The sequence below is a fragment of the Streptomyces hydrogenans genome, assembly GCF_014656075.1.
GTDB lineage: Bacteria > Actinomycetota > Actinomycetes > Streptomycetales > Streptomycetaceae > Streptomyces > Streptomyces hydrogenans.
Window position 1 is genome coordinate 1 of the sequence record NZ_BNBS01000018.1, and the last position, 56,066, is coordinate 56,066.

Genomic DNA, 56,066 nt, shown 5'->3' on the forward strand with positions numbered 1-56,066 from the left:
AGACCGGCAGCGCGGCCGTCAGCAGCCCCGCCGCGACCAGCGGCACGGCCGCCGGCAGCAGCCACACCGCGACGGCCAGCGCCCCGGTCTCGCCCGCCGCCGCGCCCACCGCCGGGAGCAGACACCGCACCAGCAGGTCCTGCACGGCGTCGCTGTCGCTGACCATCCGGCTCAGCAGGTCGCCGCCGCGGCGGACCGGCCCGGCGGGGGCCAGCGCCGCGAAGAGCCGCCCGCGCTCGGCGGCCTGGGCCCGCAGCGCCACGTCGTGTCCGGCCAGCCGCTCGCTGTACCGGAACACGCCCTTGAGCGTGGCGCAGGCGCGGACGGCGACGATCGCCACGCTGAGCGCGGACAGCGGCGGCTGCCCGGCCGCCCGTGTGATCAGCCAGGCCGCCGCAGCGGTCAGCCCGAGCCCGGTCCAGGTGGCGAGCGCCCCGCAGACCACCGCCCAGACGGTACGCCCCCGGTATCCGGCGTCCGACGCGCCGGGCTTCCTCGTCCGTGCCATGCCGCGGGCCTCCGTCGTCGGGATCGTGAGGGGAGTGGGGGTGGGAGCGGGGGTGGAAGTGGGGTCCTGGGGGTCGTTCACCGTGCGGCCCCCGCCGGGCGCGGACGCTCGTGCGGTGCGGCCGTCGTGCGGGTGTCGGAGACCACGCGGCCCTCGTGGAGCCGGATCACGCGGTCGGCGAGGGCGATCATCGCCGGACGGTGCGCCACGATCACCGCGGTGCGGCCGGCGGTGAGCGCGCGGGCGGCGGCGACCACGGCCCGTTCCGTCCCGGCGCCGAGCCGTGCCGTGGGCTCGTCCAGGAGCACGAGACCGGCGGGCGCGGCGCAGAACGCCCGCGCGAGGGCGACGCGTTGGCGCTGCCCGGCGGACAGTTCGGTGCCGCCCTCGCCGAGCCGCGTCCGGTGGCCCTCCGGCAGCCGGTCCAGGAACTCCTCCGCCTGCGCGGCGCGGACCGCCGCCCGCACTTCCGCCTCGCTCGCGTCCGGCGCCCCCAGCCGTACGTTGTCCGCCACCGTGCCCGCGAAGAGATGGGGCCGCTGCGGCACGTACAGCGGGCGTTCCCCGCCGGCCAGGCGCACGGTCCCCCGCTCGGGCGTCACGAAGCCCATGAGCAGGCGCAGCAGGGTGCTCTTCCCGGCACCGCTCTCGCCGACGAGCGCGACCCGCTCGCCGGGGGCGATCTCCAGGTCCAGGCCGTCCAACACGGCTGGCCCGGCCATGTGATGACGGACCGTCACCCCCAGGAGGGAGACGGCTGGCGCGGCGCCGTCCGTGGTGCGCTCCGGCGCCCTCTTCGCGGTCCCGGCACCGTCCTCGTCCTCGCGGTCCAGGACCTCGAACACCGCGTCCGCCGCCGTCACGCCCTCCATCGCCGCGTGGAACTGGGCGCCGAGCCGGCGCAGCGGCAGATACGCCTCGGGGGCCAGCAGCAGCACGAGGAGCGCCGTCGACAGGTCGAGCGTGCCCGACATCAGCCGCAGGCCGACCGGCACGGCGACCAGAGCCAGCGACAGGGACGCCGCCAGCTCCAGGACCAGGGAGGAGAGGAAGGCGACGCGCAGCGCCCGCATGGTCGCCGTCCGGTGCCCGTCCGCCATCCGGCCGATCACCTCGGCCTGGTGCCGGACCCGGCCGAAGGCCCGCAGCGTCGGCAGCCCGCGCACCACGTCGAGGAAGTGCCCGCCCAGCCGGGTCATCTCGCGCAGCTGCCGCTCCGTGGTCGCCTTGGTGTGCATGCCGACCAGCGCCCCGAAGAGCGGGATCAGCGGCAGTGTCATCAGGACCACGAGCGCGCTCGTCCAGTCGGCGCCCGCCAGCCGGATCAGCACGGCCAGCGGCACGACCGCGGCCACGGCCGCCGCCGGGAGGTAGCCCGTGAGGTACGCGTCGAGCGCGTCCAGGCCCCGCCCGGACAGCGCCACCAGCTCGCCCGAGCGCTCCTCGCTCCGGGCCGCCGCGCCCGGGCGGGCCAGCCGCGCCGCCAGCCGGTCCCGCAGCCCGTTCTTCACCGCGGACGCGGTGCGCGCGGCGGCGGCCGACTGCCCCCAGCCGAGCACGGCCCGGACGGCGACGACACCGGCGAGCACGGCCCACACGGCCTCCGCGTGCCGCCCGGAGAGCAGGCCCGCGAGGAGCTCCGCCTGGACGAGCACGAGCAGCCCGGCGAGGGCCGCGGCGGCCAGGCAGAGGGAGAGGTGGCGCAGCACGATGGGGGCGGAACGCACCGCCCCGAGCAGTCCTTTATGCATAGTGCGGCCACTCTCGCGCCCCCGGGTCGAGCGCGGCCCCAGCGTCGCTTGAGCGCCCCGTGCCGGACCGGAACCCCACGCGCCGCCCCGCCGGCCGCACCCGCCCCGCACCGGTCCCGCCGCCCGTCCCGTACGCGTACCGCCGTCCCGCCCCCGTACGCGTACCGCCGTCCTCGTCCCCGGTCCCGCACCCGCCCCGTACCGCCGCCCCCGCCCCCAGCACGCCTCCACGCCGCGTCCAGCGCCCCCGGGCAGGCTGCCGCCCCACGCGCGGGGCCCGCCCGTACCACCGGGGAGAGACACATGACGACCAGCCAAGCCACCACCACCACCGCCTCCACTCCCACCGCCGGGCTCACCGAGGCGGCGGCCCGTGCCACGCTGCGCGCCGCCTGCGCGGCGGCCGGGCTGGAACCGGCCGGCGCCCGCCTGCTGCGGCTCGGCGAGAACGCCGTCTTCGCGCTGGCCGGACGGCCGGTCGTGGTCCGGGTCTCCCGGGCCGCCGCGCTGCCCCGCGCCCGCCGCGAACTGGCCGTGGCCCGCTGGCTGGAGCGGGTCGGCTTCCCCGCCGTACGGGCGCTCCCCGACGTACCGGGACCGTCCCTCCTCGACGGCCGGGTCGTCACCTTCTGGCGCGAGCTGCCGGACCACGGCGGCACGGCGCCCTTCCCCGCGCTCGCCGAGGCCCTGCGAGGCCTGCACGAGCTGCCCGCCGAGGACGCGCCGCCGCTGCCCGCGCTCGACCCGGTCGCCGAGGTGGCCGGCCATCTGGCGCAGGCGGGTGGCGCCCCCGTGCCGGAGGCCGATCTGGAGTTCCTGCGGCAGCGGGTGACGGAGCTGCGCGAGGAGACCGCCGCGCTGCGCCCCGAGCTGCCCGCCGGGCCCGTGCACGGGGACGCGCACAAGGGCAACTACCTCCGGGCCGCGGACGGTTCGGCGATCCTGATCGATCTGGAGCACGTCGCCCACGGGCCGCGCGAGTGGGACCTCGCCACCGCCTTCGGCATCCCCTGCCGCGGCTTCGGCTGGCTCGGCGAGGACGACTACCGGCGGGCGGTCCGCGCGGTGGGCTTCGACGTGGTGGCGTGGCCCGGCTTCGACGTCCTGCTGCGCCTGCGCCTGACGGCCATGACGACCGCGCTGCTGCGCGACACGCCCCACGACCCGGCCGCGCGCGCGGAGTTCGCCCGCCGGGTCGCGACCCTCCGCGGCGGCACGGACGCCTCCGGCTGGCGCCGCGGCTGAGCGGCCCCGGCCGACGCGCGGGCCGCCCGTCCGGTTCCGGGACGGGACCGCGCCCGACCCGGGTTCCAGCGATCTTCCAGGGGCTGCCGAGGCGCCGCTGCGACGGTCGGGGGTGACAGCACGACGGCACCACGGATCCACCGCTCGACGGCACGGGTCCACCGCACGACACGACGGATCCACCGCTCGACGGCACGGATCCACCACACGACACCGCACGACAGACACCACCGCACCACCAGACACCGACCAGGCCAGAACCGGATACGGAAAACGGAAAGGGGAGCCGACGTGACCGCGGTCATCACCGACGAGGGCGTGCAGAGCGGCAAGGGAGGGGGTGGCGCGGCAGGCGGCGGCCGGTTCGCCGGACGCGCCGGGCTGGTGCTCGGCGTCATGCTGGGCGTCGCCCTCCTCAAGCTGGCCTGGCACGCCACCACCAGTTACGTGCTCCAGCCCCAGCTCGCCGAGTACTTCCTCGTCGACCTGGACATCTACCTCGACGCCACCGACCAGATGCTGGGCGGCGGCGAGCTGTACGACGCCGACCCGCCCTTCAACTACCCGCCGTTCGCGGCCTATCTGTTCATCCCCTTCGCCGTGGTGCCGCAGTGGCTCGCGGCCGGCGTCTGGTACGTCGCCAAGATGCTCTGCCTCCAGCTCCTGATCTTCTGGTACCTGGGCCGCCGGGGCACCCCGCTGCGCCGCCGACTGACGCTCGCCGCGGTCTGGGCCTTCCTGCTGTCGCTCGTCTTCGACGCGCTCCAGCACGACTTCTCGGCCGGCCAGGTCAACCTGCTGCTGATGGGCCTGGTCCTGTGGGACCTCTTCCGCGACCCGGGCGACACGGGCAGGGCCGCCCGCTGGCGCGGTGTCGGCACCGGTCTGGCCGCCGCGGTGAAGGTGGTGCCGGCGCTGTTCATCGTCCACCTCTTCCTGACCCGCCAGTACCGCACCGCCGCCGTCGCCACCGGCACCTTCCTCGCCACCGTGGCCGTCGGCTTCGCCACCCTGCCGCACTCCGCCTGGCGGTACTGGACGGAGGTCCTGTGGGCCTCGGAGCGGGTGCACGAGTTCCCCAGCAACGTCCTCAACCAGTCGCTGCGCGGCGTCGTCACCCGGGCCGTCGGGCTCGACTCCGACCCGCTGTGGCTGGCCTCCGCCGCCCTGGTGGCCATCGGCGGCCTCGCGCTCGCCGTCGGCCTGCACCGGCGCGGCCTGACGCTGGAGGCGCTGTGCGCCATCGGCGTCGTCATCCCGCTGGTCACCCCGCTGGCCTGGACGCACCACTGGGTCTGGGCGTTCCCTGCCACCCTGCTCGTCTACACCTGGGCGCGCGGCTCCTGGAAGCGCGTCACGGTCGCCGTCGTCGTCACCCTGCTGCTGCACGGCAAGGTCTACTTCCTCGCCAACATCGGGGTGAGGGACGACGACGACCTGTGGACGCACGTCGGCTCGCTCGAACTCGGCCCGGGGCAGCAGCTGCTGGCCTCCAGCGTCGTCAGCGGCGGCCTGGTCCTGCTCCTGCTGGGCGCCCTGGCCCTGCGCGCGGCGGCCCGGCGTCCCTCGGTGGACCCGGTGGCCGGCGCGCCGCGCCCCGCGCTCGTGGAGCAGAAGCCCCGGGGGGAGCGGACCCGGAAGAAGGCCCGGGAGGAGCGGGTGTGAGCACCGACCTGATGATCGAGGCCGACGGCCTCGGCGTGACCTTCGACGGCCGTCCCGCGCTGGACGGCGTCACCCTGGAGGTGCCCCGCGGCGGGGTGCTGGGCCTGCTCGGCCACAACGGCGCGGGCAAGACCACCCTCGTCCGCACCCTCACCACCGTCCTGCCCCCCACCTCGGGCAGCGCCCGGGTGGCCGGACTCGACGTGGTGCGGGAGGCGGCGGCCGTACGGCACCGGATCGGCGTCACCGGCCAGTTCGCCGGCGTCGACGACCGGCTCACCGGCACCGAGAACCTGGTCCTGGTGGCCCGGCTGCTCGGCGCCGGCCGGGCCGAGGCCCGCTCCCGGGCCGAGGAGCTGCTGCACGCCTTCGGGCTCACCGAGGCCGCCGGCCGCCGGGCCCGTACCTACTCCGGCGGCATGCGCCGCCGGCTCGACCTGGCGTGCAGCCTCCTCGGCCACCCCGAGGTCGTCTTCCTCGACGAGCCCACCACCGGCCTCGACCCGGCCGCCCGGCAGGCCCTGTGGGACCTGGTGGACGACCTCACCAGGGACGGCACGACCGTCCTGCTCACCACGCAGTACCTGGAGGAGGCCGACCGCCTCGCCGACCTCGTGACGGTGCTCTCCAAGGGCTCGGTCGTGGCGGCCGGCACGGCCGCCGCGCTCAAGGCCGAACTCGGCCACCGCACCGCCACCCTGACCCTCTCCCGCCCCCACGAGCTGCCCGAGGCCGTGGAGGCGGTGCGCCGGGCCGGGCTGCGGCCGGTCGCCGAGGACGGCCGGATCACCGCCCCGATCGGCGACACCACCGAGTTCTTCGCCCTGGTACGGGCCCTGGACGCGGCCGGGATCGCCCCGGACGGCCTCACCCTCCACGAGCCCTCGCTCGACGACGTGTACCTGGCTCTGGTCGGCCCGGACGCACGCCCCCCGGCCGCGCCCGACGCGTCCGGGAAGCCCGCGCCACTGAAGGAGGCCGCACCGGCATGACCACCCCCACCGCCGTCGTCGGCCACGCCCCCGCGGGGCGCCGGACCGCCCCGCTCTGGACGGGCTCCTCGCTCCTGACCCAGGTGGCCGTGCTCACCGGGCGGCTGCTGCGCTCGCTGCGGGACCCGCGGATGCTGGTGGTCAGCGTCATCCAGCCGTTGATCATGTTGGCGCTGTTCAGCCAGATGTTCCGCACCCTCGCCGACTCCCCGTACTTCCCGCAGGGCGTCCGCTACATCGACTACCTGCTCCCCGCGATCCTCGTCACGAGCACCGCCCAGGCCACCGTCTGGGCCGGGGTGGCGCTCGCCGACGACCTCCGCGAGGGGCTGGTGGGCCGGCTGCGCACGATGCCGGTCGACCTGCTCGCCCTGCTCGCCGCCCGCAGCCTGTACGCCGCCGTCCGCAACGGGCTCCAGCTGGTGGTCCTGGTGCTGGTGGGCGTGGCGCTCTTCGGCTACCGGCCGGCCGGCGGCCCGCTGGGGGCCTTCGCCGCGCTGCTGGTCGCCCTGATCGTCAGCTGGGGGCTCTCCTGGGTCTTCCTCGGCCTCGGCGCGCGGGTGCGCAATCCCGAACTGCTCCAGACCATCGGCATGGTGGTGATCTTCCCGCTGGCCTTCGTGTCCAGCGCGTTCGTGCCGCTGGCCGGGCTCCCGGCCGCCGCCCGCGCGGTGGCCACGGCCAATCCGCTGACCCAGGCCGTGGAGGCGGCCCGCGGACTGTCGCTCGGTGAGCCCAGCGCCGGCTGGATCATCGCCGTCCTGCTGGCCAGCGCCCTGCTCGCGGTCGGCGGCGGGATCTGGGCCTCGTACGAGGTGCGCCGGGTGAGCTGACCCCCGTACCGGCACCCGAAAAGGTCCCGGCCCCCTCTCCTGGAGAGGGGGCCGGGACCTTTCGTCGTGCGCCCGGGGGCTCAGCCCACGACCAGCTTCTCCAGCTCGGCGGCGGCCGCGGCGGCGACGCCGACGGCACCGGGCGACCGGCCCAGCTCCGCGAGCGCCCGGCGCACCGCCGGGTCGGCGGCCGCGGTCTCCACCGCCGTCCGCAGGCCCTCCGCGTCGAGGGTGTCCGGGTCGACCCGGGTGCCGAGGCCCAGGAGCTCCACCTGGTCGGCCGTGATGGCGTGCTCCGGCGCGCGGGCCGCGACCACCATCGGCACCTCGTGCACCAGGGCCTCCATCACGCTGTTGGTGCCGCCGTGGGTGACGAACACGTCCGCCCGGCGCAGCACCTCCAGCTGCGGCACCGACTTGCGCACGACGAAGTGGTCGGGGAGCGCGGCGGCCGGCACCTCACGCTCGCCGGTGGCCAGCAGCACCTGCCAGCCGGCTCCGGAGAACGCCTCCCGGAGCGCCGCCAGCACCGCGTCCGTCAGCTCCACCACGGTGCCGAAGGAGACGTAGGCGAGCCGGCGGCCGTGCGGGACGGGCGGGCAGACCGTGCCCGCGGCCTCCTCGCGGAGCGAGGCGCCGATGAACCGGAACGGCTCGCCGAAGGTCTCGCCGGCCGGGTGGAAGGCGCGGGGCATGACGACGAGCACGACCTGCTCGTCCCGGGCGAACAGGTCCTGCGGGCGGACGTCGAGGCCGTGACGGGCGTTGATCCGCGCGATGACCTCGCCGGTCTCCCGGAAGCCGGACGCCAGGTGGTCCTTCATCGCCGCGTAGTGCCGGGTGCGCACCGGCGAGAAGTGCTCGTTGCCGACGTAGCTGCCGACCACCATCGCCGCCGGGCCGGGCCGCAGCCTGGCCAGCAGCCGGCCCCACACGCACGTCATGTCGTAGAGCACCGCGTCCGGCCGGTCCTCGTCGACCGCCGCCAGGACCTGCGGCAGGACGTCCTCCGCCTCGGCCGCCAGCCACATCGGGACCTTGGCGAAGCGCGCCACCGGGTCGGGCTCCCGGCGGTAGCCGTGCGCCTCGCGCAGCCGTATCGGCGACAGCCGGGCGCCCACGGACTCGACCTGGGCCCGGAACTCCTCCGGCAGGTGGTACGTCACGTGGTGGCCGCGGCCGATCAGCTCGGCGGCCATCGGAAGGGTCGGGTTGACGTGTCCCGCCATCGGGGACGGGAACATCGCGTACCTGGCCATGGATCAACTCTCCTCGGAGTGGGACGAACACGGGGAACGGTCGGGCGTGAGAGCAAGGGAGCAAAGGAGTGGGGGAGCAGGGGGAACGCGCGCCACGAAGGCGCGTGAGCGCGTGAGCGCGGTGGGGCGGGAACGCGTGAGCGCGGCGGCGCCTGCACCGGCCCGCGGCGGCCGCGCGGGAACGACGAGGGCCGCCCCTCGCACTGGGCGCGGGGCGGCCCGAGAGGGGTCCGGGACGGCGTACGGTCGGGGCGTGGCCCGAGCGGGACTCGGGCGTGGCCCGGTCAGAAGAAGGCGACGCTCCGCTGGTCGACCTTGCGGCGGAACAGCCACAGCACCCAGCCCTGCGCCAGCAGCACCACGGCCAGCGCGGGCAGCAGCAGCGAGGACAGCGGGTCGAGGACGTCGGCCGGGGCGGCCAGCTCGGTCAGCGCCGACGCCGCACCCGCGCCGACCGCCAGCAGGGGAGCGGGGGCGGCGAGCGCGCCGAGCGCGAAGCCGGGACCGTGCGCGACCCGGCCGGACAGCGAACCCGCGAAGAACGCGGCGACCGCCCCGGCGACGACGAGGAGCAGCCCGACCACCGGCGAGGTCACCCCGTCGGCGAAGGGCACGCCCGCCACCGCGGCGGCCAGCAGCAGCCCGGCCGCCGGCAGCGCCAGCCGCCTGGCCTCGGCGGCGGCCCGCCGGGACGGCTCGCCGGTGGTGCGGGCCGCGGTGAACGCGGCACCGTGCAGCGCGAGCAGCGCCACCATGGCGACCGCGCCGAGCAGCGGCAGGACGCCGAAGAGGGTGCCGAAGGAGACCTGGCCGGACACGGCCGGCAGCCCCTGCGCCAGATTGCCCAGGACCAGGCCCCAGCAGGCGGCGAAGCCCGCCGAGGCGCCGGCCAGGAGCCGCTCCCAGCGGCGCTGGGTCGCCTCCTCGGGACGCCGGGCGCGGAACCAGATCGAGGCGCTGCGCAGCACCCAGCAGCAGACCAGCACCACCAGGACCGGCCGGAAGGCGGTGAAGGCGCTCTTCTCCAGGTCCGGGTAGGCGGCGATGAGCACGCCCGCCGAGACCACCAGCCAGACCTCGCCGGCCAGGAAGTAGGGGCCGACGGCGGCCATCACGGTCCGGCGCTCGTCCGGGGTGTGGGCGACGCGGCGCAGGAGCATGCCGGTGCCGATCACGAAGCCGTCGAGCACGAACCATCCGCCGAGCATGAGCCCGAGCACGCAGAGCCAGAGGACGTCCATCGTCATTCCTTCTTGTTTCCGGGGCGGTGCGGCCGGGCCGCGCGCGGGTCGGGGCCGGGGGTCACAGCGGGGGCAGGGGGGAGAGCGCGTCGTCGCGCGCGGCGGTCCGCCGCGCGGATCCGTCCGGGTCTCCGTCCGCCGCGCCGCCCTCGGTGTCCCGGCCGGTGCCCGCCGGGTCGTCGGCGAGGGTCAGGCCCAGGAACATCCGGCCGGTGCCGCGCCGGACGGTGCGGGCGATCAGCACCCAGTCCACGACGGCCAGTGCCGCGAAGACGGTGACGAAGGCGATCAGCGAGAACAGCATCCCGCCGGCCGAGACGTCCGACAGGGCGTCCTTCACGGCGACCTCGCCGTAGACGGCCCACGGCTGACGGCCCATCTCCCGGATCAGCCAGCCGCAGAGCACGGCCACGAACGGCAGCGGGATCGTCCACACCAGGACGCGCAGCATCGTCCTCGTCCGCTCGATGCGGCGGCGGATGAAGAAGAAGGCGGCGACGACGCCGATCGTCCAGGCCAGGTAGCCGGCCATCTGCATGGTCGAGAAGGCGGTGCTCAGCCACTCCGGCGGAGCCCAGTCCCCCGGCCCGAGGAGCTTGGTCATCTCGGCCTGGTACGCGGCCAGCGCCTCGGCGTCGCCGTTGATCGCGGCCGACTTGCCCTCCTGGTCGCCGACGAAGGACAGCTGCGGGAAACCGTTCAGGACGGCCATCCAGACGCCGCCGATGCCGAGCGCGACGCCGCCGTGCAGCGAGCGCCGGAAGACCTCGGGGTCGGTGGTGCCGCGCAGGAAGTGCCAGGCGCTCGCGCCGGCGATCAGGAAGCCGCCGACGCCGATCGAGGCGGCGGTCAGGTGGTAGAGGGCGGGCAGCGCGCCGTCGTTGGTCAGCAGCGCGCCCAGGTCGGTCAGGTACATGGTGCCGTCCTCGCGCTTGGCGAAGCCGACCGGGTTCTGGAGGAACCCGTTGGTGACCATGATCCAGTACGCGGAGGCGTAGGCGGTGGCCGTCACGACGTAGAACGACAGCATGTGGGCCCAGCGCGGCAGCAGGTGCCAGCCGAAGATCCACAGGCCGAGGAAGGTGGACTCGACGAAGAAGGCGACGATCGTCTCCATCGCCAGGGTCGTGCCGAACACGTCGCCGGTCAGCCGGGACAGGCCGGTCCAGCTCAGCCCGAACTGGAACTCCATCACCAGGCCGGTGACGATGCCCAGCGCGTAGTTGATGACGTACACCTGACCCCAGAAGCGGGTCATCCGGTCGAAGACCGGGCGCAGGGCCGGTTTCCGGGTGAACACCGCCCGGCTGTTGATGTAGGCGAGGAAGGGCGCCAGGCCCAACGTCACCACGACGAAAGAGAAATGAAGGAACGCGGTCAGCGCGAACTGAAGCCGGCCCAGGTCTACGGCGGTCAAGGTCGCTCTCCTACAGGGCTTCGGAGGACGCCTCGGCGGTCGGCGCCCGGGCCATGATCGCCCCCGCCGGTCGAGTCCGGCTGGAGAACGGATGGATCCGCTTCCGTCCGCCGCCTGACGCCCCTTCCACCGCGCTCCCCCCTACTGGACGGGCACCGGCGGCAGCGCCGGTCGGCACGCCTGGACGAGGGGAGCCGCACCACATGGAAGAGCACCGCCCGGACCGCCCCGGCGGCCCGCAGGTCCCGCCCCGCGAAGCGCCCGCCGGGCCGTACGCCCCCCGGTGGGCGCAGCTCGCCGCCTCCCGGGGCCAGGGGGCCGACGCCGGCCGGCTGCGCGCCGCGCTCGCCGCGGCGAGCCGCGCGGCGGCCGCCGCCGTCACCCGCTGGACGGCGCTCGAACCCCGCGACTGGACCCTGCCCCCGCTCGACGGCCGGCGCTGCGGCGCCCCCGTGCCCGTCTCCGTACGCGGCTGGCTCGTCGGGCCCGACGGCACCGCCCAGCGCCTCGGCCCCACCTTCAACAACCTCTCCCGCACGACCGTGGAGGCCGCGGTCGCCGAGCTGGCCGGCCGGGTCGACCGGCACGCGCCCGCCGGGAGCCGCTGCGTCGTCGCAGCCCAGCGCTTCGTGCCCGCCGAGGCCACCGTCCTCGCCCACACCCTCCCCGACGCGCGCACCGTACGGCTGCGCATGTGCTGGGGACTGGCCGAACCCCTGGGCGACGGGCTGCACTTCGACACCTGCACCGTGCGCGACGGACAGCCGCCCGAGGACTACCGGGTCACCCTCAAGCCCACCGCCACCGCCGCCATGCCCGGCGGCACCGGGACCGTCGGCGTGCCGCCCCGGCTGCGCGGCCGCCCGGTCCTCTCCCCGGCCGCCGCCCTCGACTGCGCCCGCGCCGCGCTCGACGTGGCCGGCGCCGTCGGAGGCCCCTGCGACCTGGTCTTCTCGCTGACGGGCCCGGACCGCACCCTGCTGGACTGCCGTCCGCTGTGACGCTCGGCCGGGACTCAGCCGCGGCTCCAGCGCGGCGTCCAGGGACCTTCGAGCCGTCCTCCAGACCCCCTTGCGACGGTTGCCACCACCGACGACCACCCACCCAGGAGGCTCGCGTTGCACCGCACTCTCATCGTCGCCCGACTCGCCGGTGACACCACCGGCGAGATCGGCGACGTGTTCGCCGAGTCCGACTCCACGGACCTGCCCCACATGATCGGGGTCTCCCGGCGGACCCTCTTCTCCTTCCACGACCTCTACTTCCACCTCGTCGAGGCCGACCAGGACATCACGCCGAACCTGTACAAGGCCCGCAGCCACCCGCTGTACGACGACATCAACACCCGCCTCGCCAAGCTGGTCTCGCCGTACGACCCGAACTGGCAGGAGCCCAAGGACGCCATGGCGTCCGCCTTCTACACGTGGACCCCGCAGGAGGGTGTACAGCGATGACGACCGCACTGCCCGCGAAGATCAACGTCACGGACGCCGCCCCGAACACCAAGCGCGGCGGCGACATCCGGGTCACGCTCAGCCCCAAGACCACCGGCTGCGGTTCCGGCTTCGGCGGTGTGCTGTGGCTGGAGCCCGGTGAGTGGATCACCGAGCACTACCACCCGTACTCCGAGGAGTTCCTGCACGTCGTCACCGGCGAGCTGGAGATCGCGCTGGACGACCGCAAGGTCGCGCTCGGCCCCGGCGACTCCCTCATGGTGCCGATCGACGTCCGGCACCGCCTCGTCAACACCGGGACCGAGAAGGCGCACCTCGTCTTCCACCTCTCCCCGCTCGCTCCCCGGCCCGAGCTCGGCCACGTCGACACCGAGGAGCCGCTGAACCCGGGCGCCGCCAACCCGGACGTGGGCGGGACGCGATGACCCGGCGCGCCGTCATCACCGGCATCGGCGTCGTCGCCCCCGCGGCGGTGGGCCGTGAGGCGTTCTGGGACCTGCTGTCCTCGGGCCGCACCGCCACCCGGCCGATCAGCCTCTTCGACGCCAGCGCGTTCCGCTCCAGGATCGCCGCCGAGGTCGACTTCGACGCGGTGGCGGCCGGCCTGTCCCCGCAGGAGATCCGGCGGATGGACCGGGCCGGCCAGTTCGCGGTGGTCTCGGCGCGCGAGGCACTCGCCGACAGCGGTCTGGACATCGGCGGCGTCGACCCCGGCCGCCTCTCGGTGAGCCTGGGCAGCGCCGTCGGGTGCACCACCGGTCTGGAGGAGGAGTACCGCGTGCTCTCCGACGACGGCCGGCTGCACCACGTCGACCACCGCTACGGCGTTCCCCACCTCTACGGCCACATGGTGCCCAGCACCCTGGCCGTGGAGGTGGCCAGGACGGCCGGCGCCGAAGGCCCGGTCGCCCTCGTCTCCACCGGCTGCACCTCCGGGATCGACGCCGTCGCGCACGGTGCCCAGCTCATCGAGGAGGGCTCCGCGGACATCGTCCTGGCCGGCGCCACGGACGCCCCCATCTCGCCCATCACCAGCGCCTGCTTCGACGCGATCAAGGCCACCTCGCCGAACAACGACGAGGCCGGCCACGCCTCGCGCCCCTTCGACGCCCGTCGGGACGGCTTCGTCCTGGGCGAGGGCGCGGCGGTCATGGTGCTGGAGTCCGAGGAGTCGGCGCTGGCCCGCGGCGCCCGGATCTACGCCGAGGTGTCGGGCTTCGCCAACCGCAGCAACGCGTACCACATGACCGGACTCAAGCCGGACGGCCGCGAGATGGCCGAGGCGATCTCGCTCGCCCTCGACCGGGCCCGGCTCGACCCGTCGGCGGTCGACTACATCAACGCCCACGGCTCCGGCACCAAGCAGAACGACCGGCACGAGACCGCCGCCTTCAAGCGGAGCCTCGGGGCCCGCGCCCACGAGGTGCCGGTCTCCTCCATCAAGTCGATGATCGGGCACTCGCTCGGCGCCATCGGCTCCCTGGAGATCGCCGCCTGCGCCCTGGCGCTCCAGCGGCAGGTCGTCCCGCCGACGGCCAACCTCCACCACCGCGACCCCGAGTGCGACCTGGACTACGTGCCGCTCGTCGCCCGCGACCACGTCATGGACACCGTCCTGACCGTCGGCAGCGGATTCGGCGGCTTCCAGAGCGCGATGGTCCTCACCCGCACCCTCCAGGAGGCGGCGTGAGCACCGTCGACCGCCCCGGCGGGCGGATCCTCGTCACCGGACTCGGCATCGTCGCCCCCACGGGCCCGACCGTCGAGGACCACTGGCAGGCCGTGCTGGCCGGCAAGTCCGGACTCGGCCGCATCACCGCCTTCGACCCGACCGGCTACCCCGTCACCGTCGCCGGGGAGGTCGCGGGCTTCGAGGCCCGGGGCCGCGTCCCGGGCCGGGTCGTCCCGCAGACCGACCGCTGGACCCACCTGGCGCTGGTCGCCACCGACGCCGCCCTCGCGGACGCCGGGGCCGACCCGGCCGAACTGGACGAGTACGAGATGGCCGTGGTCACCTCCAGCTCCTCCGGCGGCACCGCCTTCGGCCAGAACGAGATGGAGAACCTGTACCGGCAGGGCCCCTCCTGGGTCGGCGCCTACCAGTCCATCGCCTGGTTCTACGCCGCCACCACCGGCCAGATCTCCATCCGGCACGGCATGCGCGGCCCCTGCGGCGTCGTCTGCGCCGAGCAGGCCGGCGGCCTGGACGCCATCGCCCAGGCCCGCCGTCTGCTGCGCACCGGCTCGCGGCTCGTGGTGACCGGCGGCACCGACTCCTCGCTCTGCCCGTACGGCGTCGTGGCGCAGCTGGCCGACGGCCGGCTGTCGACCCTCGACGACCCGGCCCGCGCCTACACCCCCTTCGCCACCGACGCCCCCGGGCACGTGCCGGGGGAGGGCGGCGCGATCCTCGTCACCGAGACCGAGGAGGCGGCCCGCGCCCGCGGCCGTACCCGCTCCTGGGGCGCCGTCGAGGGCTGGGCGGCCGGCTTCGACCCGTACGACGACGCGGCCCGCACCGAGGGCAGGACCGAGGCGCCGAACCGGCCGCCGGTCCTCGCCGGAGTCATCCGCCGCGCCCTCGCCGACGCCGGTCTCGCCCCCCGTGACGTCGACGTCGTCTTCGCCGACGGCGCGGGCACCCCGGAGCGGGACGCCGACGAGGCCCGCGCGCTCGCCGAGGTCTTCGGCCCGCGCGGCGTCCCGGTCACCGCCCCGAAGTCGCTCACCGGGCGGCTCTACGGCGGCGGCGCCCCGCTCGACGTCGCCACCGCCCTGCTGGCGCTGCGGGACGGCATCGTCCCGCACACCGCCGGCACGGCGCGCCCCGACCCGGACTACGCCCTCGACCTGGTCGTGGACCGGCCCCGCGAACTCCCGCTGCGCCACGCCCTCGTGGTCGCCCGCGGCCACGGCGGCTTCGTCTCCGCCCTCGTCGTCGGCTCGGCATGAGCCGGCGGCTCACCCACCCCCTCACCCGCTCCCGGAAGGACGGACAGCTGTGAGCAGTCTCGAACTGAACGACCTGTACACGATGATGATCGAGGCCGCGGGCGTCGACGACGGCGTGGTGCTCGACGCCGACGCCGCCGAGCGGGGCTTCGAGGACCTGGGCTACGACTCGCTCGCCGTCCTCGAACTGTTCGGCCGGATCGAGCGGGTGACCGGCATCTCGATCCCCGAGGAGGCGGCCCACGACCTGCTCTCCCCGGCGGCCGTGATCGCCTACGTCAACGGCAGCCTGACCCCGGCGGGGGCGTGACATGGCCGGCCACACCGACAACGCGATCCTCATCGACGCGCCCCTGGAGACCGTCTGGGAGCTGACCAACGACGTCGCGAACTGGCCCTCGCTGTTCAGCGAGTACGCCTCCGCCGACATCCTCGCCCGCGAGGGCGACACCGTCCGCTTCCGGCTCGCCCTCCACCCGGACGAGAACGGCACGGTCTGGAGCTGGGTCTCCGAGCGGACCGCGGACGCCGCGAGCCGCACCGTCCGCGCCCACCGCGTCGAGACCGGCGTCTTCAAGTACATGTCCCTCTTCTGGGAGTACACCGAGGTGCCGGGCGGCGTGCGGATGCGCTGGGTGCAGGACTTCGAGATGAAGCCCCAGGCCCCGATCGACGACGAGGCCATGACGAACCGCCTCAACACCAACAGCGCCGGCCAGATGGCGCTCATCAAGCAGAAGGTCGAGGCGGCCGCGCTCGCGGCAGCCTCCTGAACCGAAGGACCCACCACCATGGACCTCAGCCTGAACGGCCGCAAGGCTCTCGTCACCGGCGGCAGCCGCGGCGTCGGCCGCGGCATCGTGCTCGCCCTCGCCCGCGCCGGCGTCGACGTCGTCACCTGCTACCGGCAGGAGAGCGAGGCCGTCGAGTCGCTCCGCGTCGAGCTCAAGGAGATCGGCGGCGACCACCACGTGCTGCGCGCCGACCTCACCGACCCCGCCGAGATCGAGGGCCTCCTCGCCGAGTGCGCCACCCGCCTCGGCCGCCTCGACCTCGTCGTCAACAACGCCGGCGCGATCAGCCACATCCCCTTCGGCGAGCTGGCGCTCGACGAGTGGCACCGGGTCATCGACACCAACGTGACGGCCTCGTACCTGATCGTCCAGCACGCCCTGCCGCTGCTGCACGAGGGCTCGTCGATCGTCTCGATCGGCTCCAAGTCCGCCGAGGTCGGCATCCCGACCCGCGCCCACTACACCGCCTCCAAGGCCGCCCTCATAGGCCTGACCCGCTCGCTCGCCAAGGAGCTCGGCCCGCGCGGCATCCGCGTCAACGTGGTCGCCCTCGGCGTCATCGAGACCGAGGCCATGGCGGCCCTCCCGGACGACGTCCGCACCCAGATGCGCGAGCGCTACGAGGCCAAGACGGCCCTCGGCCGGCTCGGCACCCCGACCGAGGTCGGCCAGGCCATCCTCTTCCTGGCCAGCCCGCTCTCCTCCTACGTGACCGGCGCCACCCTGAACGTCGACGGGGGTATCTCCTGATGACCGCGACCACCGACACCATCGCCCCCGCGACGTCCGACGCCGCGACCACGGGCCCGTACCGCGTCATGCTCCGCATGGAGATCCGGCCGGGCATGACCGAGGACTTCGAGAAGGTCTGGCTCGCCATCGGCGACTCGGTCACCTCGCACCCCGCCAGCCTGGGCCAGACCCTCGCCCGCGCCACGGACGAGGAGAACGTCTACTACATCGTCAGCGACTGGACCGACGAGCCGAGCTTCCGGCTCTTCGAGACCAGCGACCGCCACCTGGAGCACCGCCAGCAGCTGCACCCGTTCCGCAGCCAGGGCTCCATGGTGACGATGCAGGTCACCGCCCGGGTCGACCCGTCCGGCGAGCACGCCACGCACGCCGACTGGGAGGCGGCGCGTTGAGCGTCGCCCCGGCCGGCGAGGTGCGCGTGCTCGTCTACCACGCGACGACGGACGAGCAGGGCGTCGAGGCCGCCTACCACCAGGTGAGCCTGGAGATGGCGAAGGTCGACGGGATGCTCGGCAACGAGCTCCTGCACTCCCTGCCCGACCCCCAGGGGTTCCTCGTGCTGAGCCGCTGGCGCGACGAGGAGGCGTTCCACGCCTGGGAGCGCGGTGCCTCGCACCAGGACAGCACCTCGCCGCTGCGCCCCTTCCGGGACACCCGGATGAGCGTCCCGTTCGGGATCTACCGGGTGCGCGCCGCGTACTGACCGTCCACCGCACCACAAGGGCCTGGCCCCGGTCTCCGAGAAGGAGAACCGGGGCCAGGCCCTTGTGGTGCTCGTGCGCTCTCCGGCCTCTCCGCCTTCCCGTCGGTCCGCCCGCGCGCGCACGGGCGGACCGGCTCACAGGAAGCGGCGCACGCTCTGGAGGTGCCGTTCCAGGACCGCCGGCTCGGCCGGCGAACCGTCGAAGGAGACGTGCCCGTCCGGGCGGACCAGCAACAGCCGGGCCCCCGCGTCCGGTACGCCCTCCGGGGCGGGCGCGGCGCCGGCGGCCTCGGCGGCGGGTACGGCGGGGCAGGCCACCAGCGGCAGCCCGAACCGCGCGGCGACCGCGGCCGCCGCCCGGCCCGCCTCCGCGCCCGGACGGCCCGGCCGGGCCGGGCCGGTGCCGGGCAGCAGGGCGACGTACCAGCCGGGACCCGCGGCGCGGCCGGCGCCCTCCGGCACCCGGTGGCCCGCGAGCGCGCCGCCGGCCGCCGTGAGCGGACCCGGGGCGTGCACCGTCTCCGGCTCCGTGCGCAGCTCGAAGACGCGGGCCAGCAGCCGGTCGCGGATGACCTCCAGGGGCACCGTCGAGCCGTAGCCGAGCACCCGCTCGGCCCGCTCCCGGATCCGCTCCGCGGCCGTCCGCCGCTCGGCGTCGTAGGTCGCGAGCAGTTCCGTCCCGGCCGCGGCCGGGAGCGAGGCCGCGGCGGCCAGCTTCCAGCCGAGCTCGGCGGCCTCCTGGAGGCCCGTGTTGAGTCCGTGCACCGGCATCGGGAAGGACCGGGCGGCGTCGCCCAGCAGCACCACCGGGCCGTCCACGAAGGCGTCGGCCACCCAACTCCGCGGCCGCACCGCCCAGATTGCCCCGGGCTCGCCGGTCAGGCGCACCCCGACCGAGCGCCGGGCGGCCTCGACGACCTCGGCCGGCGTCGGCTGCCGGTCCGCCCCGGCCGGGTCGTCCGGCAGGGCCAGGAAGAGCCGGTGGCCGCCGCCCGGCAGGGGCACCAGGCCGCCGTGGCCCGTGTGGTCGCGCAGGATGTGCTCGACGCCGGGCGCGGGCGTGTCCTCCGGGGCCACCGACACGTCGGCGAGCAGCCAGCGCATGCCGACCGGCGCCACGTCGGCCGGACCGGTCACCCCGGCCACCCGGCCGGCCGCGCCGGTCGCGCACACCACCCGGTCCACCGGGGCCTCCTCGACCCCGTCGGGGCCCCGGAGCACGACGACGGCGGGGGCCCCGGCACCGTGCCGGGACGCCCCGCCGTCGTTCCGGCGGACCTCCAGGAGCTCCACCCCGTACTCCACGGCGCCGCCGAGGGCGCGCAGCCGTTCCAGGAGCAGTCGTTCCAGGTCTTCCTGGCGGATCAGCAGCGGCGCCGCGAACGGACCGTCCCCGGACCGCAGGTCGACCTCCGCGTCGGCGCCCGCGATCAGGAACCGCTTGCGCTCCAGCGCCGTGCCCGCCCGGCGCAGCGCCTCGACGGACACCCCCGCCGCGTCCAGCACCCGCAGGGTGCGCTGCCACAGCGTGGGGCAGCGCGAGCCGCCCGCCGGGCCGGGCCGCCGGTCCACCACCCGGCAGGGGACGCCGCGCGCCGCCAGTTCGACGGCGCACAGCAGACCGCTCGGCCCGGCCCCCGCGATCAGGATCCGCCCGGTCACGGGCGGACGGCCGCGGCGGGAGCGGGCGCCGACCCGGCGCCCACCGGCACGGACAGGGCGCGCCGCTCCATGGACCGCCGCTCGAAGACGGCCACGAAGCCCTCGGGGGTGCTGGTGTCGCCGTACTCCTCCAGGTAGGGCGTCAGCCGGGCCTCGATCTGCGGCCGGCCCGGCCGGTGCGCCATGTAGCGGGCGACGTCGGCGACCTCGCCGTCGTAGGCGACGACGCGCACCATGTGGGGGCCGGTCACGAAGACCGCGACCCCGTGCAGGCTGCCGCTGGTGTCGCCCTGCTCGTCGCGGAGCATCGGCGTGGCCTGCGGCCGGACGGCGGTGAAGATCGTGGTGAGCTCGTCGGCGGCGCCCGGCCGCACCGGGTAGTGGATCGCCGACAGGGCGGCCGGCACCGCGTTCACCACGCGCTGCTGCACCCGGCGCATCAGCCGCTCGCGGAGCGCCTCCGCGAATCCGGCGGACGGGTCCCAGGGCGTCTCCAGGAACGGCGCGACGTGCTCCGCCCAGCGCGCCACCTCGGGCAGCCCGGCCAGTACGGCGGCCGGGTCGTCGTACTCCTCGCGCAGGTGGAAGGCGAGGATCAGCAGCTCCTCGCGGACGAAGACGGCGGCGGACAGCACCGGGCCGTCCGCGTCGAGCAGCGGTGACGGCGGCGGGGGAGCCGCGGCGAACCGGCGGACGGCGTCGGGCGCGAGACGCGCGCCCACGGCGACGAAGGACATGCGGAGAACCTCCGGAAAGGGATGACAAGGGAAACGGGGCAGTCGAGGGAAGCGGGGGAGAGGAGCGGGGGCGGAGGGGCGGGCCGCGCTACGGCAGCAGGACCGCGGCCGCCGAGGTCAGACCCAGCGCGCCGAAGGCGCACGAGGTGCGCAGCACGTGCCACTGCCGCCAGCGCGGCCTCGGGTCCGGCCAGTCGGCGCCGAGCGCGCCCGGCCGCATGGTGGCCACCACCTTGTTGATGGGCACGTTGCCGAACTGCGACACCACCTGCACGCCGACCAGCAGCAGCGCGGAGGCCGCGAACAGCAGCCGCAGCCCGGTGGTCGGCGCCGTCACGACCAGCGCCACGTCGGCCAGCAGCGCCGCCGTCACGATGATCGGCATGTACGGGTGGTAGCCCTTGCCCAGCAGCTGGTGGGTCACCACGTAGTCGTCCGGCTTCAGCGCGAAGAGGGTGGGCAGCACGCTCACCGCGACGGCGAAGAACACGCCCGCGACGAGCCCGGTGCCCAGCAGGGTGACGCCCCCCAGGATCTGTGTGAACACGGTCGGTACCGACTTCCTTCCGGCAGGGCCGGGACGGGACGGGCCCGCGCCCCGGCATGTAGGCCCGCACCCTGTCGCAGCCGCCTCGCGCGCCGGTCCAGGCACCCTCCAGCGCCGACCCCAACGCCCCTCGACCCCTCGTCGAGCAGCGCCCCGGACGCTGTGGCCGACCGAGGAGGAGAAACCCCGTGACCGAACTGCTGATGGCCCTGGTCCTGGCGGGCAACGGCGTCGCCGCCGGCGTCTTCGCCGGCACCGTGCTGGGCGGCGTCCCGCTGCTCATGTCGCTGCCGCCCCAGGGCTACGTCCACGCCCACCGCTTCCTGGCGACCCGTTACGACCCCTTCATGCCGGTGACGCTGGCCGCCAGCGCCCTCATCGACATCGTGCTCGCCTTCACCGCCCCCACCGGCACCGCCCGCACCCTGTACGGCGTGGCGGCCGTGGTCCTGCTGAGCGTGATGACGGTGTCGGTGACCAAGACCGTGCCGATCAACCGCTGGGTCGTCACCCTGACGCCGGAGTCCATGCCCGACGACTGGGAGGACGTCGACCCGCGCCGCGACTGGCAGCGCTGGAACGCCGTCCGCAGCTCCCTGTGCGTGCTCGGCCTGTTCGTCAACCTGGCCGCGCTGACGACCGCCTGGAGCTGAGGGGAACCGCCATGCACCGCCGTACCGCGCTCGTCACCGGCGCCTCCAGCGGGCTCGGCGAGGTCTTCGCCCGCGAGCTCGCCGCCCGCGGCCAGGACCTGGTCCTGGTGGCCCGCCGCGCCGACCGGCTGCACGCCCTGGCCGGCGAACTCACCACCGCGCACGGCGTCGTGGCGGAGGTGCTGCCCGCCGACCTGACCCGGCCCGAGCAGCTCGCCGAGGTCACCCGCCGGCTCGCCGGAGGACCCACCGAGGTGGGGCTCCTGGTCAACAACGCGGGCGTCCTCGGCCGGATCGCCCCGCTCGCCGACCAGGACCCCGACGACCAGGCCGCCCTCGTCGACCTCGACGTCCAGGCGGCCGTCCGGCTCACCGCCGCCGCGGCCCGCGCCATGACCCGGCGCGGCGACGGACGCATCGTCAACGTCTCGTCGATGACCGGCTTCCTGCCCGTCCCGCGCGGCGCGGTCTACGGCGCCTCCAAGGCGTTCCTCACCGCCTTCAGCGAGAACGTCCACTGCGAGACCGCCCACCTGGGCGTGCACGTCACCGCCGTCTGCCCCGGCTCGGTCCGCACCGGACTGCACCAGGGCTCCGGCACCAAGGGCCGGCTCGGCCGGAACCTCGACCCGCTCGACGTCGTCCGCGACGCGCTCGCCGCCGTCGAGGCGGGCCGCCCGCTGTGCGTACCCGGCCGCGACTACCGGCTCAAGGCCGGGCTCGCCACCGCCCTGCCCCGCGCCCTGGTACGGCGCGCCGTGCTGCGCCTCTGGCAGCAGGAGAGGAGATCCCGATGAGTACCGAGCCCGCCGGCCCCGCCGCGCCGACCGGGGCGTCCCCGGCCGCCCCGCCCGCCCCGCTTCAGGTCCACGTCCGCCACCGCACCGCCGACGCGGACGCCCTGCGCGCCGCCTACGCCGTCTCCCGCCGGGACCTGGCCGGCACCCCCGGCCTCACCGGTCTCTCGCTGCTGCGGCAGACGGCGGCCCCGGACGCCTGGGTCCTGGTCATGAGCTGGACCGGCCGGGCCGCGTACGAGGCGTGGGAGTCCGGACCCGACCACAAGGCGTACCGGTCCCCGATGCGCGCCTTCCAGGACCGCGCCCACCCCGACGGCCACTACACGGTCTTCGAGGGCCTGCCGGGCGACGCCGTCCCCGGCGCGGACGCCGCCACGCCCGGCCCCGTCCCCACCCCCGCCGGATGAGGAGTCAGCCCCGATGACGATGAAAGCGCTCGTGACGGCCGGTCACAGCAGCCGCGGTCTGCGGCCGGTGACCGCCGGCACCCCCACCCAGCTGGTGCCGCTGGCCAACGAACCCCTGCTCCACCACTCGCTGCGGGAGATCGCCGCGGCCGGCGTCACCGACGTCGGCGTGGTCACCGGACCCGACGGGGGAGCCGTCCACCGGTCCCTCGGCGACGGCCACCGGTTCGGCGTCCGGATCACCTACCTGCACCAGCCGATGCGCCGCGGCCTCGCGCACGCGGTCATCGACGCCCGGGGCTGGCTGGGCGACGACGACTTCCTGCTCCACCCGGGCCACACCGTCTCGCACGGCGCGCTGCCCGCCCTCGTCGAGGACTTCCGGGCGGGCCGCGCGGACGCGCTGGTGATGGTCGACGCCGGCGGCGACGGCCCGGTGGACCTCGACGCCCTCTCCCGGCTCGGCAGCATGGAGCCCGGCCCGCCCGGTGCCGCGCCGCGCGTCCTGGACCCGGCGGAGGGCCCCGGCGGCCCGGGCGCCGGGACCATGACCGGCCTCTGCGTCTTCACGCCCGCCGTCCACCAGGCGGTGTCCGCGCTGCGGCCCTCGTGGCGCCGGACCCTGGAGTTCACCGACGCCCTGCTGTGGCTGGGCGAGCACGGCTACGAGGTGCGCGGCCACACCGCCCGCGGCTACTGCGGCGACGCGTCCCGCCCCGAAGGGCTGCTGGCCTGCAACCGGTACCTGCTGTCCGGCCGGCGGACCCTGATCGAGGGCACCGTCGACGAGGCCACGCACATCAGCGGGCCGGTGGTCGTCGCGCCCGGCGCGGACGTCACCCGCTGCCGGATCACCGGACCCGTCGTCATCGGCCACAACGCCGTGGTCGCGGACAGCGTCATCGGCCCCGACGTCTCGATCGGCCCGGACTGCGTCGTCCAGGACGCCTCCGTGCACGGCACGGTCCTGTTCGACGGCGCCTGGGTGTCCGGCGTGCACGGCCTGCGGGACTCCGTGATCGGCCGGGACGCCCGGGTGGTCCGCCGTCCGGAGCGGACCGACGGCCACCAGCTCGTCCTCGGCGACCGGGCCACCGCCCGGCTGAGCGCCTGATGGCGACCGCCGAGGCGGGCCGTCCGGCGACCGGGTTACGGACCCGGCCGGCCCGCCGCCACCGGCTCACCGGGCGGCTGCCCGGCCGGCTGGGCGAGGTGGCCCGGTTCGCCGCCGTCGGCGGCACCGCCTTCGTCATCGACGCGGGCGGCGCCAACCTCCTGTGGTGGCTGCTCGGCGACGGCGGCCACCTCACCGGGAAGGTGCTGTCGGTCCTGGCCGCCACCACCTTCTCCTTCGCCGCCAACCGGCACTGGACCTTCGACGACCGCCCCCGCCGGGGACGGACCCGGGAGTTCGGGCTGTTCGTCCTGACGAACGCCCTCGCGGCCGGTGCCTCGCTGCTCTGCCTGGGCTTCACCGTCTACGTGCTCGGTCTCGAGTCGCTGACGGCCAAGAACGTCTCCGCCAACGTCGTCGGCGTCGCCCTGGGCACCGTCTTCCGCTACTGGGCCTACCAGCGGTGGGTCTTCCCGAGCGGTCAGCTGGTTCAGGACCGTCCGAACCCTGAGGAAAGGAACGTCGATTCCGATGCGCATTCTGGTCACGGGGGGAGCGGGGTTCATCGGCTCCCGGTACGTCCGAGGAGTGCTGGGAGGTGAGTACCCCGGGGCCGCGGACGCACAGGTGACCGTCCTCGACGCGTTCACCTACGCCGGCCGCCCCGAGAACCTCGACCCCTACCGGGGCGATCCCCGGCTGCGGGTGATCCACGGCCGGGTCGAGGACCCGGAGGCCGTCGACCGTGCGATGCGCGGCCAGGACGCGGTGGTGCACTTCGCCGCCGAGTCCCACGTCGACCGCTCGATCGCCGACGGCGCCGCCTTCGTCCGCACCAACGTCCAGGGCACCCAGACCCTCGCGGAGGCCGCCCACCGCCACGGCGTCGGCGTCTTCGTGCACGTCTCCACCGACGAGACCTACGGCTCCCTGGCCACCGGCAGCGCCGACGAGGACCACCCGCTGCGCCCCAACTCGCCCTACGCGGCGTCCAAGGCGGCCAGCGACCTGGTCGCGCTCGCCTGCCACCGCACCCACGGCCTGGACGTCCGGGTCACCCGGTGCACCAACAACTACGGGCCGTACCAGTTCCCCGAGAAGATCGTCCCGCTCTTCGTCACCCGCCTCCTGGAGGGCCGCTCGGTCCCGCTCTACGGGGACGGGCTCAACATCCGCGACTGGCTGCACGTCGACGACCACTGCCGCGGCGTCCAGCTCGTCCTCGAACACGGCCGGGCCGGCGAGGTCTACAACATCGGCGGCGGCACCGGACTGACCAACCTCGCCCTCACCGAGCGGCTCCTCGGCCTCTTCGGCGCGGGCCCGGAGCGCATCGAGTACGTCGAGGACCGCAAGGGCCACGACCGCCGCTACGCCCTGGACTGGAGCAAGATCCGCGACGAGCTGGGCTACCGCCCGCGCTGGGACCTCGCCGAGGGGCTGGCCGCCACCACCCGGTGGTACGCCGAGAACCGCTCCTGGTGGGAGCCGCTGCGCTCCGCCCCGGCGGACACCGTGGGCGCCTCGTGAACGGTCGCGGCGGCCTCGGGCCGAACCCCCCCTCCGACATGTGCGGCGTCGTCCTGGCCGGCGGCTCCGGCAGCCGCCTGTACCCGCTCACCGTCGTCACGTCCAAGCAGCTGCTGCCGGTCTACGACCGCCCGCTGATCCACTACCCGCTGTCCGTCCTGATCGCCGCCGGCATCGGCGACATCCTGGTCGTCACCGGCCCCGGTCACCTGCCCGGCTACCGCGCCCTCCTCGGCGACGGCGGCCACCTCGGCGTGCGGATCTCGTACGCGGTGCAGACCGTGCCGCGCGGGCTCGCCGACGCCCTGCTGGTCGCCGCGGACTTCATCGGCGGCCGGCGCGTCGCCCTGGTCCTCGGCGACAACGTCTTCCACGCCCCCGGGCTGCCGGAGCTGATGCGCCGCGAGATCGCGGGCCTGGACGGCTGCACCCTCTTCGGCAGCCGCGTCCCCGACCCGCACCGCTACGGGGTCGCCGCGCTGGCCCCGGACGGCAGCCTCCTCGACCTGGAGGAGAAGCCCGCGGTCCCTCGCAGCGACCTCGCCGTCACCGGCCTCTACCTCTACGACAACGAGGCCGTGCGGTACGCGGCCGGGCTGACCCCCTCGGCCCGCGGGGAGCTGGAGATCACCGATCTCAACCGGCGCTTCCTCGCCGAGGGCAGGGCCCGGCTGGTCCCGGTGGGTCCCGACACCACCTGGATGGACGCGGGGACGCCGGACAGCCTCCTGGACGCGGGCATCTTCGCCCGCCGGGCCCACCGGCGCGGCGTCCCGTTCCCCACCCTGGAGGAGGCGGCGCGCACCTCCGGCTTCCTGCCCGAGGAGCTGCCGGTGGGGGCCGGCGCGCGCGTCTGACCGCCCCTGGACGGGCCCCAGGGCCCGTCGGCCGAAAACTCTCGTGCGATCCTCCGAAGGCTCTGCGGCGAGCCTCGGAGGATTCGCCCGGGACTGGTATGCGTACCGGCGTGGGACAATGAACTACGTGCTTTTTCCCCTGGCTGAAATGCCTAGGGGCCGATCCGAACGACTGGGATGTCAGCACGTGCGTTTCCTCAATGACGTCAAGCCGCCGTACGACCTCACGTACGACGATGTGTTCATGGTGCCGAGCCGCTCGGCCGTCGGTTCCCGCCAGGCCGTGGACCTCTCCGCGCCGGACGGCACCGGCACGACGATCCCGCTGGTCGTCGCCAACATGACCGCGATCGCCGGCCGCCGCATGGCCGAGACGGTCGCCCGCCGGGGCGGCCTCGTCGTCATCCCCCAGGACATTCCGATCGAGGTCGTCACCGAGGTCATCTCCTGGGTCAAGGGCCGCCACCTGGTCCTCGACACCCCGATCGTGCTGGAGCCGCACCAGACCGTCGCCGACGCGCTGGCGCTGCTGCCCAAGCGGGCCCACGAGGCCGGCGTCGTCGTCGACGAGCACCGCCGCCCCGTCGGCGTCGTCACCGACGCGGACCTCACCGGCGTCGACCGCTTCACCCAGCTCTCCGAGGTCATGTCGAAGGACCTCCTCCTGCTCGACGCGGAGATCGACCCCCGCGAGGCCTTCAACACCCTCGACGGCGCCAACCGCCGCTACGCCCCCGCGGTCGACGCGGACGGCAGGCTCGTCGGCATCCTCACCCGCAAGGGCGCCCTGCGCGCCACGCTGTACACCCCCGCCGTGGACGCCCAGGGCCGGCTGCGGATCGCCGCCGCCGTCGGCATCAACGGCGACGTGGCCGGCAAGGCCAAGCAGCTGCTCGACGCGGGCGTCGACACCCTCGTCATCGACACCGCCCACGGGCACCAGGAGTCGATGATCTCCGCCATCCGGACCGTCCGGGCGCTCGACCCGCAGGTCCCGATCGTCGCGGGCAACATCGTCGCCGCCGAGGGCGTCAAGGACCTCATCGAGGCCGGCGCGGACATCATCAAGGTCGGCGTGGGCCCCGGCGCCATGTGCACCACCCGCATGATGACCGGTGTCGGCCGCCCGCAGTTCTCGGCCGTCATGGAGTGCGCCGCCGAGGCGAAGAAGTACGGCAAGCACGTCTGGGCCGACGGCGGCGTCCGTCACCCGCGCGACGTCGCCATGGCGCTCGCCGCCGGCGCGTCCAACGTGATGATCGGCTCCTGGTTCGCCGGGACGTACGAGTCCCCCGGTGACCTCCAGCACGACGCCAAGGGCCGCGCCTACAAGGAGTCCTTCGGCATGGCGTCCGCGCGCGCGGTGCGCAACCGGACCTCCGACGAGTCCTCCTACGACCGCGCCCGCAAGGCGCTCTTCGAGGAGGGCATCTCCACCTCGCGGATGTTCCTCGACCCGGCCCGCCCGGGCGTCGAGGACCTCATCGACTCGATCATCGCGGGCGTCCGCTCCTCCTGCACCTACGCGGGCGCGAGCACCCTCGCGGAGTTCGAGGACAGGGCCGTGGTGGGCATCCAGTCCGCCGCCGGCTACGCCGAGGGCAAGCCCCTCCACGCCAGCTGGAGCTGACCCCGCCCCGGCACCCCCGCCGGGCCGAGGTCCCCCGCACCCGAACCCGCACCCCCGTACGTCTCCGTACGGGGGTGCGGGTTCATGCGTACGCGCGCAGCGCGCTCGTGACCGCCCGCCCCAGCGCCGCGTGCCCCGCGTCGTTGGGGTGGAGCCCGTCCGCCAGGTGCTCGGGCCCCAGCAGGGGGCGGCCCGGCAGGACGAGGAGCCGGTCGTCGCCCGCGGCCACCAGCTCCCGCGCCGCCCGCTCCATCGCCCGCCGCAGCTCCGTGAGGGTCGCCCCCAGGACGTTGCGGGTGTGCTCGGCGGCCGGGCGCAGCACGGGGGAGACGAGGAGCAGCGGGGTCCGCGGATGCCCCCGCCGGATCAGCCGCACATAGGACCGCACCGTGGCGTGCAGCCACTCGGGCGTGGCGGGCGCCCGGTCCCAGCAGTTGGTGCCGAACGCCAGCGTGATCAGCTCGCCCGGCAGCCGGGACAGCTGCTCCGCCAGCGGCAGTTCGCCGCGCGCCCCGCCCGCGTACCCCAGGTTCACCGGGTCGAGCCCCAGCGCCCGTCCCGCCGCCGCGGGCCAGGAGTGGGCCGGCCGGGTGGCCCACCAGCCCTCGGTGATGGAGTCGCCGAGGACCAGCCAGCGCGGCCGCGCCGCGGCGGGGGACAGCGCCCCGTCGACGGCCCGCACGCCGCGCACGACGGGCGCCTGCGCCTCCGGCAGGTGGACGGTGAACTCGCCGCCGCCCGGCGGGAGCCGGAGTCGTACCGTGGCCTCCTCCGCCGGTTCCGCGAAGACCTCCGTGACGCACCGGCCGTCCCGCCAGAGCGCGAACGCGTGCCGCAGCGCCCGCAGTTCGTCCCCGGCCGCCGGCACGGCCGCCCGGTAGCGCAGCTCCACCGCGGACGTGCCGGGCTCCGCGCGGAACTCCACCCGGACGCCGATCGGCAGCGCGGCCCGCTCCGCGATGTCCCAGGGCAGCCGTCCGAGGTCGGCGGGGTCGGCGCGGACGGGCCGGTCGCCGTCCCGCCAGGCCGTACCGCGCAGAAAGGGTTCGGGTTCCAGCCAGCTCACACGGCACCTCCGGTCGGCCGGGTGCAGGGTGGTCCACGCGACCCGAGGAGTCAAGGCACACGCGGCGCGTCCGCCCCGCATCCGTCCTGTACCCGGATGTGTCGATTCATGCGGGGGCGCGCAATGTTTCCCCGTCCGGACCCGAAGTGCGCAATGATCATCCGCCGCTGCGCAAGAACACTGCGTTACGGATGCGAATCTGGACGCTAGGCTCATCCCTCGTACCAGGAGTGGCGGGGACCGCCTGCTCGGCGGTCTTCCTGCCCCCGTGGGCTGCTTCGGCATGCCCGCGCGTCCGGCACGCGTCCGTCGCGGTCCCCGTCGTACCGACAGGCAGCGATAAGGAGCCTCCGCAGTGCTGGATCACGGCGCAGCCCCACCGGTCGAGGACACGACCGCCCGCAAGACCACCGTCCTGACCGCCCTCACCCGCCGCAAGCCGGTGGAACGCCTGGTCGCGGAGGGTGGACAGGGCGAGGGCGGCAATCTCCGCCGCTCGCTCTCCATGTGGCAGCTGACCATGATCAGCATCGGTGCCACCCTCGGCACCGGCATCTTCGTCGTCCTCGGCGACGCCGTCCCCAAGGCGGGCCCGGCCGTCACCCTGGCCTTCGTGATCGCCGGTCTCACCGCGCTGTTCTCGGCCCTCTCGTATGCCGAGCTGGCCGGCTCCATACCGGTGGCGGGCTCCTCCTACTCGTACGCGTACGCAACGATGGGCGAACTCGTCGCCTGGGTCTGCGGCTGGTGCCTGGTCCTGGAGTACGGCGTCTCGGTCGCCGCCGTGGCCGTCGGCTGGGGCGAGTACCTCAACGAGCTGCTCGACGGCACGATCGGCGTCACCATCCCCGCGCTGCTCTCCTCGGCCCCCGGCGAGGGCGGCGTGATCAACCTGCCCGGTCTGATCGTGGTGCTCCTCGCGATGGTCTTCCTGCTCGGCGGCGCCCGCGAGTCCGCCCTGGTCAACACGATCATGGTCTTCGTGAAGATCGCCGCCCTGGTGCTCTTCTGCGCCATCGGCTTCGTCGGCTTCAAGTCCGGCAACTACGAGGACTTCATGCCGCTCGGCATGGCGGGCGTCAGCGCCGCCGGCGCCAGCCTCTTCTTCTCGTACATCGGCTTCGACGCCGCCTCCACCGCCGGCGAGGAGGCCAAGGACCCCAAGCGCGACCTCCCCCGCGCGATCATGCTCTCCCTGCTGATCGTCACGGTGCTGTACGTCCTCGTCGCCGCCGTCGCCGTCGGCGCGTGGAACTGGAAGGAGTTCGAGGGCTCCGAGGCCACCCTCGCGGCGATCATGAACGACGTCAGCGGCCAGACCTTCTGGGGCACCCTGCTCGCCCTCGGCGCCGTCATCTCCATCGCCAGCGTCGTCCTGACCGTGCTCTACGGCCAGACCCGCGTGCTCTTCGCGATGTCCCGCGACGGCCTGGTGCCGCGCGTCTTCGCCAAGGTCAGCGGCAAGACCGGCACCCCGCGCGTGAACACGGTCATCGTCTCGCTGTTCTGCGCCGCCCTCGCCTCGGTCATCCCGCTCGGCAAGCTCGTCGACGCGACCAGCATCGGCACCCTCTTCGCCTTCGCGCTGGTCAACATCGCCGTCATCGTGCTCCGCTACACCCGCCCCGACATGCCGCGCACCTTCAAGGTGGCGCTCGGGCCGGTCTTCCCGGTGCTCGGCTTCGGCTTCTGCGTCTACAACATGTTCAGCCTGGACACCGTGACCTGGGTCGTCTTCGGTTGCTGGATGGCGGCCGGGCTCGTGTTCTACTTCCTGTACGGCATGCGCCGCTCCCGACTGGCATCCGAACAGAAGTGATCCACCCGTAGTGCGACTCAACGATCTCGACGAACGCATCGTCCACGCCCTCGCGGAGGACGCCCGCCGCAGCTACGCCGACATCGGCTCGCTCGTCGGCCTCTCCGCCCCCGCCGTGAAGCGGCGCGTGGACCGGCTCCGGGCCGAGGGCGCCATCACCGGCTTCACCGTACGGGTGGACCCGGCGGCGCTCGGCTGGGAGACCGAGGGGTTCGTCGAGATCTTCTGCCGCCACAACACCTCGCCGGACGACATCCGGCGGGGGCTGGAGCGGTATCCGGAGGTGGTGTCCGCGTCGACCGTCACCGGTGACGCGGACGCCGTCGTCCAGGTCTTCGCCTCCGACATGCGCCACTTCGAGCGCGTCCTGGAGCGGATCGCGGGCGAGCCCTTCGTGGAGCGCACCAAGTCCGTCCTGGTGCTCTCCCCGCTGCTGCGCCGTTTCTCCTCCGGCTCGCCCGCCTGACGCGCTACCCGGCCATGCCGTCGTAGATCCACGGCAGCACCCGGAAGTCCCCGCCGCCCCGTACGACCTTCTCGTGCGGGGCGGCCGCGTTGCACGGCGGCACCTCGTCCGTCAGCGGGGAGGAGACCAGCCAGCTGTAGCCCAGCCGGTCGCGCTTCCCGTCGTCGTACACCGACACACCGACCCGCTTCTTCCGCAGGCCCGGCACGTCCGTCTCCTCGACGATCCCGGTGACGGTCGCCACCGGACCGCCGGTGGAGAGGCAGTCGACCCGCACGAAGGCGGTGAACTCCTCCTTCCCCACGGCGTGGCTGTACCGGAAGGTGCCGGTGGCGGCCCTCGGGTCGTTGCGGTCCGCCCAGGCCAGGTGCGCGTCGAAGGAGAAGCGGACCCTCTCCCCGGTGGCCGGGTCGCGGTCCAGCCAGGCCGCGCCGGTCAGCGCGGCCGCCTCCCGGTGCGCCCCGGCCCCCCGCCCGGCGGCGGCGGTGGCCGCGCCCGTGGCCCCGACGCCGATCAGCACGGCGACGGCGACGGCGACGATCTTCGTACGGCGGTTCATGGCGGTCCTTCCGGCAGGTCGATCGGACGCGTCCCACTCTTCCGCCCGGGCCCCGCCGGATCGTCGCGCCGGCGGACGATCCGGGGGTACGCCGCCGGTCGCGGAGCGCGTACGCCTCCGGTCCCACCCGCGCGCAACGAATCGCCGCTCAGGTCGTACATCGCGCAACGGTTCGACGGTCGGTCCGCAACGGTCCCGTCTTGTCCGGGACGAGCCCGGAACCGTACCGTTTTGAACGTCTCCCGCAGACACCCCTCCCTCCCCTCCGCCCCCACGAGGATCAGCATGCCCACGGTGCGCACCGCCCTGCTCCAGAGCTCCGGCCGGCTCGGCGACGTGACCGCCAACCTGCGGATCCTCGACGAGGCCGCCGGCCGGGCCGCGGCCGCCGGGGCGGACGTGCTGCTCGCCCCCGAGCTGTTCCTCACCGGGTACGCCATCGGCGCCGACATCGCGCGGCTGGCCGAGCCGGCCGACGGGCCCTCCGCCCGCTCGGTCGCGGAGATCGCCGCCCGCCACGGCCTGGCCGTCGGCTACGGCTACCCGGAGCGGGACACCGAGCGGCACGGCGTGATCTACAACGCCGCCGCGCTCTTCGGCGCCGACGGAGCCCCGCTCGCGCACTACCGCAAGACCCACCTCTTCGGCGACTTCGAGCTGAAGTGGTTCACCCCCGGCGACGAACCCCTCGTCCAGGCCCGCGTCGGCGACCTCACCGTCGGCCTGATGATCTGCTACGACGTCGAGTTCCCCGAGAACGTCCGCGCGCAGGCGCTGGCCGGCACGGACCTCCTCCTCGTGCCGACCGCCCTCATGCACCCCGCCGAGATCGTGCCGCTGTCCGTGGTCCCGGTGCGCGCCTTCGAGAGCCAGATGTACATCGCGTACGCCAACCGCGCCGGCGCCGAGGGCGACTTCGAGTTCGTCGGCCTCTCGGTGCTCGCCGGCCCCGACGGCACCGCCCGGGCCCGGGCGGGCCGGGGCGAGGACCTGGTCCTCGGCGACGTCGACCCCGAGGCCCTGGCGGCCTCCCGCGCGGAGAACCCCTACCTCCGCGACCGCAGGCCGGGCCTGTACGGCTCCCTCGTCTGAGCCGCCCCCGTCCCGCCCCCTCAGCTTCCCGCCCCACCCCCGCGCAAGGAGTCCGTACCCCATGACGTCCACCGTGCCCAACGCCGTCGAGCACGCCGACGAGCAGCAGCCGCCGATCACCATGTTCGGCCCGGACTTCCCCTACGCCTACGACGACTTCCTGGCCCACCCGGCCGGCCTGGGGCAGATACCCGCGACCGAGCACGGCGCCGAGGTCGCGGTCGTCGGCGGCGGCCTGTCCGGGATCATCGCCGCGTACGAGCTGATGAAGATGGGCCTCAAGCCCGTCGTCTACGAGGCGGACCAGATCGGCGGACGGCTGCGCACGGTCGGCTTCGACGGCCCGGAGACCGAGGGGCTGACGGCGGAGATGGGCGCGATGCGCTTCCCGCCCTCCTCCACCGCCCTCCAGCACTACATCGACCTGGTCGGCCTGGAGACCACGCCGTTCCCGAACCCGCTGGCCGAGGCCACCCCCTCGACCGTCGTCGACCTCAAGGGCGAGTCGCACTACGCCGAGACCGTCGACGACCTGCCGCAGGTCTACCGCGACGTCGCCGCCGCGTGGAACAAGTGCCTGGACGAGGGCGCCGACTTCTCCGACATGAACCGCGCGATGCGCGAGCGGGACGTCCCGCGCATCCGCGAGATCTGGGCGAAGCTCGTCGAGAAGCTCGACAACCAGACCTTCTACGGCTTCCTCTGCGAGTCCGAGGCCTTCAAGTCCTTCCGGCACCGCGAGATCTTCGGCCAGGTCGGCTTCGGCACCGGCGGCTGGGACACCGACTTCCCCAACTCCATCCTGGAGATCCTCCGGGTCGTCTACACCGAGGCCGACGACCACCACCGCGGCATCGTCGGCGGCTCGCAGCAGCTGCCGCTGCGCCTGTGGGAGCGCGAGCCGGAGAAGATCCTCCACTGGGCGCAGGGCACCTCGCTGGCCTCCCTGCACGAGGGCGGGCAGCCGAAGCCGGCCGTCACCCGGCTGAACCGCACGGCGGGCAACCGGATCACCGTCACCGACGCCTCGGGCGACATCCGCACCTACCAGGCGGCGATCTTCACCGCCCAGTCCTGGATGCTGCTCTCCAAGATCGCCTGCGACGACTCGCTCTTCCCGATCGACCACTGGACGGCGATCGAGCGCACCCACTACATGGAGTCCTCCAAGCTCTTCGTCCCCGTCGACCGGCCTTTCTGGCTGGACAAGGACGAGGAGACCGGGCGGGACGTCATGTCGATGACGCTGACCGACCGGATGACCCGCGGCACCTACCTGCTGGACGACGGCCCGGACAAGCCGGCCACCATCTGCCTCTCGTACACGTGGTGCGACGACAGCCTGAAGTGGCTGCCGCTCTCCGCGAACGAGCGCATGGAGGTCATGCTGAAGTCGCTCGGCGAGATCTACCCGAAGGTCGACATCCGGAAGCACATCATCGGCAACCCGGTGACGGTCTCCTGGGAGAACGAGCCCTATTTCATGGGCGCCTTCAAGGCCAACCTGCCGGGCCACTACCGCTACCAGCGGCGCCTGTTCACCCACTTCATGCAGGACCGCCTCCCCGAGGACAAGCGCGGCATCTTCCTCGCCGGCGACGACATCTCGTGGACGGCCGGCTGGGCCGAGGGCGCGGTGCAGACGGCGCTCAACGCGGTGTGGGGCGTGATGCACCACTTCGGCGGCGCGACCGACGGCACCAACCCGGGCCCGGGCGACGTCTACGACGAGATCGCCCCGGTCGAGCTGCCGGAGGACTGAGTCCGCACGGCGGTCAGGGCCTGGCCAGGGGCGTCAGCAGCATCCGCCCCACCAGGCCCACCGAGCGGTCGAGCCGCTCGGTGAACTCGCCCGCGATCCCGGGCAGCGCCCGCAGCTGCCACAGCGAGCGGGCGGCGAGCCAGGCCCCGTCGCGGGCCCGGTCCAGGCTCCAGCAGCCGAGCAGGTGCGTCAGCGGGTCCGCGATCTCCAGGAGGTCCGGGCCCGGCATCAGTTCCTCGCGGATGCGCTCCTCCAGGAGGACGAGGACGTCGCCGACCCGGTCGAACTCGTCCTCCAGGTCCGCCGGTGCGCACTCCAGGGTGGCGCAGGCGTCGACGACGGCGAGCGCCAGGTCGTGCCCGATGTGGGCGTTGATCCCGGCGAGCGCGAACTGCAGCGGGGTCACGCCGGGGTGGCGGCGGTAGTGGAAGAGCGGCCGCCAGCAGGCGGGCCCCGGGCGGCCCGCCGCGTGGGCGTCGACGGCGGCGAGGTAGCGCTCGGCGAAGCGCACGTCCAGGGTGGCGGCCGCCCGCCGGTCCTCGAAGGCGCCCGCCGCGATGGCGTGCCCGATCTCCTCGGTGACGGTCAGGTACACCCGGTTGAAGACGGCGACCCCGTCGGCCGGGTGCCAGCCCGCCCGCAGCGACCGCATCCGGTCCACCACGGGGTCGACCGCCACGAACTGCCCGATCCGCTCTTCCGCCCACTGGGTCTGCGCCATGGGGGCAGACTCCCAGCCGCCGGGCCCGGGAGGGAGTCCCACGGGCCCGGCTTCGCCGGAACGGGCGAATACCTCAGCTCTTCGCCGTGTCGCCGGAGCCGTTCTCGTACGAGCTGGTGCCGGAGTCCAGCAGCGGCTCCTGCTCCGTCGGCGCGGCCTTCAGGTGGGCCGGGGCGAAGGCGCGCAGCACGTGGTAGCCGGTGATGACGACGATCGTGCCGAGCGCGATGCCGCCCAGCTCGAAGGTGTCGGTGAAGGTCAGCTTCACGCCGCCGACGCCGATGATGATGCCGGCGGCGGCCGGGACCAGGTTGAGCGGGTTGCGCAGGTCGACCCCGGCGTTGATCCAGATCTGCGCGCCGAGCAGGCCGATCATGCCGTAGAGGATGACGGTGATGCCGCCGAGGACGCCGCCGGGGATGGCGGCGACGACCGCGCCGAACTTGGGGCAGAGGCCGAAGAGGAGCGCGAAGCCGGCGGCGGCCCAGTAGGCGGCCGTGGAGTAGACGCGGGTGGCGGCCATGACGCCGATGTTCTCGGAGTACGTGGTGTTCGGCGGGCCGCCCAGGGCGGTGGAGAGCATCGACGCGGCGCCGTCGGCGGCGATCGCGGTGCCCAGCTTGTCGTCGAGGTTGTCGCCGGTCATCTCCCCGACGGCCTTGACGTGGCCGGCGTTCTCGGCGATCAGGGCGATGACGACGGGGAGCGCGACCAGGATCGCGGACCACTCGAAGCTGGGGCCGTGGAAGGAGGGCAGGCCGATCCAGTCGGCCTGGCCGACGGCGGAGAGGTCGAGCCGCCAGTGGTCGGTGACCTGGCCGGACGGCGCCATCGAATGGATCTTCCCGAAGACCAGGTCGAAGACCCAGGAGATCGCGTAGCCGAAGATCAGGCCCAGGAAGATCGCGATCCGGGACCAGAAGCCGCGCAGACAGACCACGGCGAGCCCGGTGAAGAGCATCACGAGGAGCGCCGTCCACTGGTCCTGCGGCCAGTACGTGGAGGCGGTGACCGGCGCGAGGTTGAAGCCGATCAGCATGACGACGGCGCCGGTGACCACCGGCGGCATCGCCGCGTGGATGATCCGGGCGCCGAACCTCCGCACCGCGAGACCGGCGAGGAAGAGCACCGCGCCGACCACGAAGACGGCGCCGGTCACGGTGGCGCTGCTGCCGCCGGAGGCCCGGATCGCGGCGGCGACGCCCACGAAGGAGAGCGAGCAGCCGAGGTACGAGGGGACCGTGCCGTGCGTCGCGAGCAGGAAGATGACCGTGGCGAAGCCGGACATCATGATCGCGAGGTTGGGGTCGAGCCCCATGAGGACCGGGGCGACGAAACTCGCTCCGAACATGGCCACCACGTGCTGTGCGCCGAGACCGACGGTACGGGGCCAGGACAGCCGCTCGTCGGGGCGGACGACGGCCCCGGGGGCGGGCGTTCTCCCGTCCCCGTGCAGGGTCCAGCGCACGCCGAGTTTCATGGGGTAGCTCCCGTTCTCCGGTTCCGGCGGCCGTGTCAGGGCCGTAAAAGATCAGCCACATGGTATGCGCCGGAACCGGCCGGGGGAGGGGGCGTCGACGCGCCCCCGCGCGGGGCTCAGCCGACCGGGCCCGCGCTCTTCGTCGCGTCGGCCCCGGCCGGCGCGGCCGAAGGGGCCCGAGGGGCGGTCCGCAGCACGCCGGCGCCCAGGACGAGGCCGAAGGCGAGGGCGGTGACCAGGCCGAACGAGAAGACCAGCGAGGTGGCGTCGGCGATCCCGCCGATCGCGGACGGGGCGATGAGCCCGGAGGTGTACGTGATGGTGGCGACACCCGCGATGGCCTGGCTCGGGTTCGGGCCGCTGCGCGCGGCGGCGGCGAAGGCGAGCGGCACGACGACCGCGACCCCGAGGCCCACCAGACCGAATCCGGCCATCGCCGTGGCGGCGTTCGGGGCGACGACGACCAGCACCCCGCCGAGGGTGGCGGCCGCGCCGCCGACCCGGACGGTGCGGACCGCGCCGAAGCGGTCCACGACCCGGTCGCCGACCAGCCGGGCCACGGCCATGGTCAGCGCGAAGGCGGTGGTGGAGGCGGCGGCGAGGCCGGCCGAGCCGCCCAGCTCGTCGCGGAGGTAGACCGCGGACCAGTCGAGGCTGGCGCCCTCGGCGAAGACCGCGCAGAAGCCGATCGCGCCGATCACCAGGGCGGACTTCGGGGGCAGCGCGAAGCGCGGCGGGGCCTCTTCCTCCTCGGCGGGCGCCGGGTCGAGGACGCCCTGGCAGAAGACGAGGCCGAGGACGGTGAGGACGAGCGCGGCGACCAGGTGGTGGAGCCGGGCGTCGCCGCCGAGGTGGGCGGCGACGGTGCCGGCCGCCGAGCCGAGCAGGGCGCCCACGCTCCACATGCCGTGCAGGCTGGACATGATGGAGCGGCCGAGCCGGTTCTCGGTCTCGACGCCGAGCGCGTTCATCGCCACGTCGGACATGCCGGCCGTGGCGCCGTACACGAAGAGCGCGGCGCACAGGCCCCAGATGTTCGGCGCGAGCGAGGGCAGGGTGAGCGCGAGGGTCCACAGCGCGAGCAGGCCGCGCAGCGCGGTGCGGGCGCCGAAGCGGTGGCTGATCCGGCCGGCCAGCGGCATCGAGAGCGAGGCGCCGAGGGCGGGGAAGGCGAGCGCGAGGCCGAGCTGCCCGGCGCTGACCCCGGCGTGTTCCTGGATCCAGGGGATCCGGGTCGCGAAGCTGCCGGTCACGGCGCCGTGCACGCAGAAGACGGCGGCGACGGCGAAACGGGCCCGTCGGAGCCGTTCGGAGCTGAGGACGGTCTCCGCCGCCATAGGGGTCCTCCCCGGGAATTCTGGTGTCCGCGTTCTGTGTCGGATGACGGCCCGTAAACTATCAGGAACCCTGCCTGATAAATAGTGGTCCGGAGAGAAGACGGCGGGGAGGCGTCTGAGAGGATCACCGCATGGCCGCATCCCCGAGCACCGCCCGGGCCATCAACGACCGGCTCGCCCTGCGCCTGCTCCAGGACGAGGGCCCGTTGACGGCAGCCCAGCTCAAGACCCTCACCGGGCTCTCCCGGCCCACCGTCGCCGACCTCGTCGACCGGCTCAGCGGCTCGGGCCTCGTGCACGTCGTCGGCGAGGCCGGCGCCGAGCGCCGCGGCCCCAACGCCAAGCTGTACGGACTGGTCGCCGACCGCGCCCACCTGGCCGCCCTCGACGTCCGCACCCGCTCGGTCGCCGTCACCGTCACCGACCTCCTCGGCACCCCGCTCGCCGAGGCCACCGCCCCGGTCGGCGAGGACGCCGGCACCGGCCCCGCCGTCGAGAAGGCCGTCGCCCTCCTGGAGCGCACCGCGAAGGATGCCGGCGTCGAGCGGCTCCACTCCGTCGCCGTCGGCGCCCCCGGCCTCATCGACCCGGAGACCGGCGAGCTCCGCGACACCACCGGGCTGCCCGCCTGGCACCGCCGGCTCGTCGCCGTCCTCCAGGAACGGCTCCCGGCCCAGGTGCTCGTGGAGAACGAGACCAACCTCGCCGCCGTCGCCGAGCTGCGCGAGGGCGCGGCCGTGGGCCGCGAGGACTTCGTCCTCCTCTGGCTCGGCCTGGGCATCGGCGCCGCCGTCGTCCTCGGCGGCCGGCTGCGCCGCGGAGCCTCCGGCGGCGCCGGCGAGATCGGCTTCCTGCCGGTCCCCGGCACCTCGGGCCTGCCCTCGGCCACCGGCTGCGACGGCGGCTTCCACGAGTTGGTGAGCACGGTCGCCGTCGAGGCGCTCGCCGCCGCGCACGGCCTCGACCCGGCCCGCGCCCTCACCTCCGGACACGGTCCCTTCCTCGACGCCCTCGCCCGCCGGCTCGCGGTCGGCGCGGCGGCCGTCGCCGCCGTCCTCGACCCCGGCTGCGTGGTCCTCGCGGGCGAGACCGGCCACCAGGGCGGTCCGGAGCTGCGGGCCCGCGCCCAGGCCGAGCTCGCCGCGCTCTCCCCGCAGCGCACCGAGGTCCGCGCCACCACCCTGGGCGACGCGGCGGTCCTGCGCGGCGCGCTGCTGCGGGCCCGGGACGCGGCGCAGGACGCGCTCTTCCCGTAAGGGCCCCGGCCGGGGCGGACGCGACCGCCCCGCGCCCCGAGAAGCGCCCCGGAACGCGGCCGCGCCGCGCCCCGGACAGGGGGGCGCGGCCCGGAGCGTGCGGCCCGGCGGCGGCCAAGGGCCGTGAGACCGCCGCCGGGGGTCTTGCGGAGGGGCTGCGTCAGCAGGCGCCGAGGTCCTGCCAGACGCCCCAGTCACCGGTGGTGCCGGGCGCCTCGTTCTGGGTCCACCACTTGGCCTTGTACTTGCGGCCGTTGTGGGAGACCTCGTTGCCCGCGTTGTAGACCTGGCCGGCCACGTACGCCGGGACCGTGCCACAGCCGGCGGGCGGCGTGGTCGGAGGCGTGGTGGGCGGGGTGGTCGGCGGGGTCGTCGGAGGCGTGGTGGGCGGGGTGGTCGGCGGCGTGGTGCCCGTGCCGGGCTCCACGGTCGTCGTGCCGCGCGCCAGGTCGCCGGCGAGGGCGTACGTGGTGCCGTTGATGTTCACCGTCCAGTTGGAGGGGGTGGACACCGGCAGGTAGTAGTTGAAGGACAGCTCGACGGTCGCGCCCGGGGCCAGGGTCTGCCAGGCCGGGAGCTTCAGCGAGACCCGGTGGAAGTCGCCCTTCAGGCCGCCCACGTTGGAGCCCGTGTGGTCGCTGCTGATGACCTTGGTGCCGAAGCCGGACTGGTCGGAGGCGTTGGCCGGGGCCGAGGTGCCGTAGTCGAACTGGAACTCCGTGCCGCCGGGCAGCGTGGTGTTCGTCCGGTTGGTGATCTTCACCTTGGGCGTGATCGGGTAGTTCGAGTCGCCCAGCTTGAACTCGGTGAAGGCGGTCTCGATGTTCACGGCCTGGGCCGGCAGCGCCTTGTTCGACTTCTTGGCGCCGTAGGGGGTGGCGGCCTTGAACTTGTCGTACATCAGCGAGGTGAGCGTGGAGCCCATCTCGTACTGGCCCTTGGCGGCGTTCCAGGCGTAGTCGCCCGCCATCTCCCAGACCATGGTGCCGCCGATGCCGCGGTCGACCACGTAGTCGGCCTTGGCGGCCACGGACTGCTCGTCCTCGGTGGAGAGGAAGACCTTCTTCTCGGCGTTCCACAGCCACGGCGCGACCAGGGTCGAGTCGTACTTGCGGGCGTAGGTGCCGGTCAGGGTGGTGTTGGCGGGGAAGCCGTACTGCGTGACGTAGTCGCCGACGATCCCCTTCTCCAGGTTCTTGGCGTGCCACATCGGGTTGGAGCCGGCCGGCGACTCCTTGCCCGCGGTGTCCTTGTCGTGCCACAGGTTGTCGATGCCGACGGCACCGTCACCGCACTTGGTCAGACCGGCGCCGGCCGGGCAGGTGGCCGCGGTGGCCTTGCCCCACAGGCCGTCGGTGCCGCCCTGCACGTTCTTGTGGCCGCGGGTGTAGTACGGCAGGCCGATGTTGATGCGGCCGGCCGGCATGGAGCCGCGGAAGTAGTGGTAGGCCCAGTCGGTGTTGAGGTAACCGATGTTGCCGTACTGCGAGGAGCCGTAGACGTTGGCGGCGGCGAGCTCGCCGTCCTTGCCGTCGTCGAAGAGCGAGGCGTTCGGGCCGACGTACTCGTTCCAGGCGCCGTGCAGGTCGTACGACATGATGTTGACGTAGTCCAGGTACTTCTGGACCTGGAAGGTCTCCATGCCGCGCAGCAGGTAGCCGGAGGACGGGGCGGCGACGGTCAGCATGTAGTGCTTGCCGTCGGCGGCGCCGGCCGTGTCCAGCTTCTCGCGCAGGGACTTCATGAGGGCCGCGTAGCCCTGGACCAGGCCGGCGCGGCGCGCGTTGGCGAAGGTCCAGTCGAGCGGGTTGCCCGCGTCCTTCATGGTGGTCGGGTACTCGTAGTCGATGTCGACGCCGTTGAAGCCGTACTTCCGGATGAAGTCGACCGCCGAGGTGGCGAAGGTGTCGATGCCGGCCTGGTTGACCGAGCCGTCGGCGTTGGTGGCCATCGAGTAGAAGCCGCCGGAGTTCACCCGGTCGCCGTTGTCGGCGAAGTAGCCGCCGGTCTCGGCCCAGCCGCCGACCGAGATCAGCGTCTTCACGCTCGGGTGCTGCTTCTTGAACTTGTTCAGCAGGTTGAAGTGGCCCTTGTACGGGAGGGCCGGGTCCATCTCGGCGCCCGCCACACCGGGCCAGGTCATGCCGGTGGCGGCGTTGTCCGGGCCGTCCGTGCCGACCGAGAGCTTGTTGTCGCCGCCGATGTGGCCGAAGGCGTAGTTGATGTGGGTGATCTTCTCCCACGGGATGTCCTTGGCGAGGTACGCGGGCTCGCCGTTCTTTCCGGTGCGCCAGCCCGTGAAGTAGCCGATGACGCGGCGCTGGTGGTCGGCGCCCATCTTCTCGCGGCCCTCGGTGTCGTAGACCGAGCAGTAGGGGACGTCGACGCCGGGCGTCTTGTACAGGCCGTCGGGGCGACAGCTCTCGTTGTCGGCGGCGTAGGAGACGCCTCCGGCGAGCGAGCTGAGCAGCAGGCCGGCGACGGCGGCACCGGACGCGAGCAGCGACGCTCTCTTGGTCGTGGGGGACAGCACGATCTGGTCCTCCTTGGGGAGGTAAAGAAACACGCAACGAACAAGGGGGTGGTACGTGTTGGGCCCGTGGTGTGCGCACACCGCCGGGCCGTTCCTCGGAGGTGACACGGACATTAAGAGGACTAGACCAGTGCGTCAATAGGTCTGGACCAACGGAAGATTCCGTGGGACCGTGTGAGTCATCGCACAGGGAGCGTGTGCATGCCCATTGACAGGGCGTGGCACACTGGCCCTGTATCAGCAGCAGCGCACTCCGGGGTCGGTGTAATTCCGAACCGGCGGTATAGTCCGCGACCCGTCCGCAAGCCAGCGGCCGGTTGACCAGGTGAGATTCCTGGACCGACGGTGAAAGTCCGGATGGGAGGCAGTGCGCGGCGGGCGACCCCCGACAGGGGTGTGCCGGCCGTACGTCCGCTGGTGGCCGCGTTTCGCGTCGGCGCACCCGTGGACCTCCGGCCGTACCGGCATACCCCCTGCGCGGCGGCGTACCCGCTCTTCTGTCGTCATCGACAGGCCCCGGAGTCCGTGCCCGAAGAGGCAGGAGGACCCGGTGGACCGGCAGGCCGACATCACCGCCATGCGACGCGCCGTGGAGCTCGCCGCCCGCGGACTCGGCGCCACCAGCCCCAACCCCGTCGTCGGCTGCGTCGTCACCGACGCCTCCGGCCACGTCGTCGGCGAGGGCTGGCACCAGCGCGCCGGAGGCCCCCACGCCGAGGTGCACGCCCTGCGCGCGGCCGGCGTCCTGGCCCGCGGCGGCACCGCCTTCGTCACCCTCGAACCCTGCAACCACACGGGCCGCACCGGCCCCTGCGCCCAGGCCCTGATCGAGGCCGGGATCAGCCGCGTCGTCTACGCCGTCGCCGACCCGAACCCGCAGGCCACGGGCGGCGCGGACACCCTCCGCGCGGCCGGGATCGAGGTCGGGCAGGGCCTCCTGGAGGACGAGGCCGAGGCCGGGAACCTCGCCTGGCTCACCTCCGTCCGCACCGGCCGCCCCTTCGTCCGCTGGAAGTACGCCGCCACCCTCGACGGCCGGATCGCCGCCGCCGACGGCACCTCCCGCTGGATCAGCTCCGCCGACTCCCGCGCCGACGTCCACCGGCTGCGCGCCGAGGCCGACGCCGTCGTCGTCGGCTCCGGCACCGCCCGCGCCGACGACCCCCACCTGGCCGTCCGCGGCGTCGAGGGGGCCGTCCAGCCGCTCCGGGTCGTCGTCGACACCGAGGCGAGCGCCGTGAAGCCCGGCGCCCGCGTCCTCGACGACGCCGCCCCCACCCTGATCGCCGTCGCCGAGGACGCGGACACCGCGCTCCCCGACGTCGTACGGCTCCCCAGGGCCGCGGCCGGCGGCCTCTCCGTCCCCGCCCTCCTGGACGCCCTCCACGCGCGCGGCGTCCGCTCCGTCCTCCTCGAAGGCGGCCCCACCCTCGCGGCCGCCTTCCTCGCCGCGGGCGCCGTCGACCAGGTCGTCGGCTACCTCGCCCCGGTCCTCCTCGGCGCGGGCCCGAACGCCCTCGCCGACGCCGGAATCACCACCCTCACCGACGCGTTGCGCCTCCACGTCACCGACACCGCCCGCGTCGGCACCGACCTCCGCATCACCGCCACCATCCAGGGAGCCTGACCGTGTTCACCGGAATCGTCGAAGAGCTGGGCGAGGTCGTCGCCGTCGAGCAGCTGCCGGACGCCTCGCGCTTCCGCCTCCGCGGCCCCCTGGTCACCGAGGGCGCTCGCCACGGCGACTCGATCGCCGTCAACGGCGTCTGCCTGACCGTGGTCGAGACCGCCGACGGCGAGTTCACCGCCGACGTCATGGCCGAGACCCTCAAGCGCTCCTCCCTCGGCGCCCTGGAGCCCGGCTCCCGGGTCAACCTGGAGCGCCCCATGGCCGTCGGCGGCCGCCTCGGCGGCCACATCGTCCAGGGCCACGTGGACGGCACCGGCACCGTCCTGGAGCGGACCCCCTCCGAGCACTGGGAACTCGTCAGGGTCGGCCTGCCCGCCCACCTCTCCCGGTACGTCGTCGAGAAGGGCTCCATCACCGTCGACGGCGTCAGCCTCACCGTGGTCGAGGTCGGCGACGACTGGTTCACCATCAGCCTCATCCCCACCACGCTCGCCCTGACCACGCTGGGGCACAAGCAGCCCGGCGCCCCGGTCAACCTCGAAGTGGACGTCATCGCCAAGTACGTCGAGCGGCTGCTCGGCACGGACGGACAGGAGAACGTCAAGTGAACTGGCTCAACTCCGAGGCGTTCACCCTCTTCGGCCAGCACATCATCTGGTCGGACATGATCGGCAACACCATCGGCCTGATAGCCCTGGCCCTCGGCTGGCGCCGCTCCATCCTCACCTGGCCCGCCCAGCTCCTCTCCGGCCTGATCCTGGTCGGCGCCTACGCCTCCGCGGACCTCGCCGGCGGCGTCGGCAAGCAGCTCCTCGTCATCGGCGTCGCCGCCTGGGGCTGGTGGCAGTGGAACCGTGGCCGGCAGCAGGCCCAGGACGGCTCCATCGCCGTCCGCTTCGCCACCTGGAAGGAGCGCGGCCTCCTCGCGGGCGGCGCCGTCCTCGGCACCCTCGCCGTCGGCGGACTCTTCACCCTCTTCCCGTCGCTCTCCTGGAGCCCGTGGGCCGACGCGTACATCTTCGTCGGCACCCTCGTCGCGATGGTCGCCCAGGCCCGCGGCCTGGTCGAGTTCTGGTTCGCCTGGCTCCTCGTCGACCTCGTCGGCGTCCCGCTCGCCTTCAGCAGCGGCCTCGGCTTCTCCGGCCTCGTCTACGTCGTCTACTTCGCCCTCGTCCTGTGGGGCATGCGCGACTGGTGGCTCCGGTCCCGCACCCCCGCCCTGGAAGGAGCCCCCGCATGAGCAGCGCCCCGTCCGCCTGGGACACCGAGGACCTCGCCCTCGACCCCGTCGAGCAGGCGATCCGCGACATCGCCGCCGGCCGCCCCGTGGTCGTCGTCGACGACGAGGACCGCGAGAACGAGGGCGACCTCGTCATCGCCGCCGAGAAGGCCACCCCCGAGGTCGTCGCCTTCATGATGAGCGAGTGCCGCGGCCTGATCTGCGCCCCCATGGAGCACGAGGAGCTGGAGCGCCTCCACCTCCCGCAGATGGTCGAGCACAACACCGAGTCCATGCGGACCGCCTTCACCGTGTCCGTGGACGCGAGCTTGGAGCACGGCGTCACGACCGGCATCTCCGCCGCCGACCGCGCCACCACGCTCCGGATGCTCGCGAGCGGCCGGCACGAGCCCTCCGACTTCGTCCGCCCCGGCCACATCTTCCCGCTGCGGGCCCGGGAGGGCGGCGTCCTCGCCCGTCCCGGCCACACCGAGGCCGCCGTCGACCTGGCCCGCCTCGCGGGACTGCGGCCGGCCGGCGCGATCGTCGAGATCGCGGGCGAGGACGGCGTGATGCTCCGCCTCCCCGAACTCGTCCCCTTCGCCCGCAAGCACGGCCTGACGATCATCTCCATCGAGGACCTGATCGCCTACCGGCGCTCCGCCGAGCCGACCGTCCGCCGCGAGGCCGAGGTCCACCTCCCCACCGCCCACGGCGACTTCACCGCCTACGGCTACCGCTCCACCGTCGACGGCGTCGAGCACGTCGCCCTCGTGCACGGTGAGATCGGCGACGGCGAGGACGTCCTCGTCCGGGTCCACTCCGAGTGCCTCACCGGCGACATCTTCCACTCGCTGCGCTGCGACTGCGGGCCCCAGCTCCAGGCGTCCATGGACCGCGTCCAGCAGGCCGGCCGCGGCGTCGTCGTCTACCTCCGCGGCCACGAGGGGCGCGGCATCGGCCTGCTGTCCAAGCTGCGCGCGTACGAGCTCCAGGAGCGCGGCCGCGACACCCTCGACGCCAACCTGGAGCTCGGCCTGCCCGCCGACGCCCGCGACTACGCGGCCGGCGCGCGGATCCTGGCCGACCTCGGCGTCCGCAGCCTGCGCCTGATGACCAACAACCCCGACAAGATCGACGCCCTCACCCGCCACGGCCTCGCCGTCGAGGGCCGCGAGCCGATGCCCGTGTCGGCCGGCGAGCACAACCTCCGCTACCTGCGCACCAAGCGGGACCGGATGGGCCACGACCTGCCCTGGCTGGACGGCTCCCCGGCCTCCACCTGCGGCAACCAGTAAGCACGTACGTACGAAACCGGCTAGGAGAGACATGAGCGGCAAGGGCGCACCCGTCCTCAGCGTGAAGAACTGCGGCGACCTCCGGGTCGCGGTCATCGCGGCGCAGTGGCACGAGAAGATCATGGACGGTCTCGTGGACGGCGCCCTGCGCGCCCTCGGCGAGCTGGGCATCGACGAGCCGACGCTGCTGCGCGTCCCCGGCAGCTTCGAACTGCCCGTCGTGGCCAAGGTGCTCGCGGAGCGCGGCTACGACGCGATCGTCGCCCTCGGCGTGGTCATCCGCGGCGGCACCCCCCACTTCGAGTACGTGTGCCAGGGGGTCACCCAGGGCCTGGTCCAGGTCTCCATCGACACCGGCGTGCCCGTCGGCTTCGGCGTACTGACCTGCGACAACGAGGAGCAGGCGCTGGACCGCGCCGGCCTGGAGGGATCGAACGAGGATAAGGGGCACGAAGCGGTCACCGCCGCCGTCGCCACCGCCACCATCCTCCGCACGGTCAGCGAGCCCTGGCGCAAGTCCACGGAGTGAACCCCGGGGACGGAGCCCCCCGACGAAGCCGTACCCTAAGGACATCATGGCGAACAAAACCTTCGAAGAGCTCTTCGTCGAGCTCCAGCTCAAGGCCGCCAACGGCGACCCCAGCACCTCCCGCACCGCCGAGCTGGTCGGCAAGGGCGTCCATGCCATCGGCAAGAAGGTCGTCGAGGAGGCCGCCGAGGTCTGGATGGCCGCCGAGTACGAGGGCAAGGAAGCGGCCGCCGAGGAGATCTCGCAGCTGCTGTACCACGTCCAGGTGATGATGGTCGCGCGCGGGATCTCGCTCGACGACGTCTACGCCCACCTCTGAGCACCCACCCCACCGTTCTCCCACCACTCCCAGCCGAAGGAAGCTCACCCCATGCTGCGCATCGCCGTCCCGAACAAGGGTTCCCTCTCCGGACCTGCGTCGGCCATGCTCCATGAGGCCGGCTACCGCCAGCGCAAGGAGTCCAAGGAACTGGTGGTCATCGACCCCGACAACGAGGTCGAGTTCTTCTACCTGCGGCCGAAGGACATCGCCATCTACGTGGCGTCCGGGAAGCTGGACATCGGCATCACCGGCCGGGACCTGCTCCTCGACTCCGGCGCCAGCGCCGAGGAGATCCTGGCGCTGAACTTCGGCCGCTCCACCTTCCGCTACGCCACCCGCCCGGGCACCGCCAAGGGCCCGGAGGACTTCGGCGGGATGACGATCGCCACCTCCTACGAGGGCATCGTCGCCAAGCACCTCGCGGACCAGGGGATCGACGCCTCCGTCGTGCACCTCGACGGCGCCGTCGAGACCGCGATCCAGCTGGGCGTCGCCCAGATCATCGCCGACGTCGTCGAGACCGGCACCAGCCTGCGCAACGCCGGCCTGGAGGTCATCGGCGAGCCGATCCTCAAGTCCGAGGCGATCGTGATCCGCCGCCACGGCGCCGAGACCGACCACCCGCAGGTCCAGCAGTTCCTGCGCCGCCTCCAGGGCGTCCTCGTCGCCCGCAGCTACGTGATGATGGACTACGACTGCCGCGCCGAGCACCTGGAGCAGGCCGTCGCCCTCACCCCGGGCCTGGAGTCGCCGACCGTCTCCCCGCTGCACAACGAGGGCTGGGTCGCCGTCCGCGCGATGGTCCCCGCCAAGGACGCGCAGCGGATCATGGACGACCTGTACGAGCTGGGCGCCCGCGCGATCCTCACCACCGCGATCCACGCCTGCCGTCTCTGAACCCTGCCGCACCACTCCTGGCACCGAGGAACCCCGATGTCCGAGTCGCTCACGCCCGCCCTCCCGGTCACCTTCCGGCCGGGCCGCACCCGCGCCGTCCTGCTGACCGTGGGCGTCGTCATGTTCGCGGCGATCACCGCGGTGGCGCTGATGCTGGAGCGGCTCGGACCGGGGGAGCGGGCCAGCTTCGTCTTCACCGCCGCGCTCTTCCTCGCCGTCCTGGTGCTGCTGAGCCGCCCGAAGGTCGTCGCCGACAGCGAGGGCGTCACGGTCGTCAACATCACCCGCACCCGGCGCCTCGCCTGGGCGGAGATCCTCCGCGTCAACCTGCGTCCCGGCGACCCGTGGGTCTTCCTCGACCTCAGCGACGGCACCAGCCTGCCGGCCCTCGGCATCCAGCCGGGCATCGCCAAGGAGTCCGCCATCAGGGACGCCCGCGCCCTGCGGGCCCTCGCGGACAGCCGCGGCACCGGGTCCGAGACGGCCTGAACCCCGACGCGGGCCAGGGGCCGGCCCCCGGGCCGAGGACCGGGAGAAGCCCGGCCCGTCCCCCATCCGGGGCGTCCCCCCTGCCGTACGGGGCCCCCGCGTGACTACTCTTGAGGCGGTGGTGCCGAGCGCACCACCGCCTCGCGCGTGCAGGGCCGCCGCCGGCGGCCGGCGAGGCCACCCTTCGACCCGAGGAGTGACTCCCTCCGGCAATGGACGGATCGTCCGGTAGTACCCGCGCCGCCCCCTCTCCCCACGAGGCGGCGGCATGATCGTCTCTCTGCTGCCCCTTCTGGCAGCCTTCCTCCTGATCCTCGCCAACGGCTTCTTCGTCGCCGCCGAGTTCGGTCTGGTGACCGTCGAGCGCGCCGAGGCCGAGCGGGCCGCGGCCGCCGGTGACCGGCGCGCCCGCACCGTCGTCTCGGCGCTGCGCGAGCTGTCCTTCCAGCTCTCCGGCACCCAGCTCGGCATCACCCTCACCTCGCTGATCGTCGGCATGCTCGCCGAGCCCGCGCTCGCCGGCCTGCTGCACGCCCCGCTGACCGCCACCGGGCTCCCCCCGGGCGCCGTCTCCGGGGTCGCCGTGGTGATCGGCATGCTGCTCGCCTCGGCCGTGCAGATGGTCGTCGGCGAGCTGGTCCCCAAGAACTGGGCGGTCTCCCGGCCGCTCCAGGTCGCCCGCTTCGTCGCCGCCCCGCAGCGCCGCTTCTCCGCCGCCTTCCGGCCGGTGATCGCCCTGCTCAACCGGGTGGCCAACGGACTGGTCCGCGCCCTGGGCGTCGAGCCCACCGAGGAGCTGGACTCGGTCCGCACCCCGGGCGAGCTGGAATCCCTCGCCCGGCACTCGGCCCGCGCCGGCGCCCTCGAACAGGACACCGCCGACCTCTTCGTACGGACCCTGTCCCTGGCCGGCCTCACCGCCGAGCAGGTCATGACCCCGCGCGTGAAGGTCAGCGCCCTCCAGTGGGACGCCACCGCGGCCGACGTCCTCAACCTCACCCGCGCCACCGGCCTCTCGCGCTTCCCCGTCTACCGGGACCGCATCGACGAGGTCGTGGGCATGGTCCACCTCAAGGACGCGCTCGCCGTCGCCCCCGACGCCCGCCCGCGGACCTCCGTCGGCCGGATCGCCGTCCCGCCGCTCCTGGTCCCCGAGTCGCTGCCGGTCCAGGCCCTGCTGGAGCGGCTGCGCCGCGAGCAGCCGATCGCCGTCGTCGTCGACGAGTACGGCGGCACGGCCGGCGTGGTCACCCTGGAGGACATCGTCGAGGAACTGGTCGGCGAGGTCCGCGACGAGCACGACCCCGCCGCCGGGGCCGGCCCCGAACTGGCCGCCGCGCCGGCCGAGGACGGCCGCCCGGCCTGGGAGGCCGACGGCTCCTGCCGGGTCCACACGCTGCGCCGGATAGGACTCGACGTGCCCGACGGCCCGTACGAGACGGTCGCCGGGCTCGTCGCCGACCTCCTCGGCCGGATCCCGGCCCCCGGTGACCGGGCCGAACTCCCCGGCTGGCGGCTCTCGGTCCGGCGCGTCGACCGCTTCCGGGCCGAGCGGGTCCGGATCGTGCGCACCGCCCCGGTGCCGATGGCGGAGGCGGCCCGATGAACACCCTGCAACTCCTCCTCGCCCTCCTGCTGGTCCTGGCCAACGGCTTCTTCGTCGGCGCCGAGTTCGCGCTCGTCTCCGTCCGCCGCAGCCAGATCGAGCCGCTCGGCGGTGCCCGCGCCAAACAGGTCCTCTACGGCCTGGAGAACCTGCCGCGGATGATGGCCGCCGCCCAGTTCGGCATCACCGTCTGCTCGTTGACGCTCGGCGCGGTCGCCGAACCGACCGTCGCCCACCTCCTCGAACCGGCCTTCCACGCCGTCGGGGTGCCGGCCGGTCTCATCCACCCGCTCGGCTATGTGATCGCCCTCGCCGTGGTCGTCTTCCTCCACCTCGTCATCGGCGAGATGGTCCCGAAGAACCTGGCGATGGCGGCGCCCGAGCGGACCGCGCTCTGGCTCGCCCCCGCCCTGGTCGGCTTCGCCCGGCTCTGCCGTCCGGTGACGGCCGCCCTGGGCGCCTGCTCGGCCCTGGTCCTGCGGGCCTTCAAGGTCGAGCCGAAGGACGAGGTGGAGGCCGTCTTCACCAGCGCCCAGCTCGGCCGGCTCGTCGAGGACGCCGGCCAGGCCGGATTCCTCGACCCGGCCGAGCAGGAGCGCCTGGAGGACGCCCTGGAGCTGGGCAGCCGCCCGGTCATCGACGTCCTCATCCCGGCCGCGGCGCTCGTCACCGTCCCGCCGTCGGTCACCCCCCGGGAGATCGAGGAGCTGACGGTGCGGACCGGCTACTCCCGTTTCCCGGTCCGCGCCGAGGGCCGGCAGGCCGTCTTCCTCGGCTTCGTGCACGTCAAGGACGTGCTGGACCTGGAGGAGCGGGAGCGGGCGGTGCCGCGGCAGCTGTGGCGCCCGATGGCGACGCTCCGCGCCGAGCTGCCGCTGGACGACGCCCTCACCGTGATGCGCCGGGCGGCGACCCACCTCGCGCAGGTCGCCGACGCCTCCGGCCGGGTCCTCGGCCTGGTCGCCCTGGAGGACGTCCTGGAGACGCTGGTGGGCGAGGTCCGCGACCCCGCGCACCGGCTGAACCCCGCCCCGGCGCCCGTCGCCTAGCGGGTCAGAAGGGCGGTTCCTGCTGGGGGCCGCGGTCCGCCGGACCGCGGCCCGACAGCACCTCCCCGTACGCCTGCATGAGGTCCCCGAGCCGCAGGGTGGCCAGGTCCTCGCGGGTGAGCGTGCCGGGGTAGCCGGAGAGCCGGAGGTCCCGGTAGGCGCAGGACTTCTCGTACAGGGTGCGCAGGAAGCGGCCGTTGCCCAGCTCGTCGATCCAGCCCTGCTCGACCACGTGGCCGCTGATCGAGCGCAGCTCGTCCAGGGCCTCCTCGTCCCAGCCGTCGCCGTTCGCGGCGGCCAGCACCTCGCCGATCGCGGTCAGTTCGAGCGGCCGGTAGGACGGGAAGTCGACCCGGGTGGTGAAGCGGGAGGAGAGCCCGGGGTTGGCGGCGAGCAGCCGGTCCATGCCCTCCGGGTAGCCGGCCAGGATGACCACGAGGTGGTCCCGGTTGTCCTCGGCCCGTTTCAGCAGCACCTGGAGGGCCTCGTCGCCGTAGGCGTCGCCCTTGCTGTAGCCGGAGTTGGAGAGCGCGTACGCCTCGTCGACGAAGAGCACCCCGCCGACCGCCGAGTCGATCAGCTCGTTCGCCTTCACCGCCGTCTGGCCGAGGAACTCGCCCACCAGGTCGGCCCGTTGGGCCTCCACCAGATGGTCGCCGCCGAGCAGTCCGAGCGCGTAGAAGACCCGGCCCAGGATCCGGGCCACCGTGGTCTTGCCGGTGCCGGACGGCCCCGAGAAGACGAAGTGCCGCTTCGGCGGCTGCACCGGCAGCCCCTGACCGGCCCGCAGCCGGGCCATCTCCAGCTGCGCCGACAGCGCCTTGACCTGCCGCTTCACGGGTTCGAGCCCGACCATGCCCTCCAGCTCGGCGAGGGCCTCCGCGAGCCGTACGGGATCCGTCGGTCCGGCGGGGAAGCGCGGCGGCCCGGGCTGCGCGGGCACCGGCGAGCTGTGCCGTACGACCTCCGGGGGCGCGGACGGCGCGGCGGGCGGCACCGGGTCGGGGGAGCGGCGCAGCCCGTCGCCGCCGGGGGAGGCGGGCTCGGTCTCGGGGCCGGCGGCGGTGTCCGTGCCGTCCGGGCCGGTGCCGCTGCCCACCGTGCCGAGGACGACGGCGGCGAGTCCGGCCTGCTCGTCCATGCCGTCGAGCCCGTCGAAGCCGTCGTACTCGGCGATGGCGGCGAGCCGGGCGGCGGTGTCCATGAACGCCGGGTCGACCCGGTGCACCGCGCGGTACAGCGGGAGGGCGGCGGCGCTGCGGCCGGTGCCCTCGTGGGCCCGGGCGAGCCAGTAGCGCAGCTCCTTGCGCTGGGGCTGTTCGCTGCGGCAGCGCATCAGGGCCGCCGACAGCAGCGGCTCGGCCTGCCCGTACATCTCCAGGCGCACCCGGGCCATGCCGCCGAAGAGGCCGGCCTCGATGCCCAGCAGCGGGTCGTCGACGAGCGGCTCGGTGTGCCGGACGAGCTGGTCCCAGTCCTTGACCAGGTAGGAGCGGCAGGCGTGCAGGAAGCGGACCTGCGGGTCGGTGTCGACCGGCGGGAGCTCGGCGAGGGCCCGGTCCAGCTCCGGCACGTGCCGCCCGTCGAGCCAGTGGGAGGCGTGCGCGAGCAGCAGGTCGCGCGGGCTCTCCAGCACCGGCTGCACCCACCAGCCGAGCCAGTACCAGGAGTTGAGCGTGCGCCGGTGGCGGGCGCGCTGCTCGCCGAAGCGCTCGCGGTTGCGGTACATGCGGAGCAGCGCGGTGGTGGTGTCCACCCGGAGCGCGTGCAGCCCCAGCCAGGCGTCCGCCATGCCGGGATCGCTCCGCACCGCGGCCCGGAACTCCTCCTCGGCCTGCGGATAGGCGCCCATGGTGTAGGCGTCCACTCCGCGCAGCCAGGCGAGTTCGGCGGGGGCCTGCGCGCCCTGCGTGCCGATGTCCATCGGGTCCCCCACAACCGTCGGCGTATGGACGGGATTTGACCGCACCTGGGGGCATCGTACCTGCGCAGGGGTGGTGCGCTTAAGGAGAAGCGCAAGATCCGGAAGCGGTGACCCTGGGTGAGCGCGAGAGGTCGAGGGGGGCCCGGAGGGGGCCGCGAAGGGCAGAACGAAGCCCCCGATCACGGGGGAACAACCGGGGGCTTCGTGTCTGCGGCGGCTGTCGAAAAGCCGCACATTGAGAACGTAAGACCTGTACGCCCCCGGGGTCAAGCGCCCTCGGAGGACTTGCGGAAGCGGAATTCCGGGGACTCAGTCCGCCGCCATCACGCCGTCACGGTGGGTGATGATCTGGTCCGGGCCCGCTGTCACAGCGGGCCCGGGAAGCCAGTCGTACCCCTCGTCCCGCTCCCGTACCAGGGTGTCGGCGAAGGGCCGCGACGGGTCCTCGGCGAAATGGCGAGTCTCCGCCACGACCCAACCGTCCCAGAACGCGGCCTGTTCCGGTCCGTCCCGGTGCCGCCCCCGCTCCCAGGACGCCGCGGCCGGCCGCTCCATCCACAGCAGCCACGCGAGGTGCGGCCGCAGCTTCCGCCGCCCGGATCCCACCCCCTCCACCAGCACCACGGGCGCCGGGGGCAGCTCCCGGGCGGGCCCGAAGCGTCGCAGGTCCCAGTCGTACGGCCGGTAGCGGGCGGTCGCGCCCCGCTCCAGCGGCTCCAGGACCTGGGAGCGCAGCCGGGCGGTCCAGGCGAAGAGCTCCTCGTGGGTGGCGAGGTCGTCGAGCCGCAGCACGGGCGCGCCGCCGAGCGCGGCGGCGAGCCGGCGGGCGAGCGTGGACTTCCCGGAGCCGGCGTGGCCGTCGACGGCGACAAGGCGGACCGGTCCGAGCGAGGGCGGCAGCCGGCGCAGCGCGCGGGCGGCGCGGTCGAGGTCGTCCATGCGGCCCAGGGTAGGTGAGGGGTGCCCGCGCAGGTCAGCGAGGTGCCACCGTCAGTGGTCCATACCCATGACGCCGGCGGCGACGCGGGCCGAAGTGCTGGCGGAGGCCCGGCCGAGCCGGGATAGTGGGCCCGCGCCGCCCCGCCCGATCGCCGTCTCCGTCCTCGACCGGAGGTCCTCGCCATGCCCGGATCAGCCTCACGCCGGACCGTCCTCGCCGCAGCGCTCGCGGCCGCCGCGGGCACGGCCGCGGCGGAGGCCGCCACCGCCTCCGACCGTCCGGCCGTGCCGGAGCCGGCGCCGGATCCCGCCCCGGGCGGGGCTCCGGTGGGTGCTCCGGGGGGCGTCGCCAACCGCTTCTGGTCCACCTACACCGACTGGCGGACCGGCCACGCCGAGGGCACCCGGGCCGTCGCCGGGCGCCGCCCCGGCCTGGTCCTGGACGCCCCCCTGGGCCGTACCGACTACACCGACCCGCACACCGGGCGGACCTCGGCCTGGGAGTACGCCCGCTGGACCTCGCCCGCGCACACCCCGGAGGTGCCGGCCACCGAGGCGATCGCCTCCTGGAACGCCCGCACCCCGGCCGGCACCTGGCTCCAGGTCGAGCTGTCCGGCACGTACTCCGACGGCACCGGCACCCCGTGGTTCGTGATGGGCCGCTGGGCCTCCGGCGACACCGACATCAGGCGCACCTCGGTCGACGACCAGAGCGACGGCCGGAGCAGCGTCTGGACCGACACCTTCGCGGTCGACGACCCGGCGAGCGGGCTCCGGCTCGCCTCGTACCGCCTGCGCCTCACCCTCTACCGGCGCCCCGGCACCACCCTCACCCCCACGGTCTGGCGGGTCGGCGCGATGGCCTCGGACGTCCCGGACCGCTTCACCGTCCCGGCGTCCGCGCCCGGCCTCGCCCGCGAGCTGGCCGTGCCCCGCTACTCGCAGAACACCCACGTCGGCCAGTACCCGGAGTACGACAACGGCGGCGAGGCGTGGTGCAGCCCGACCTCCTCGCAGATGATCGTCGAGTACTGGGGGCGCGAGCCGTCCGCCGCCGACCTGGCCTGGGTGGACCCCGCCTTCGCCGACCCGCAGGTCTGCCACGCGGCCCGCTTCACCTACGACTTCCAGTACGCGGGCTGCGGCAACTGGCCCTTCAACGCCGCCTACGCCTCCGCCTACCCCGACCTCAACGCCGTCGTCACCCGCCTCCGCTCCCTCACCGACCTGGAGACCCTGATCCGCGCCGGCATCCCGGCCATAACGTCCCAGTCCTTCCGCAAGGAGGAGCTGACCGGCGCCGGCTACGGCACCTCGGGCCACCTGATGACCGTGATCGGCTTCACCCCCGAAGGCGACGTGATCGCCAACGACCCCGCCTCCCCGACCAACGAGGCCGTCCGCCGCGTCTACCTCCGCCGCGAGTGGGAGAACATCTGGCTGCGGACCAAGCGGTACAACGCGAGCGGGAAAGTGGTGTCCGGCACAGGCGGGGTCTGCTACTTGTACTTCCCCGACCGGCCGACTCCCGCGCAGCGCAAGGCGCTTCAGGCGGTCGGGGTGCTCTGAGCGCTGCCGGTGCGGGCGGCGGGTGTGAGGGACGTCTCTGTACGGGGGCGTCGGGGTGCCCCATGGTGGTGGCCATGAGCGCCACCACCACCCTCGCCGGCCGTCTGTTCGCGCGCACCCGCACGGGCGGCCCCCAGGACGACCGGGGCCCCGAGCTCCTGGAGCACGTCCTCGGCTGGACCCTCGTCGTCCTGCTCGCCGTCCTGGTCACCCGCGCGGGCCTGATGTGACCCGTCGGCGGGCGGTCAGGTCGCTTCGCCCGGCCCGACCAGCACCCCGCTGACCCGGACCGTCCGGTCGGCCCAGACCGGCCCCGCGGCGAGCCGCGTCCACTCCGCGTCCCGACGCCCGGGCAGGGCGCGCCCCTGGCTGGCCCAGAGCGCGTACAGCGCCTGGTAGATCGGCGGGTCGGGATGGACCTGTACGGGGACGGGAGCCGCGATCAGGGTGGGCACGGGCCCGACGGCCGTGGGCTCCGGGAGCGGCGCGGGCACGGAAACCCGTTCCGGACCCGGCCCCGGGACCTGCCCGGGAAGCGGTGCCGGAGCCTGCGGAGGGAGCGGTACGGGTGCCGCGGCCTGCGGGGGAGGGGGTGCCGGAGCCAGGGCCCGGGGGGGAAGGGGTGCCGGAGCCGGTCCCGGCACGGGCACCGGCACCGGAGCGGCGCCGTCGGGGGAGGGGCCGGGCGGGCCCGGCGCCTCCGGAATCCGGTGAAGAACCGATTCTTCACCGCTCGGTTCGGTCTGCCGATGCCGACCGACTCCGCTGGGTGTGGAGTACAGCGTGGTCATGCCCGAACCAACGCGTCCCGCCCCCGCCGGGTCACCCCCCGACGGATTCGAGCGAAAGTTCCCCCCTTACCCGGCGTGGCCCCGACCCGACTCGCGCTTCGAAAGCGGCTCACCGCTTCGGGCATGGCTCACCGCTTTGAACGTGGTGCGTACCCGTACCCGTACCCGTACCCGTACTCGTCCGCGCCCGACCCGTGGCCTGCCTGGCG

At 74.1% G+C, this 56,066-nt stretch carries 55 protein-coding genes, 1 pseudogene and 1 riboswitch; of the genes and pseudogenes, 39 read left to right on the plus strand and 17 right to left on the minus strand.

Features of this window, described 5'->3' with window-relative positions; genetic code table 11:
• Together IE321_RS10425 and cydD are read right to left on the minus strand one after the other, a co-directional pair.
• Positions 1-508: pseudogene (locus IE321_RS10425) on the minus strand (thiol reductant ABC exporter subunit CydD); the annotation flags it as partial.
• 77 nt (positions 509-585) lie between these two features.
• Positions 586-2,235 (minus strand): thiol reductant ABC exporter subunit CydD, encoded by a 1,650-nt coding sequence (gene cydD, locus IE321_RS10430; protein ID WP_229916366.1) that lies wholly within the window; start codon positions 2,233-2,235, stop codon positions 586-588.
• A gap of 327 nt (positions 2,236-2,562) precedes the next feature.
• Here cydD and IE321_RS10435 point away from each other — a divergent pair, with 327 nt between their 5' ends.
• The 4 genes from IE321_RS10435 (at position 2,563) to IE321_RS10450 (ending at position 6,994) form a co-directional block, all read left to right on the plus strand.
• A complete protein-coding gene (locus tag IE321_RS10435) occupies positions 2,563-3,504 on the plus strand; it encodes a phosphotransferase enzyme family protein (protein ID WP_190222596.1) in 942 nt (313 codons plus the stop codon).
• A 291-nt stretch (positions 3,505-3,795) separates the two neighbouring features.
• On the plus strand, positions 3,796-5,169 hold the full coding sequence (locus IE321_RS10440) for a glycosyltransferase 87 family protein (RefSeq protein ID WP_190222597.1): 1,374 nt from the start codon (positions 3,796-3,798) through the stop codon (positions 5,167-5,169).
• An 11-nt stretch (positions 5,170-5,180) separates the two neighbouring features.
• On the plus strand, positions 5,181-6,161 hold the full coding sequence (locus tag IE321_RS10445) for an ATP-binding cassette domain-containing protein (protein WP_079021976.1): 981 nt from the start codon (positions 5,181-5,183) through the stop codon (positions 6,159-6,161).
• Positions 6,158-6,994, plus strand: a complete 837-nt coding sequence (locus IE321_RS10450; protein WP_190222598.1) for an ABC transporter permease — start codon at positions 6,158-6,160, stop codon at positions 6,992-6,994. The genes IE321_RS10445 and IE321_RS10450 overlap by 4 nt, the downstream gene beginning before the upstream one ends.
• A gap of 80 nt (positions 6,995-7,074) precedes the next feature.
• Here the strand turns inward: IE321_RS10450 and IE321_RS10455 are convergent, their stop codons facing one another.
• The 3 genes from IE321_RS10455 to IE321_RS10465 form a co-directional block, all read right to left on the minus strand.
• Positions 7,075-8,253: a macrolide family glycosyltransferase gene (locus IE321_RS10455; protein ID WP_190222599.1), complete on the minus strand. Its 1,179-nt coding sequence runs from the start codon at positions 8,251-8,253 to the stop codon at positions 7,075-7,077.
• A gap of 284 nt (positions 8,254-8,537) precedes the next feature.
• Positions 8,538-9,494, minus strand: a complete 957-nt coding sequence (locus IE321_RS10460) for a cytochrome d ubiquinol oxidase subunit II (RefSeq protein WP_190222600.1) — start codon at positions 9,492-9,494, stop codon at positions 8,538-8,540.
• A gap of 61 nt (positions 9,495-9,555) precedes the next feature.
• Complete coding sequence (locus IE321_RS10465; protein ID WP_190222601.1) at positions 9,556-10,911, minus strand: cytochrome ubiquinol oxidase subunit I; 1,356 nt, start codon at positions 10,909-10,911, stop codon at positions 9,556-9,558.
• A gap of 203 nt (positions 10,912-11,114) precedes the next feature.
• On the opposite strand from IE321_RS10465, the gene IE321_RS10470 reads away from it, so the two are divergent.
• From IE321_RS10470 to IE321_RS10515, 10 genes are all read left to right on the plus strand, one after another.
• Positions 11,115-11,912, plus strand: a complete 798-nt coding sequence (locus IE321_RS10470; RefSeq protein ID WP_190222602.1) for a hypothetical protein — start codon at positions 11,115-11,117, stop codon at positions 11,910-11,912.
• Between the two features lie 117 nt (positions 11,913-12,029).
• Entirely contained in the window at positions 12,030-12,365 is a 336-nt protein-coding gene (locus IE321_RS10475) for a TcmI family type II polyketide cyclase (RefSeq protein WP_190222603.1), read from the plus strand.
• The gene (locus tag IE321_RS10480; protein ID WP_043223693.1) at positions 12,362-12,790 is read left to right on the plus strand and encodes a cupin domain-containing protein; all 429 of its coding nucleotides are present in this window, start codon (positions 12,362-12,364) and stop codon (positions 12,788-12,790) included. Before IE321_RS10475 ends, IE321_RS10480 begins: the two co-directional genes overlap by 4 nt.
• Entirely contained in the window at positions 12,787-14,055 is a 1,269-nt protein-coding gene (locus tag IE321_RS10485) for a beta-ketoacyl-[acyl-carrier-protein] synthase family protein (RefSeq protein ID WP_190222604.1), read from the plus strand. The genes IE321_RS10480 and IE321_RS10485 overlap by 4 nt, the downstream gene beginning before the upstream one ends.
• Positions 14,052-15,317, plus strand: coding sequence for a ketosynthase chain-length factor (locus IE321_RS10490; protein ID WP_190222605.1), 1,266 nt, complete (start codon positions 14,052-14,054; stop codon positions 15,315-15,317). The genes IE321_RS10485 and IE321_RS10490 overlap by 4 nt, the downstream gene beginning before the upstream one ends.
• Before the next feature lie 49 nt (positions 15,318-15,366).
• Complete coding sequence (locus IE321_RS10495; RefSeq protein WP_043223687.1) at positions 15,367-15,627, plus strand: acyl carrier protein; 261 nt, start codon at positions 15,367-15,369, stop codon at positions 15,625-15,627.
• A gap of 1 nt (position 15,628) precedes the next feature.
• Positions 15,629-16,090 (plus strand): SRPBCC family protein, encoded by a 462-nt coding sequence (locus IE321_RS10500; RefSeq protein WP_190222606.1) that lies wholly within the window; start codon positions 15,629-15,631, stop codon positions 16,088-16,090.
• A gap of 18 nt (positions 16,091-16,108) precedes the next feature.
• Positions 16,109-16,861: an SDR family NAD(P)-dependent oxidoreductase gene (locus tag IE321_RS10505; RefSeq protein ID WP_190222607.1), complete on the plus strand. Its 753-nt coding sequence runs from the start codon at positions 16,109-16,111 to the stop codon at positions 16,859-16,861.
• A complete protein-coding gene (locus IE321_RS10510; protein ID WP_051841916.1) occupies positions 16,861-17,256 on the plus strand; it encodes an antibiotic biosynthesis monooxygenase family protein in 396 nt (131 codons plus the stop codon). The genes IE321_RS10505 and IE321_RS10510 overlap by 1 nt, the downstream gene beginning before the upstream one ends.
• Positions 17,253-17,567, plus strand: coding sequence for an antibiotic biosynthesis monooxygenase family protein (locus tag IE321_RS10515; RefSeq protein WP_043223679.1), 315 nt, complete (start codon positions 17,253-17,255; stop codon positions 17,565-17,567). Before IE321_RS10510 ends, IE321_RS10515 begins: the two co-directional genes overlap by 4 nt.
• A 135-nt stretch (positions 17,568-17,702) precedes the next feature.
• Here the strand turns inward: IE321_RS10515 and IE321_RS10520 are convergent, their stop codons facing one another.
• From IE321_RS10520 to IE321_RS10530, 3 genes are all read right to left on the minus strand, one after another.
• Positions 17,703-19,229: an FAD-dependent monooxygenase gene (locus IE321_RS10520; RefSeq protein ID WP_190222608.1), complete on the minus strand. Its 1,527-nt coding sequence runs from the start codon at positions 19,227-19,229 to the stop codon at positions 17,703-17,705.
• Entirely contained in the window at positions 19,226-19,966 is a 741-nt protein-coding gene (locus IE321_RS10525; RefSeq protein ID WP_190222609.1) for a SchA/CurD-like domain-containing protein, read from the minus strand. Before IE321_RS10525 ends, IE321_RS10520 begins: the two co-directional genes overlap by 4 nt.
• 88 nt (positions 19,967-20,054) lie before the next feature.
• Positions 20,055-20,513, minus strand: a complete 459-nt coding sequence (locus tag IE321_RS10530) for an anthrone oxygenase family protein (RefSeq protein WP_043223675.1) — start codon at positions 20,511-20,513, stop codon at positions 20,055-20,057.
• Between the two features lie 188 nt (positions 20,514-20,701).
• On the opposite strand from IE321_RS10530, the gene IE321_RS10535 reads away from it, so the two are divergent.
• From IE321_RS10535 to IE321_RS10570, 8 genes are all read left to right on the plus strand, one after another.
• Positions 20,702-21,166, plus strand: a complete 465-nt coding sequence (locus IE321_RS10535; protein ID WP_226651774.1) for an anthrone oxygenase family protein — start codon at positions 20,702-20,704, stop codon at positions 21,164-21,166.
• 11 nt (positions 21,167-21,177) lie between these two features.
• A complete protein-coding gene (locus IE321_RS10540) occupies positions 21,178-21,963 on the plus strand; it encodes an SDR family NAD(P)-dependent oxidoreductase (RefSeq protein ID WP_043223674.1) in 786 nt (261 codons plus the stop codon).
• A complete protein-coding gene (locus IE321_RS10545; RefSeq protein ID WP_051841914.1) occupies positions 21,960-22,373 on the plus strand; it encodes an antibiotic biosynthesis monooxygenase family protein in 414 nt (137 codons plus the stop codon). The genes IE321_RS10540 and IE321_RS10545 overlap by 4 nt, the downstream gene beginning before the upstream one ends.
• A gap of 13 nt (positions 22,374-22,386) precedes the next feature.
• On the plus strand, positions 22,387-23,487 hold the full coding sequence (locus IE321_RS10550; protein ID WP_051841913.1) for a sugar phosphate nucleotidyltransferase: 1,101 nt from the start codon (positions 22,387-22,389) through the stop codon (positions 23,485-23,487).
• Positions 23,487-24,089, plus strand: a complete 603-nt coding sequence (locus IE321_RS10555) for a GtrA family protein (RefSeq protein ID WP_051841911.1) — start codon at positions 23,487-23,489, stop codon at positions 24,087-24,089. The genes IE321_RS10550 and IE321_RS10555 overlap by 1 nt, the downstream gene beginning before the upstream one ends.
• On the plus strand, positions 24,019-25,017 hold the full coding sequence (gene rfbB, locus IE321_RS10560) for a dTDP-glucose 4,6-dehydratase (protein WP_043223673.1): 999 nt from the start codon (positions 24,019-24,021) through the stop codon (positions 25,015-25,017). Before IE321_RS10555 ends, rfbB begins: the two co-directional genes overlap by 71 nt.
• Positions 25,014-25,874: a sugar nucleotidyltransferase gene (locus tag IE321_RS10565; RefSeq protein WP_051841909.1), complete on the plus strand. Its 861-nt coding sequence runs from the start codon at positions 25,014-25,016 to the stop codon at positions 25,872-25,874. Before rfbB ends, IE321_RS10565 begins: the two co-directional genes overlap by 4 nt.
• A 187-nt stretch (positions 25,875-26,061) precedes the next feature.
• Positions 26,062-27,504 (plus strand): GuaB1 family IMP dehydrogenase-related protein, encoded by a 1,443-nt coding sequence (locus tag IE321_RS10570; RefSeq protein ID WP_043223671.1) that lies wholly within the window; start codon positions 26,062-26,064, stop codon positions 27,502-27,504.
• Positions 27,505-27,586: 82 nt separating this feature from the next.
• On the opposite strand, the gene IE321_RS10575 is transcribed toward IE321_RS10570, so the two are convergent.
• On the minus strand, positions 27,587-28,570 hold the full coding sequence (locus IE321_RS10575) for a GDSL-type esterase/lipase family protein (protein WP_226651776.1): 984 nt from the start codon (positions 28,568-28,570) through the stop codon (positions 27,587-27,589).
• Between the two features lie 355 nt (positions 28,571-28,925).
• On the opposite strand from IE321_RS10575, the gene IE321_RS10580 reads away from it, so the two are divergent.
• Both IE321_RS10580 and IE321_RS10585 read left to right on the plus strand, forming a co-directional pair.
• Entirely contained in the window at positions 28,926-30,389 is a 1,464-nt protein-coding gene (locus IE321_RS10580) for an amino acid permease (protein ID WP_190222611.1), read from the plus strand.
• Positions 30,390-30,399: 10 nt separating this feature from the next.
• A complete protein-coding gene (locus IE321_RS10585) occupies positions 30,400-30,855 on the plus strand; it encodes an Lrp/AsnC family transcriptional regulator (RefSeq protein WP_043223665.1) in 456 nt (151 codons plus the stop codon).
• Between the two features lie 4 nt (positions 30,856-30,859).
• Here the strand turns inward: IE321_RS10585 and IE321_RS10590 are convergent, their stop codons facing one another.
• Positions 30,860-31,414: a Repetin gene (locus IE321_RS10590; RefSeq protein WP_190222612.1), complete on the minus strand. Its 555-nt coding sequence runs from the start codon at positions 31,412-31,414 to the stop codon at positions 30,860-30,862.
• Between the two features lie 285 nt (positions 31,415-31,699).
• On the opposite strand from IE321_RS10590, the gene IE321_RS10595 reads away from it, so the two are divergent.
• The gene (locus IE321_RS10595; protein WP_190222613.1) at positions 31,700-32,506 is read left to right on the plus strand and encodes a carbon-nitrogen hydrolase family protein; all 807 of its coding nucleotides are present in this window, start codon (positions 31,700-31,702) and stop codon (positions 32,504-32,506) included.
• Positions 32,507-32,567: 61 nt separating this feature from the next.
• Positions 32,568-34,268, plus strand: coding sequence for a flavin monoamine oxidase family protein (locus IE321_RS10600; protein WP_043223660.1), 1,701 nt, complete (start codon positions 32,568-32,570; stop codon positions 34,266-34,268).
• A 13-nt stretch (positions 34,269-34,281) separates the two neighbouring features.
• On the opposite strand, the gene IE321_RS10605 is transcribed toward IE321_RS10600, so the two are convergent.
• The 3 genes from IE321_RS10605 to IE321_RS10615 all read right to left on the minus strand — a co-directional run bounded on the left by IE321_RS10605 (position 34,282) and on the right by IE321_RS10615 (position 37,806).
• Positions 34,282-34,989, minus strand: a complete 708-nt coding sequence (locus IE321_RS10605) for a DUF5995 family protein (RefSeq protein WP_051841907.1) — start codon at positions 34,987-34,989, stop codon at positions 34,282-34,284.
• 73 nt (positions 34,990-35,062) lie between these two features.
• Positions 35,063-36,469 (minus strand): uracil-xanthine permease family protein, encoded by a 1,407-nt coding sequence (locus IE321_RS10610; RefSeq protein WP_190222614.1) that lies wholly within the window; start codon positions 36,467-36,469, stop codon positions 35,063-35,065.
• A 116-nt stretch (positions 36,470-36,585) separates the two neighbouring features.
• Positions 36,586-37,806, minus strand: coding sequence for an MFS transporter (locus IE321_RS10615; protein WP_190222615.1), 1,221 nt, complete (start codon positions 37,804-37,806; stop codon positions 36,586-36,588).
• A 131-nt stretch (positions 37,807-37,937) separates the two neighbouring features.
• Between IE321_RS10615 and IE321_RS10620 the strand changes: the two genes are divergently transcribed.
• Positions 37,938-39,062 carry an ROK family transcriptional regulator gene (locus tag IE321_RS10620; protein WP_190222616.1) on the plus strand — a complete coding sequence of 375 codons (1,125 nt, stop codon included), beginning with the start codon at positions 37,938-37,940 and terminating at the stop codon, positions 39,060-39,062.
• A gap of 160 nt (positions 39,063-39,222) precedes the next feature.
• On the opposite strand, the gene IE321_RS10625 is transcribed toward IE321_RS10620, so the two are convergent.
• On the minus strand, positions 39,223-41,595 hold the full coding sequence (locus IE321_RS10625) for a chitinase C-terminal domain-containing protein (RefSeq protein ID WP_190222617.1): 2,373 nt from the start codon (positions 41,593-41,595) through the stop codon (positions 39,223-39,225).
• Between the two features lie 244 nt (positions 41,596-41,839).
• Positions 41,840-41,970: riboswitch (FMN riboswitch) on the plus strand.
• A 175-nt stretch (positions 41,971-42,145) separates the two neighbouring features.
• Between IE321_RS10625 and ribD the strand changes: the two genes are divergently transcribed.
• The 10 genes from ribD to IE321_RS10675 all read left to right on the plus strand — a co-directional run bounded on the left by ribD (position 42,146) and on the right by IE321_RS10675 (position 50,634).
• Positions 42,146-43,222, plus strand: a complete 1,077-nt coding sequence (gene ribD / locus IE321_RS10630) for a bifunctional diaminohydroxyphosphoribosylaminopyrimidine deaminase/5-amino-6-(5-phosphoribosylamino)uracil reductase RibD (protein ID WP_190222618.1) — start codon at positions 42,146-42,148, stop codon at positions 43,220-43,222.
• Positions 43,223-43,224: 2 nt separating this feature from the next.
• The gene (locus IE321_RS10635; protein WP_043223649.1) at positions 43,225-43,833 is read left to right on the plus strand and encodes a riboflavin synthase; all 609 of its coding nucleotides are present in this window, start codon (positions 43,225-43,227) and stop codon (positions 43,831-43,833) included.
• A 56-nt stretch (positions 43,834-43,889) separates the two neighbouring features.
• A complete protein-coding gene (locus IE321_RS10640) occupies positions 43,890-44,465 on the plus strand; it encodes a nicotinamide mononucleotide transporter family protein (protein ID WP_226651920.1) in 576 nt (191 codons plus the stop codon).
• A complete protein-coding gene (locus tag IE321_RS10645; RefSeq protein ID WP_043223645.1) occupies positions 44,462-45,742 on the plus strand; it encodes a bifunctional 3,4-dihydroxy-2-butanone-4-phosphate synthase/GTP cyclohydrolase II in 1,281 nt (426 codons plus the stop codon). The genes IE321_RS10640 and IE321_RS10645 overlap by 4 nt, the downstream gene beginning before the upstream one ends.
• 31 nt (positions 45,743-45,773) lie before the next feature.
• Complete coding sequence (gene ribH / locus IE321_RS10650; RefSeq protein WP_043223643.1) at positions 45,774-46,271, plus strand: 6,7-dimethyl-8-ribityllumazine synthase; 498 nt, start codon at positions 45,774-45,776, stop codon at positions 46,269-46,271.
• Positions 46,272-46,317: 46 nt separating this feature from the next.
• The gene (locus IE321_RS10655; RefSeq protein ID WP_043223641.1) at positions 46,318-46,590 is read left to right on the plus strand and encodes a phosphoribosyl-ATP diphosphatase; all 273 of its coding nucleotides are present in this window, start codon (positions 46,318-46,320) and stop codon (positions 46,588-46,590) included.
• Between the two features lie 51 nt (positions 46,591-46,641).
• Complete coding sequence (gene hisG, locus IE321_RS10660; protein ID WP_043223639.1) at positions 46,642-47,490, plus strand: ATP phosphoribosyltransferase; 849 nt, start codon at positions 46,642-46,644, stop codon at positions 47,488-47,490.
• A gap of 36 nt (positions 47,491-47,526) precedes the next feature.
• On the plus strand, positions 47,527-47,979 hold the full coding sequence (locus IE321_RS10665; RefSeq protein ID WP_043223637.1) for a PH domain-containing protein: 453 nt from the start codon (positions 47,527-47,529) through the stop codon (positions 47,977-47,979).
• Positions 47,980-48,247: 268 nt separating this feature from the next.
• A complete protein-coding gene (locus tag IE321_RS10670; protein WP_043223635.1) occupies positions 48,248-49,585 on the plus strand; it encodes a hemolysin family protein in 1,338 nt (445 codons plus the stop codon).
• Positions 49,582-50,634, plus strand: coding sequence for a hemolysin family protein (locus IE321_RS10675; protein ID WP_190222620.1), 1,053 nt, complete (start codon positions 49,582-49,584; stop codon positions 50,632-50,634). The genes IE321_RS10670 and IE321_RS10675 overlap by 4 nt, the downstream gene beginning before the upstream one ends.
• Positions 50,635-50,638: 4 nt before the next feature.
• On the opposite strand, the gene IE321_RS10680 is transcribed toward IE321_RS10675, so the two are convergent.
• Positions 50,639-52,558 (minus strand): AAA family ATPase, encoded by a 1,920-nt coding sequence (locus IE321_RS10680; protein ID WP_190222621.1) that lies wholly within the window; start codon positions 52,556-52,558, stop codon positions 50,639-50,641.
• A 309-nt stretch (positions 52,559-52,867) separates the two neighbouring features.
• Positions 52,868-53,497 (minus strand): uridine kinase family protein, encoded by a 630-nt coding sequence (locus IE321_RS10685; RefSeq protein ID WP_190222622.1) that lies wholly within the window; start codon positions 53,495-53,497, stop codon positions 52,868-52,870.
• 183 nt (positions 53,498-53,680) lie between these two features.
• Here IE321_RS10685 and IE321_RS10690 point away from each other — a divergent pair, with 183 nt between their 5' ends.
• Both IE321_RS10690 and IE321_RS10695 read left to right on the plus strand, forming a co-directional pair.
• Positions 53,681-55,066 (plus strand): C39 family peptidase, encoded by a 1,386-nt coding sequence (locus IE321_RS10690; RefSeq protein ID WP_190222623.1) that lies wholly within the window; start codon positions 53,681-53,683, stop codon positions 55,064-55,066.
• A gap of 74 nt (positions 55,067-55,140) precedes the next feature.
• On the plus strand, positions 55,141-55,296 hold the full coding sequence (locus IE321_RS10695; protein WP_226651779.1) for an SCO1431 family membrane protein: 156 nt from the start codon (positions 55,141-55,143) through the stop codon (positions 55,294-55,296).
• A 15-nt stretch (positions 55,297-55,311) separates the two neighbouring features.
• Here IE321_RS10695 and IE321_RS10700 read toward each other — a convergent pair whose 3' ends face one another.
• Complete coding sequence (locus IE321_RS10700; protein WP_226651921.1) at positions 55,312-55,560, minus strand: hypothetical protein; 249 nt, start codon at positions 55,558-55,560, stop codon at positions 55,312-55,314.
• Between the last annotated feature and the right edge of the window lie 506 nt (positions 55,561-56,066).

Excerpts from the sequence above, each read along its gene's own strand:
- rfbB (WP_043223673.1), top strand. The coding sequence starts at position 24,019 with ATGCGCATTCTGGTCACGGGGGGAGCGGGGTTCATCGGCTCCCGGTAC.
- IE321_RS10680 (WP_190222621.1), bottom strand. The coding sequence starts at position 52,558 with ATGGACATCGGCACGCAGGGCGCGCAGGCCCCCGCCGAACTCGCCTGG.
- IE321_RS10460 (WP_190222600.1), bottom strand. The coding sequence starts at position 9,494 with ATGGACGTCCTCTGGCTCTGCGTGCTCGGGCTCATGCTCGGCGGATGG.
- IE321_RS10450 (WP_190222598.1), top strand. The coding sequence starts at position 6,158 with ATGACCACCCCCACCGCCGTCGTCGGCCACGCCCCCGCGGGGCGCCGG.
- IE321_RS10670 (WP_043223635.1), top strand. The coding sequence starts at position 48,248 with ATGATCGTCTCTCTGCTGCCCCTTCTGGCAGCCTTCCTCCTGATCCTC.
- IE321_RS10590 (WP_190222612.1), bottom strand. The coding sequence starts at position 31,414 with ATGAACCGCCGTACGAAGATCGTCGCCGTCGCCGTCGCCGTGCTGATC.
- IE321_RS10690 (WP_190222623.1), top strand. The coding sequence starts at position 53,681 with ATGCCCGGATCAGCCTCACGCCGGACCGTCCTCGCCGCAGCGCTCGCG.
- IE321_RS10480 (WP_043223693.1), top strand. The coding sequence starts at position 12,362 with ATGACGACCGCACTGCCCGCGAAGATCAACGTCACGGACGCCGCCCCG.
- IE321_RS10665 (WP_043223637.1), top strand. The coding sequence starts at position 47,527 with ATGTCCGAGTCGCTCACGCCCGCCCTCCCGGTCACCTTCCGGCCGGGC.
- IE321_RS10470 (WP_190222602.1), top strand. The coding sequence starts at position 11,115 with ATGGAAGAGCACCGCCCGGACCGCCCCGGCGGCCCGCAGGTCCCGCCC.
- IE321_RS10435 (WP_190222596.1), top strand. The coding sequence starts at position 2,563 with ATGACGACCAGCCAAGCCACCACCACCACCGCCTCCACTCCCACCGCC.
- IE321_RS10500 (WP_190222606.1), top strand. The coding sequence starts at position 15,629 with ATGGCCGGCCACACCGACAACGCGATCCTCATCGACGCGCCCCTGGAG.
- IE321_RS10645 (WP_043223645.1), top strand. The coding sequence starts at position 44,462 with ATGAGCAGCGCCCCGTCCGCCTGGGACACCGAGGACCTCGCCCTCGAC.
- IE321_RS10595 (WP_190222613.1), top strand. The coding sequence starts at position 31,700 with ATGCCCACGGTGCGCACCGCCCTGCTCCAGAGCTCCGGCCGGCTCGGC.
- IE321_RS10685 (WP_190222622.1), bottom strand. The coding sequence starts at position 53,497 with ATGGACGACCTCGACCGCGCCGCCCGCGCGCTGCGCCGGCTGCCGCCC.
- IE321_RS10640 (WP_226651920.1), top strand. The coding sequence starts at position 43,890 with ATGATCGGCAACACCATCGGCCTGATAGCCCTGGCCCTCGGCTGGCGC.
- IE321_RS10555 (WP_051841911.1), top strand. The coding sequence starts at position 23,487 with ATGGCGACCGCCGAGGCGGGCCGTCCGGCGACCGGGTTACGGACCCGG.
- IE321_RS10485 (WP_190222604.1), top strand. The coding sequence starts at position 12,787 with ATGACCCGGCGCGCCGTCATCACCGGCATCGGCGTCGTCGCCCCCGCG.
- IE321_RS10600 (WP_043223660.1), top strand. The coding sequence starts at position 32,568 with ATGACGTCCACCGTGCCCAACGCCGTCGAGCACGCCGACGAGCAGCAG.
- IE321_RS10620 (WP_190222616.1), top strand. The coding sequence starts at position 37,938 with ATGGCCGCATCCCCGAGCACCGCCCGGGCCATCAACGACCGGCTCGCC.
- IE321_RS10455 (WP_190222599.1), bottom strand. The coding sequence starts at position 8,253 with ATGGCCAGGTACGCGATGTTCCCGTCCCCGATGGCGGGACACGTCAAC.
- IE321_RS10540 (WP_043223674.1), top strand. The coding sequence starts at position 21,178 with ATGCACCGCCGTACCGCGCTCGTCACCGGCGCCTCCAGCGGGCTCGGC.
- IE321_RS10605 (WP_051841907.1), bottom strand. The coding sequence starts at position 34,989 with ATGGCGCAGACCCAGTGGGCGGAAGAGCGGATCGGGCAGTTCGTGGCG.
- IE321_RS10615 (WP_190222615.1), bottom strand. The coding sequence starts at position 37,806 with ATGGCGGCGGAGACCGTCCTCAGCTCCGAACGGCTCCGACGGGCCCGT.
- IE321_RS10610 (WP_190222614.1), bottom strand. The coding sequence starts at position 36,469 with ATGAAACTCGGCGTGCGCTGGACCCTGCACGGGGACGGGAGAACGCCC.
- IE321_RS10675 (WP_190222620.1), top strand. The coding sequence starts at position 49,582 with ATGAACACCCTGCAACTCCTCCTCGCCCTCCTGCTGGTCCTGGCCAAC.
- IE321_RS10655 (WP_043223641.1), top strand. The coding sequence starts at position 46,318 with ATGGCGAACAAAACCTTCGAAGAGCTCTTCGTCGAGCTCCAGCTCAAG.
- IE321_RS10505 (WP_190222607.1), top strand. The coding sequence starts at position 16,109 with ATGGACCTCAGCCTGAACGGCCGCAAGGCTCTCGTCACCGGCGGCAGC.
- IE321_RS10510 (WP_051841916.1), top strand. The coding sequence starts at position 16,861 with ATGACCGCGACCACCGACACCATCGCCCCCGCGACGTCCGACGCCGCG.
- IE321_RS10445 (WP_079021976.1), top strand. The coding sequence starts at position 5,181 with ATGATCGAGGCCGACGGCCTCGGCGTGACCTTCGACGGCCGTCCCGCG.
- IE321_RS10695 (WP_226651779.1), top strand. The coding sequence starts at position 55,141 with ATGAGCGCCACCACCACCCTCGCCGGCCGTCTGTTCGCGCGCACCCGC.
- IE321_RS10545 (WP_051841914.1), top strand. The coding sequence starts at position 21,960 with ATGAGTACCGAGCCCGCCGGCCCCGCCGCGCCGACCGGGGCGTCCCCG.
- hisG (WP_043223639.1), top strand. The coding sequence starts at position 46,642 with ATGCTGCGCATCGCCGTCCCGAACAAGGGTTCCCTCTCCGGACCTGCG.
- ribH (WP_043223643.1), top strand. The coding sequence starts at position 45,774 with ATGAGCGGCAAGGGCGCACCCGTCCTCAGCGTGAAGAACTGCGGCGAC.
- IE321_RS10550 (WP_051841913.1), top strand. The coding sequence starts at position 22,387 with ATGACGATGAAAGCGCTCGTGACGGCCGGTCACAGCAGCCGCGGTCTG.
- IE321_RS10525 (WP_190222609.1), bottom strand. The coding sequence starts at position 19,966 with ATGTCCTTCGTCGCCGTGGGCGCGCGTCTCGCGCCCGACGCCGTCCGC.